Origin of the sequence: Candidatus Planktophila sp. (genome assembly GCF_036734405.1) — a bacterium.
Taxonomy (GTDB): Bacteria; Actinomycetota; Actinomycetes; order Nanopelagicales; family Nanopelagicaceae; genus Planktophila.
Genome location: NZ_DAIMYR010000001.1, coordinates 57,672 through 115,342 on the forward strand (window position 1 = coordinate 57,672; position 57,671 = coordinate 115,342).

Below are 57,671 nucleotides of genomic sequence, written 5' to 3' on the forward strand. Positions count from 1 at the left end.
TCGATCCAGTACACCACGAGCCCACCATAAGAAATCTGAACCAAACCAACCATTAACGCCACCGATGCGTTCGACTTGGCGCCAAACATTTTCGGCTGGAACATCTGAGATCTTTTCGCGTCGATCACGCAAAACCATTTCACCAGCCCAATCCGGATCGCCTTGCGCCTTTTGCCATGGCGCAGTTGGCATCGTTGCATCAGACCAACGTGTTTCCACGTTATGAGTTGTGATCTTTGACAGCGCTAAGGAAATCGCGTTTTCTACATCAATTAAGCCTTCTGCTGGCTTTGGGATTAAGGCATCAATACTTTTTGCTGGATCTGCAACTACTTCGCTGATTAACGAACCAACAAGTGGTCGCGCCAAAGCAGTTGGCACTGGTGTTACTAAACCAATCCACAAACTGGATAGTCCAGGCGTTAAAACGGGAACTCTAATAATCCAACGCTTTTTCAAGCCCGATAGCTTGGCAAACTTTTGCATCATGTCGGCATAGGACAAAACTTCGGGGCCGCCAATATCAAAGACTTTGTTAACCGGCTTTTCTAAGTGGGCTGCACCCTTTAAGTAATACAGCACATCACGAATTGCGATTGGATGAGTTTTATTCATTACCCATTTAGGCGTTGTCATAATTGGTAAGCGATGCGTTAAATGACGCAGCATTTCAAAACTGGCAGAGCCTGAACCAATAATGATTCCTGCGCGAAGTTCTAGGACGGCAACAGATGTCGTGGCAAGTGAACTGCCTGTCATCGCACGGGAAGCAAGGTGCTTACTAATGTTCACATCGTTTGCGATTCCGCCCAAATAAATGATTTGGGAAACCCCTGCTTGCTCTGCAGCTTTAGCAAAGTTGCGTGCCATCGCACTTTCGATTTCATCAAAGTGTGGGCCTAGATTAATTGAGTGCAATAAATAAAAAGCGGTATGAATACCTTCCAGCGCTCTTTGTAAGTCTTCAAAGTTTTCGGCACTGCCTTCGCAAATTTCGACAAGCGGCGCCCAAGGCTGACCCATGATTTTGTTCTTATCGCGGACCAAAATTCGAACATCTTCTTTATCGTCAATAAATGCACGGACTAAACGCCCACCTACGTACCCAGATGCCCCTGTGACCAAGTACTTACGTTTTCCATTATGCGGGTTCATGCTGGCAAGAATAGACTTATCCCATGCAAAAGACACTCCAAAAACCACGCGTAGTTATTTTGGGCGCCGGTTTCGGCGGGCTAACTGCAGCCCGCAAGATGGCTGATTTTGCCGAAGTTACTGTGGTTGATCGCCACAACTTCCAAACATTTCTACCGCTGTTGTATCAGGTGTCTACCGCCGGCTTAGCTGCAGATCACGTTGCGCACCCAATTCGAGGCGCGCTACGTAAAACTGGAATTCAATTCCGAATGGGTTCACCGATATCTGTAGATCACAAGAACAAGAACGTGAAATTAGATAGCAGTGAAGTTTTAGATTTTGATTATTTAGTTGTTGCACTTGGTTCAGCAACTGCCGACTTTGGTATCCCCGGAGTTACTGAACATGCGCTAGGAATGAAAAGCGTTCACGAGGCTTTAGCAATTCGCGCCGAAGTTTTGCGACGATTTGAAGACTTGTGTCGCTTTGAAGATGACACCATGTTTACCATCTCAGTTGTTGGCGGCGGACCAACTGGCGTTGAAATGGCTGGAGCCTTTGCCGAACTTGTTCGCGGTCCCCTGAAGCATGACCAGCAACATGCAGCAGCACATATCAAAATTAATTTGATTGAAGCTGGTCCACGAATCTTGCCAATGTTTTCAGAAAAGCTTTCTGCCCATGGCAAGAAAGATCTAGAAAAACTTGGCGTGACCGTTCATTTAAATACTGCGGTTAAAGAGATTAAGCCGCGCATGATCGAAGTTAATGATGGAAGCAAGATTCCTTCTGAAATAACAATTTGGGCTGCGGGCGTTAAGGGTGAGCCAACTGGTGCCATCTTGAATTTGCCACTAATTAATACTCGTATCGATGTTGAAAATACTTTGCAGGTTAAGAATTACCCGCACATCTTTGCAATCGGAGATATCGCCGGTTTTGTCGGAGAAAACGGCCGTATGTTGCCGATGGTTGCACCAGTTGCACTGCAGCAGGGGCGACATGTTGCGCAACAAATCAAGAAAATCGCAGCCGGCCAGGATCTGAAGCCATTTAAGTACCTTGATAAGGGTTCAATGGCAACGATCGGTCGCCACAAAGCAATTGTCGAAGTAAAGAGCCTTCGCATGACTGGAATTCCAGCTTGGTATGCCTGGTTGTGGCTGCATCTGTTTTATCTATTAGGTGGTCGCAACAAGATCGGCACCATGGCCGACTGGACCTATAACTACTTAACTTTTGATCGGGGCAATCGTCACATTATGGATTCGCAGTAATGCCTGAATATTTAAGGGTCGATGGGCATGATCTGTACTGCTATGAATGGGATAACGATGGCGAAGCAGTTGTTTTGCTGCATGGAGGATTAAGTAAAACTTCAAGTTGGGATTACTTATTGGTTCCAGCTCTTGAGGATGATTTTCATGTTTTTGCCTACGATCGAACTGCGCACGGCTTCACCGCAGATCGTGCAGGAAGTTTGCATTTTGAATATCAAACCCGCGAAGCAATTGCTTATCTAGAAACAGTTGTTAGAGAGCCTGCACATTTAGTTGGATATTCAGATGGAGCCGTAATTGCACTTATGGTTGCAATTCAACGTCCAGATCTAGTGAGATCAATTATTTCTATCGGTGGCAACTTTCATCATTCAGGTGTTGATTACGAAATGGGCGAACCAGCTGTTTCGGAAGAAGATTTAGCTGAATACACATTGATATCACCTGATGCACCACATACCTTGCTAGAAAAGGTAACCCGCATGTTTACGATTTGGGCAACTGAGCCTGATATTTCAAAAAAACAATTGGCAGAAATTCAGTGCCCAGTACTTGTTGTTTCAGGAGATGATGACATGATCACTTTGAAGCACACACAAGAGTTGTATGAAGCGTTGCCGCTTGGACAGTTAGCGGTTTTACCTGGAACATCGCACGCTTTAGTAAAAGAAAAACCAGAGCTATTTATCGCAGTAATGATGCAGTTTTTGGAGGATTTAAGTTATCCAGAAACAATGGTGCCGAACCGTAGAAAAAACCAGAGCCCCCCGTCAGGATTGAACTGACGACCTGCGCATTACAAGTGCGCTGCTCTACCACTGAGCTAGAGAGGCCTGCTCTTCGAGTCACCCCGAATACAGCAGCCGCAATTATGGCAGTGATAGGCCAAAACTTAAAATCCAAGGGATTTGCCCCGCCCAGCGATAGGTTGGCGCAATGCGATTGGGTGTTCTAGATGTTGGGTCAAATACGATCCATCTTCAAGTTATGGATGCCCACCCCGGAGCACGTCCAGAGCCAGCAACAAATTACAAGGTCGAACTGCGACTGACCGATTATCTGAATGAAACTGGTGAAATTTCGGCAACTGGAATTGCTTTGCTCAATTCGGCTATTTCCGAAGCTGTAACACATGCAAATGAAAACTCAACCGATGAAATTTTAGCTTTTGCCACCTCTGCTTTACGTGAGGCAAAAAATGGCAATCAGATAATTTCAGACATAAACACTAAACATGAAATTGATTTACAAGTCTTAGATGGCGATGATGAAGCTTCGATGACTTTTTTAGCTGTGCGTCGCTGGTTAGGGTGGTCTGCGGGAAAATTGTTAGTACTTGATATTGGTGGCGGATCTTTAGAAATTGCCAGTGGAGTTGATGAGTTACCAGAAGCAACACTTTCACTACCGTTAGGTGCCGCCCGATCTACACGAGAATTCTTAGGACCAGATCCATACAATCTGAAAAGTATTAAGGCTTTGCAAAAACATGCCGAAGAAGTTTTAAAGAGTTCCATTCCAGAAGTTTTAAGGTCCCATGATGCCAACCACTTTGTTGGAACCAGTAAAACATTTCGAACTCTGGCCCGTATTTGTGCACACTGGTATGGAGACAACCCAAAGTTTTTAGAGAGAAAATCTTTAGAGACTGCGGTTTCAAAGTTGATTGCTATGGACAATAAAGCGCGCAATGAATTACCAGGTGTGTCAGCAAACCGTGCTCAACAAATTGTTGCAGGGGCAATTGTTGCCTTGGCTGTTATGGATCGCTTAGATGTTGACGAAGTTGAAATCTGCCCTTGGGCCTTGCGTGAGGGAATTGTTTTGCGGCGTTTAGACTGGCTAAAAGACTAGCTTTCTGGCGCTGCCATCCAGTCAATAGCCATGATTTCACCGTCGCGGTGGTGCAAAATCCATGATTCACCAGGCAATAGCCCGTGGTCTAACTCTTTAAAACTCTTTTTTCCAATTAGTTTGGCAACTATTCCAGGCAAAACTGGATTATGACCACACACGATTGCGCGTGCTTCACTTTCAATAATCTCTTCTACTACTTTGATTGCGGGCTTCTTATCCTTTTCAAATGCATACTCACTTAACTGACTCCAATAAATTGTGTCTTTACTTAGTGAACGTGCCATCGGTGCAACTGTTTCGTAGCAACGGACCGCATCAGAGGTATGAATCTCGGTAATTCCGTATGGCAAATATGCACTTAACATTCGCTTGGCTTGTGATTGTCCTAGCTGAGCCAAGGGACGATCTCCATCATCGCCTTCCCACTCTTCGCGCGCAATTGCTTTTCCGTGACGGAGCAACACAAGCGGGATGGTGTCAACGCCAAACTTTTCAAAATTCTTAAGCACTTCTTGATCACCTTGACGTGAAAGTTTTGAATAAGCATCGCTCACTGTTACCCAAATTAATTGATCAACTTCAGATACATCAAGAGCTCCAGTTGATTCACCAATAGCTTGCGCCGACCAGTAACGAACAGTCTTTAGGGATTCGCCAACTTGGTATTCAATTGTGCACAGTTCTGGTCCAAAGACAGTTTCAAATCCAGTCTCTTCGAAAACTTCACGAAAAGCACAACTAATTTCAGATTCGCCTTGCTCTACTTTGCCTTTCGGAAATGACCAATCGTCATATCGCGGACGATGGATAAGAGCTACCTGAACTAATTCATCACTGAGTCGACGCCAAAGGACCGCACCTGCAGCTTGAATTACATCCATTTACCGATCCTTTGCATAGTGATCAATCAACACAGAATGTGCGTTAGTCAATCCCTTTTTCTTATTGCGGGTCCAGGTGGTTTCTTCAAGCTCCCACGAAGCGGTTTCTTCAGATAAACCAAGGTCTAATAGGCCCTGAAGGCGGGTCACATGCTCTTTTCGTTGGATCAAAACAAGGCTTTCAACTCGACGATCAAGATTTCTACCCATTAAATCTGCACTGCCGATCCAGTACTCATCCTGTCCGCCATTGATGAAATGGTAGATACGAGAGTGTTCCAGGAAACGACCAAGAATAGATTTGACGGTTATGTTTTCAGATAGACCCTTGATGCCTGGTTGCACCGCGCAGATTCCGCGAATAAGTAATTCAATTTTTACGCCGGCTTGCGAAGCCTCATACAACTTTGCAACAAATCCTTCATCCAAAATTGAATTAAGTTTAAATTGAATTCCTGCTGGACGAGAATTCTTAGCATGCTCGATTTCGCGATCGATTTTTTCAATCAAACCTGATCGCAAAGTTCGAGGTGCAACCAAAAGTCGTGAATACGTTGACTGTGGTGCAAAGCCAGATAACTGATTAAAGAGTCGAGTTAAATCTTCAGTGAGCTCAGTATCTGCGCTAAGCAAACCTAAATCTTCATAAAGACGCGCGGTCTTTGGATTGTAATTTCCGGTACCGATGTGACAGTAACGACGAATACCTTGTGGCTCATCACGGACAACTAACGAAAGCTTTGCATGTGTCTTAAGACCCATTAATCCATACACAACGTGCACGCCAGCAGCTTCGAGCTTACGAGCCCAGCGCACATTTGCCTGCTCATCAAATCGTGCTCGAATTTCAATAACTGCTACAACCTGTTTGCCCGCTTCTGCAGCTTCGATCAACGCTTCAATAATCGGTGAGTCACCAGAAGTTCTATACAGGGTTTGCTTGATTGCTAATACTGCCGGATCTTGCGCAGCGTTTTGTAAAAAGTGCACCACTGATGAAGTAAAGGATTCGTAGGGGTGGTGCAGCAAAATTTCACCTTGGCGAATGGCCGCAAAAAACATGTCTAGATCATCACTTTCGACCTCGGAAAGCGCCTTAGCAGTGCGTGACCTGAAGGGTTCAAACTTTAAGTCAGGAAAATCTAGATCGGCGATCTTGTTGAGCGAGGTTAAATTAAGTGGTGCCTCAACATGAAAAATGTTCTCTTGACCAATACCAAGTTCGCGACCCAATTGCTGAACTAGTTTTTCATCAACGCCAGCTTCAATTTCTAGTCGCACTGGAGGCCCAAAACGTCGGCGCAAAAGTTCTTGTTCTAGCGTTACTAACAAATCTTCGGTTTCTTCATCTTCAAGCTCAATATCTTGATTACGAGTAACGCGGAAGGTGTAGTGATCTTCAATTGTCATTCCTGGAAAGAGTTCCTGTAAATGGATTGCAATCAAATCTTCAAGCGGTAAGAATCGAGTCGAACCAATCTTTGCTGTTGCAATAAAGCGAGGTAAGACTTCTGGCACCTTTACACGTGCAAAGAATTCTTCATTAGTCGTTGGGTTTTTAACAACAACAGCCAAGTTCAATGACAAACCCGATATGTAGGGAAATGGATGGGTTGGGTCAACGGCTAATGGTGTAAGGACGGGAAAGATACGGTCTTGAAATAGCTTGGCTGTATAGACTCTTTCAGTCTCGTCGAGATCTTGCCACGTTACAAATTCAATTCCATGTGCCTTAAGTGAAGGCAGGATGCTTGACTGCAACGCTTGGGTTTGCCTTGACACTAATTCATTGACTTTGGTTGAGATCAAACTCAAAAGCTCTAATGGGCGATGTCCTGCAACATTTTGAGCGGTCACATTGTTTTCAATTTTGCTCATCAAGGTTGCAACGCGGACCATGAAGAATTCATCCAGATTTGAGGATGCGATTGCCAGAAATCTAAGTCGTTCCAGGACTGGAATTGACTCATCCTCGGCTAGTTCTATAACCCGTTGGTCGAAGGAGAGCCAGCTGATCTCGCGATCTGTTAGGTGCTCCATACTCATGTTCAAATTCTCCCCTGTTTGAGTGAACAACAGGTAATCGGAGAAAGGACAAAGGTTAAATCCACCCTGAGTTTTCACGCTTGCCACGTGTGTGTAAACGGGGATTTCCTGAGAGACTGCCCCTGTGATTAGCAACTATTGGATGAGCCCCGAGACCACTTCAGTTAACCGTTTGCCGATGCTCAATATTGAGCATTTTGAGCAGATCTCTTTAGATGGAACGTGGCGCTTCCAGTTGTTACATAAGCCAACTGAAAAATTAGGCAAGCGTTGGGCGACTATCCCGGTTCCGGGTTTGTGGACGATGCAGGAAACTTCAGATGTGTTTTTCGATAAGCCGATTTACACAAATGTTCAAATGCCTTTTGCTGAACAGCCTCCATTTGTGCCAGAAGAAAATCCAACCGGTGTTTACGAAAGAGATTTTGATCTGCCAAAGAGTTGGGCCGGCAAGCGCATAGTTCTTCAATTAGGTGGCTACGAATCTGTTGCGTTGATTTACATCAATGGTGTCGAAATTGGTCTAACCAAGGATTCACGACTTGCGGCTGAATTTGATGTTACCCAGTTTGTGAATAGCGGAAACAACGTTGTGCGCATCGATGTTACTAAGTGGTCTGATGCAACCTTTATTGAGGACCAAGATCAATGGTGGCATGGCGGAATCACCCGCTCAGTTAAGTTATATGCAACGAATAAAGTGTTCATCGAGCGATTCAAAACAGTCGCTGGACTTGAAAAAGATGGAACAACAGGAACATTAACCATCGATGCAGATTTAGGTGCTTTAGACAATTTATCCACTGATGGTTACACCTTGCGTGCCTCGATTACCGAATTACCAAAGGTAAAAAGTGCGCAACTTTCTCACACCATAAAGAACTTCACCTCACCAATTTGGACTGAGCGAGATGCAAATTTAAAGAAGCGTAGTGATGATTACTTCCACGGAAAGTATTGGCATGGAAATCTTCCTGCTGATGCAAAGGCGGCGATCATGGAGAATGAGCCTTGGCCACATGGAAAGGTTCAAATCCAGACTCGAATTCCTAAAGTAAGTCCTTGGTCTGCCGAAGCCCCACATCTATACACCTTAAACATCGAATTACTAGATCCCAGCGGTGCTGTAATTGAAGTTTCTCAGCAACGAATTGGTTTCCGATCAATTGTTATCAAGGGTCAAGATTTCTTAGTTAATGGTCAACCGATTATTTTCTACGGAATCAACCGTCACGATTTTAATCGCTTTACAGGCCGCGCATTAACTCGTGATGACATGCGCCAAGATCTATTAGAACTAAAGCGCTGGAACTTTAACGCGGTCCGAACTTCTCATTATCCCAACGATGCAGCTTTTCTAGATCTCTGCGATGAACTTGGTTTTTATGTAGTCGGAGAAGCAAACATCGAATCCCACGCATTTATTTCATCAATCTGTAATGACACCCGTTACCTAACCGCTTTCGTTGACCGTATTGGTCGCATGGTGCAGCGCGATATTCACCATCCATCAGTTGTTATGTGGTCACTTGGAAATGAATCAGGCGCCGGCACCAACCATGAAGCGGCTGCCGCATTTGCACGAAGCTTTGATCCATCACGTCCATTGCATTACGAAGGCGGAATCCGCGGTAACTGGATGGGAAGTCATTCATTAACCGATGTAGTTGTTCCCATGTACCCATCGATAAATGCGATCAAGGAATATGCAAAGTCACCTAAGGCTGATCGTCCATTGATTATGTGTGAATACTCGCACGCAATGGGTAACAGCAACGGAACCTTGGCTGAATACTGGGAAGCGATTGAATCGACCCGTGGTTTGCAAGGTGGATTTATTTGGGAGATGTGGGATCACGGCCCTGTTCAAACTCTTGCAGATGGCACAACGCGCAACGCTTACGGTGGCGATTACGGCGAAGAAAAACATGATGGCAATTTCTGCTGCGATGGAATGGTTTTCCCAGATCGCACAGCTAAGCCTGCAATGTATGAATTTAAAGCACTTGCAGCCCCTGTAGTCATTACTGCAGCAAAGGCTGCGACCGGCCAATTCAAGATATTTAACAAGCACTTCTTTAAGGATCTTGGCGAATACCAGTTGCAGTGGAACATCACTTGCGATGGAGAAATTCTCGATAGCGGAATCGTAAAGTTGCCTAAGGTTGCACCTCGCAAGAGTGCAAACTTTAAAGTAAGTTCCAAGAAGCTGGCTAAGGGAACATCTCGTGGAGAACGCTTTATTAACTTCTCACTAGTTCGCATCGCCAGTACGCCGTGGGCATTGCCCATGTCTGAAGTTGGCTGGAGTCAGATTGCGCTTGCATCGACAGCTCTGGCACCTGCCAAGAAAACTAAAGAACTTGGCGATGTAGTAGATGAGCACGGACAGATCATTTTGCCGTACGGAATTGTTGCACCATCAGTTTCATTGTGGCGCGCACCGACAGATAATGATCGCATCGGACATATTGCTGCCAAGTGGGAGCGCTACGGAGTTCGCGAGATTTCACGAACCGATTGTGTTGTGCGACAGTCGCCTACATCTATCAAGGTAAGTAATACCTGGGAAACAAGCACAGGTGTTTCTTTCAAGCACACCCAAACAATTACACCAGTTGTCGGTGGCTTTAATGTTAAGGAATCTGTCACAGTTCCAAAGGCATTTGATGATTTAGCACGTGTTGGAACATTGTTTGAACTAGATGGTTCACTTAGTGAGCTGGTTTACTTTGGAACAGGTGCACATGAAACTTATCCCGATCGCAAGATCGGACGCATTGGTCGTTATGTTTCGACTGTGGCTGCGCAATACATTCCATATGTCAGACCACAAGAAAACGGCGGACACACAGCGGTTCGTTGGTTTGAACTAGTAAATGCCCAAGGAAATGGTCTTCGCTTTGCCATGGGTAAGCCAGCACAGGTGTCTGTAACCCCTAACCGAGATGCAGAATTAGCCGATGCCACCCATGATGTCGAAGTTAATCCTTGTGGAAACACAGTGGTTCATATCGATACCGCACACCGCGGCGTTGGAACTGCATCATGTGGTCCAGATACTTTAGATAAGTATTTGATTAAGACCGGCGTACATACCTGGGAGTGGACAGTTACCCAAATTTAATTAGCGTGGTCTAAATGTGACAGTGGCCAATTAATTGCAATTGGATATTTGCAGGTACGACCATCACCTGATGATTTACCACGTGCACGTCGCCACATCCAGGGCAGTGCAAAAGTTGCAAACCACACCACAGTAATTGCCGCTTTAACTAATTTATGTGTTGGTTCGGCAGGTGCCAAAGGTCTGCGCCACGATGGATCATGTGGAAGTTCAATAGTTTCAAGTACCGCCTGAGCAACACGATCATGTCCCATTGGATTTAAGTGCAGCCGATCAAAAGCTAAAAAGCGTGGATCCTTAAAGGCTGGTTCTTCATTAGCATCACACAGAATCGCACCAATTTCTTCAGCAACTGCGCGAACATTTTCATTAAAATCTTTAAAGCGCGCTTTCCAGGTTTCAGCTAACCGTCCTTCGCTACCGCTGTCTTCTAGAACTGTAAACAACATTACTGTTGCACCAGAAGCAGCTAATTTGCGTGCAGCTTCGGCATATAAAGGCAGGACCACATTGGGGTTGTACTTTGGGCGAATCACATCATTTGCACCTGCGTGAAATGACACAAGCGTTGTCTTATCAACTACCTGTGCAATAGCTGCATCTAATTGCTCATCAACAACTTGCTTGAGCAATTTTCCACGAACCGAAAGATTTGCGTACTGAAAACCATGAACGGCTTGAGCCATAACATCGGCAACGCGATCTGCCCAGCCACGGTATTGACCGTATCTCTTCTCATCACACATACCTTCGGTGAATGAATCACCAATGGCGATAAAGCGGTTGTATTTCACGGCTTTTACCTACTTTGCGCGGCGCTGTTGATCTATATGGAACAGCGCAATCGAAGTAGCAACGCTTGCATTAAGAGATTCAGTTGATGCACTGATCGGAATCGAAATAACCAAGTCACACTTTTCTTTAGTCAAGCGCGCAAGACCTTTACCTTCGGATCCAACAATTACCATCAAAGGTTCAGTTGCAACCTTCATGGTGCTAATCATTTCATCTGATTCACCATCTAGGCCGATCACAAACATGCCAGCTTTTTTGGCTGCATCGATTGTGCGCGCAAGATTTGTAATCTGTGCGATTGGCAAACGTGCTGCCGCACCCGCTGATGATTTCCAAGCAGATGCCGTCATTGTTGCCGCACGACGTTCAGTCATGATGACACCTGCTGCGCCAAAGGCCGCAGCAGAACGAATGATCGCACCAAGGTTACGTGGATCGGTTACTCCGTCTAGCGCAACGATTAATGAAGGATGCTTTGCGCGCTGCATGATTTCTTCAAAACTTGAGTACTGGAAAGGCTTAATTGCAAGAATAATTCCTTGACTGTTTGGTGAAATACCTTCTACTTCGGCACGGTGTGCTTCGCGAATCTGAAGTCCCTGGTGCAGGGCAAGCTTTAAGCTTTCAGCAACGCGATCATCAACATCAATACTGCGCGCAACTAATAATTCGGTCGCTGGAACATTCTCGCGCAACGCTTCTAATACTGCGTTACGACCTGCAACGATTTCACCGCGTGGACGATCACCCTTTGGCATTCTTGGTGAACGAGTTTCCTTCTTTTCCGCAGCTTTCTTACGCTTTGCAGCTGCGTGATATGGACGGTCTTCCGCCTTTGGAGTTGGACCTTTTCCTTCAAGACGACGCTTATTGTTTCCACCAGTACCGGCAGATGGCCCCTTTTTTGATTGGCGGATAGCGCCTTTTCGGGATGAATTGCCAGCCATGTTTAGATCTCGTTTCAGTAATTAATTAATAGACCAGCGAGGTCCTTGAGCAGTGTCCTCAATTGTAATTCCTAAAGCAGCGAGCCCATCACGGATGGCATCTGATGCAGCGAAATCCTTACGCTCACGGGCAGCTGCGCGCTCTGCCAATGCCAATTTAATGGTGCCATCGAGGGCCGCGGACAGATCTGAACCACCAGCTGTTGCAAAAGCTGCATCAAATGGATCGCAACCCAAAACTTCTAACGCTCCGCGGATTTCCTTCGCATTCTTAGAAATAGCAACTTTGTCATTATCTGTAAGCGCTTGATTGCCTAAGCGAAGATTTTCGCTAATTGAAGCAAGGGCTGCAGGAACAGCTAAGTCATCATTCATGGCATCGGTAAATGCTTGGCTTAACTCTGAAGTTGGTTGTGCGCCAAGAACTTCAGTTGCACGATTTAAGAAATTTTCGATTCTGCGGAAATTAGTTGCTGCCTCTTGTAACGCTTCTGGTGAATATTCCAACATCGAACGATAGTGCGCTCCGCCTAAATACCAACGAAGTTCGATTCCACGAACATTCTTTAAAATCTCGTGAACTTGCAAAGTGTTTCCTAAAGACTTTGACATCTTTTCACCAGATTGGGTAACCCACGCGTTGTGCAGCCAACGTTGGGCAAAACCATAACCAGCAGCGTGTGATTGCGCGATTTCATTTTCGTGATGTGGGAAAACTAGGTCTAAGCCGCCACCATGAATATCAAAACTTTCGCCAAGATAAGCGTGCGCCATTGCAGAACATTCCAAGTGCCAACCCGGACGACCTGGGCCCCACGGTGTTGGCCATGATGGATCACCGGCCTTTGCTGCTTTCCATAAAGCAAAGTCACGCACATCTTTTTTGTAAGTTTCATCGGCGTCTGCTGCTGGTTGTAAATCATCAAGATTTTGGCGAGACAAAGTTAGGTACTGCTTTAACTTTCGAACTTCTAGATAAACATCGCCATTGCCAGGTGCATATGCCGCTCCATTTTCAATCAACGTCTGCATAAGTTCGACCATTTGGGTGATGTGACCAGTTGCTCGTGGTTCATAGGTTGGTGGCATCACATTAAGTGCGGCATAGGCTTCGGTAAAGATACGTTCGTACTTCATTGCAACAGCCCACCACGGCATTTGTTCGTGAACGGCCTTGTGCAAAATCTTGTCATCGATATCGGTGACGTTACGGATAAAAGTTACTTCGAAACCACTTTTAATTAACCAGCGACGCAAGATGTCAAAGTTAACGCCACTACGAACATGGCCAATGTGTGGTGCTGCTTGCACAGTTGCACCACAGACATAGATTGAAACTTTGCCTGCTACTAGCGGTTTGAACTGACTAACTTCACGCGTTGCTGTGTCATACAAATTCAAATTCATGGCACCTGAACCAAAGCATTTGCGATCACATAGATTCCTTCACCGCGACCAGTAAAGCCCATTTGATCAGATGTTGTTGCCGATACTGAAACTGGTGCACCAAGGGCTGCAGACAAAACTTGTTGTGCTTCATCACGACGCTGCGTAATTTTTGGTTGATTACCAACAATCTGCAATGCAACATTGTTAATGACAAAACCTTTGGCGGCTACAAAATCGCGCAGCTTTTCAATCATTGCGATTCCAGATGCCCCGGCCATTTCTGGAGTGTCGACACCAAAAAAAGTTCCGATATCGCCTAATTGGCAGGCAGATAAAACCGCATCGCACAGCGCATGTGCTGCAGCATCGCCATCGCTATGGCCCACCAAACGAGGCGCATCTGGCCACTGCAATCCAGCTAGTGAGCATGGCCCGCTATCGCCAAATTGATGCGCATCTACACCGACACCGGTGCGCATCTTGGAAAGGTTCATTGTCTAAGAGTATCGGCTTCATGGGTGGTGTTTAATACGCATACCGGCTTTATCAATGGAAAAGAGTTCAAAGTGACCTACACATCTCGGCTTCGAGATCATGCAGTCAAGATCGGGCGAGATACACGCATCGCATTGGTCGGAGCGGGCCAGATGGGTCGAGGCTTTGGAAACCAGTTAGGTCGCAAAGAGGGAATTTCACTATCGATAATCATTGATACTGATTTGGAACGCGTCAAAGTTGTTTACGCAGATTTAGGTATTACAGACATTGTATTTAGCGATGATAAAGCTGTTTTGTCCAAAGCTATTTTGGAAGGCAAGCACACAGGTAGCACCGATGCCACCTTAGTTTCAGAACTACCAGTTGATTTAGTTGTTGAAGGAACTGGTATTCCAGATATTGGCGCACAAATTACTTACACATCACTTCTTGCTAAAAAAGATGTTGCAGTTCTAAATGTTGAAATGGATGTAACTATCGGGCCGCTACTTCACAAAGTTGCCACCGATAATGGTGTCATCTACGCCGTGTGCCATGGCGATGAACCAATTGAAGCCAAAGTGCTTGTTGATTACGCCCGCGACTTAAACTTTGAAATTATCTGCGCTGGTAAGGGAAAGAACAATCCATTTGAACCGCTAAGCACTCCGGACACTGTTCGGGAAACTGCGATTGCCAAGAAGATGAACCCAAAGATGCTGTGTTCATTTACAGATGGTTCCAAGACGATGACTGAAATGGTTGCGCTGGCCAACACCACAGGGTTGCAGCTATCAAAGCGTGGCATGTATGGCCCGGCATCATCAGTTAAAACTTTGCAGGACACCTTTGCACTAGCCGCTGATGGTGGAATTTTGGATCGCCCAGGAGTTGTTGATTACTGCACCGGCGATGTTGCACCAGGTGTATTTGTAATTGTTCGCCACAACGATCCTTACATCGCGCACGAGATGAGTTATTTAGCGATGGGCCCTGGTCCATATTTTGCTTTGTATCGCCCATTTCATTTGGCTTCAATTGAAGCGCCAATCACTGTCTATCGCGCAATTTTGGATCGCGAATCATCACTGTATGCACCACATTTAAACGCTGAAGTTGTCACAATGACGAAGAAAAACCTAGAAGTAGGCGATGTTATTGATGGCATTGGTGGATTTACTGTTCGCGGCTACGCCGATAACGCACTAGATGCCAAGCGCGATAACTTGGTGCCTATTGGATTAATTGCTGGAGCAAAAATAGTTAAGCCAATCGGTGTTGGCGAGCTGCTTACTTATGATCATGTAGAGCTAAACCAGGATTCATTCATCGTTGCCTTGCGCAAAAAGCAAGATGAATTAGGCCTTACCTACGCACCTGCCCAGAAGTAATCATGTCTACCCAGCCAAAAGTTGCATCGATTGTTCTTGCAGCAGGTTCAGGAACTCGCTTTGGTCACAGCATGAACAAGGTATGGCTGCAACTGCATGGCAAACACATTATTTCTAGATCCCTTGCAAATTCGGTAGCAAGCTTTACCGATGTGCGAAGTATCTTGGTCATTAATCCCGATGATGAAGAGTTTGCTCGCGAAGCTTTGCGCAAAGATGGCATGCCAGCAGATATCGAAATTGTTCATGGTGGCGCCAGCCGTCATGAAAGCGAATACAACGCTTTGCAGTACTTAAAGGCCGATATCTTGGCTGGAACGATTGATCTGGTTCTTATTCACGATGGTGCACGTCCTTTAGCAACACCGCAGATCTTTGCGGCAATCGCTGCTGGTGCACGCACCCATGGCGGAGCGATTCCGACTATTGCTTTAGATCCCCATGAAATGGATACCGCACGCACTGAAACCGTTGCACGAGTCCAAACTCCGCAAGGTTTTAGAGCTGCGCAGTTACTGGAAGCTTACGAAAAAGCTGCAGTACAAGGTTTTGTTGGTACCGATACCGCTGCTTGTATGGAGAAGTTTTTCCCAGAAGTTAAGACTGTGGCTGTTCCTGGCGATGTTTCCAATATCAAGATTACATATCCACAAGATTTAGCAATTGCCGAATTACTTGTTCCAGTCCAATAAATAGCTCATTAATTCAATCTCTTTTTCCGAATTAATCCGGGCGCTATCTGCATCGGCTTCTACTGCTGCCGTCTTTGCAGAATTAACTAATGGAACAAACCAAGTCGATTCTTGCGAATCAAAATCAATTGCAGCGTAGCGAACTAGTTCTGGGGTGGAAATACGCATCATCGAATTGCGATCAATTGTTTGATCAATGAAATTGTCCGCATCAATTGATTTAAGGGTTTCGGTAAAGGGTGACACTGGGCGAATCGCATCAAAATCTGCAGTCAGCCCGGCGTATACACGTTCAAACTGTGCCAGAGCGGTGAGCGGTCTTTGTGAATCATGAATCATCACTAGCTCAGCAGTAGCTGCCGATTTCAGTGCTGCCGCAAATTGTGATGGCTTGTTGGGATCGCACTCAATCATTTCGCAATCAAGGTCGGCGACCTTGGCTAGCTCCGAGGCGCTACCCGCAATAGCCAAGTGCGCACCATTAACTGATGCAACGAAAGCTTGTGCAGCTTGAATGCAGGTGTGCAGAATTGTTTGATTCTTTAATTGATGGAAAGCAATTGGCGATGTAATCGCCACAACAACCTTCAGTGAAGGTGTGCTCACGAAATTAGGAAGCGAGAACCTCGTCAAGGATTACTGCAGCCTTTTCTTCATCAGTGCGCTCAGCGAGAGCAAGCTCTGAAACTAGGATCTGCTTCGCCTTGGCGAGCATGCGCTTTTCTCCTGCTGAAAGTCCACGGTCTAGATCGCGACGGTAAAGATCGCGAACAACTTCGGCAACCTTAATAACATCACCTGATGCAAGCTTTTCTAGATTTGCCTTGTAACGACGAGACCAGTTTGTTGGCTCTTCTGTGTATGGCTGGCGCAATACGCTAAACACGCGATCAAGACCAGCTGAATCAACAACATCACGAACACCCACTAGATCCACATTGTCTGCAGGAACGCGAACCGTTAGATCTCCTTGAGCAACTTTTAACACTAGGTAGGTCTTTTCTTCACCCTTGATCACACGAGTTTCAATAGCTTCGATTAATGCAGCCCCGTGGTGAGGATAAACAACGGTTTCGCCGACCTTAAATGTCATGTGATGCCCTTCGCTAGAGGGTCAATTCTACCAGCAATCCTTGGCTGAGAAAACCCGGAAAAAGTGGCGTTATTGGCTACTTATTTGATGTGAGAGAATTACGCCTATGCGTCGCATAATTTCTGTAGTTGTAATTTCAACTCTTGCGGTTTCACTGACTGGTTGTGCAGCTGGATTTAATGCATCTACTCGTGAAATTACACAAGTAACAGACGGCGCCGAAGCTTCGATCATTTCAACTGAAAACAACATTCGAGTAGTCAATCTGCTTGTAGTTGCCGCAGAAGGCGGAACCGGTGTTTTGGTTGGCACAATCGTTAACGCTCAAGAAACTGAAGATTCTTTGCTCGGCGTGGCTATTAACGGCACTGTCCTGACGTACACAGGCAAGAACAACTTGCCGCAGAATTCACCAATTATTTTTGAAGGCGAAAGTGCAAACGCAAAAGCAGTTATCACTGGCTTTGGCGCACAACCTGGAACTCATGTAAATGTAACTATGTTCTTTGCTCGTGCTGGCGAAATTACTAAGGGTGTAATCGTTCGCGACAATAGCCTGGAATATGCAGGAATTACTTCTTCCCCTGCGCCGCAACCGCAGCCATAGCAACCTTTGCAGCTTCTGGATCTAGATACTCTCCGCCCTTAACAACTGGCTTAAAGTTTTCATCTAATTTGTAATACAAAGGAATTCCAGTAGGAATATTTACTCCTGCGATATCGGCATCAGTTATTCCATCAAGATGCTTTACCAATGCGCGCAAAGAGTTTCCGTGCGCAGTTACCAGAACGCGCTTGCCGGCGTTTAGATCCGGAACGATTGCTTCATCCCAATAAGGAAGCATGCGCGTAATAACATCCTTTAGGCATTCAGTCTTTGGTGCGTCAATACCTGCATAACGCACATCATTGGCTTGGCTAAAAGGATCGGCATCATCAATTGCTGGTGGTGGAACATCAAAGCTGCGGCGCCACAATTGGAACTGCTCTTCGCCGTATTGGGCCAAAGTCTGGGCCTTGTCCTTGCCCTGCAACGCTCCGTAATGGCGTTCATTTAAACGCCATGAACGCTTTACCGGAATCCAATGACGATCACAGGCATCAAGTGCCAACTGCGATGTATGAATTGCTCGACGTAACAATGATGTGTGAACTACATCTGGCAACAATCCACGCTCTGCCAACATTGAACCACCATGTTTGGCTTCGGCTTCTCCCTTTTCGGATAGGCGAACATCAACCCAACCAGTAAAGAGATTCTTGGCATTCCATTCGGATTCGCCATGGCGTAGTAGTACTAGTTCAAAGTTAGTCATAGCGACAGTCTAAACCAAATGTTGCCCACTAATTCAAATAAAACTAGTTAAACCAAATGCTTAAATGCATCTAAATTGGCCAAGGATTCGCCACGAGATACGCGCCAAGCCCATTCGCGGCGAATTGCATTTGCAAAGCCAAGTTCCAGTAATGGATTAAATGAGTTGTCACTGTATTGCAGGACCGAGCCAATCAGTCGATCTAGTTCGCGATCTGTGACGGCAAATAATGGCAGGCGGCCCACCAGAAAGATGTCCCCGGCCTCGTTAGTTGCAAAAGCGATTCCATACATAGAAGCATTTTTTGACATGCACCATGCATGAACATCTGCAGCGTTGTCATCGGGTTTGCGAATTACGAAAGCATTAATGCTAAGCGAATGGTCGCCGACAATCAGCGCACAGTGAGTTTGTAGTTTTTTCTCTCCTGGCAAGCTGACTAAAAATGTATTGGTGTCTTTACATTCGTATTCCAAATCATGAGAATCTAGAAACTCTTCGATAGTGATGCGTGGGTCGATCGCAGCCATTTACGCTTCCAAAGATTTACGTAAATCGCTGATCACTAAATCATAAATATCCAGGGTTCCGCGCGCGGTTACATCCCATCCAAAGTGCGATGCATGTTCAATCGCACCCATAGAAAGCAGTACCCGGCGCTGTGGCTCTTGCAGCAAGCGGGAAATAACCGATGACCAAGCTTTTGGATCATGTCCATCAACTAGAACTCCAGAAATACCATCTGCTACTGCTGTACGAAGTCCGCCAACTGCAGTTGCTACAACCGGTGTTCCGCAGGCTTGTGCTTCAAGTGCAACTAAACCAAAGCTTTCGCTATAGCTAGGAACGATTACTAAATCTGCAGCTCGGTACCACTGCGGTAATTCCTCACGTGGAACAGGTGGCGTAAAGCGAACTACATCATCAATTGCAAGCCAAGTAGATAGTTCTTTTAGGCGATCAACTTCTTCGGTGTTAGCACCGGATGCCCCGCCCACGATGTTGACGATTAATCTGTGACGCAAAAGCGGTGTGTGCTTAACCAATTCACTTGTTGCGCGAATAAGAACTTCTGGGCCTTTATGTGGCTGAATGCGACCAACAAAAGAAACAATCAACGCATCATGAGGTTGGCCAATGAGATCGCGTGCCACGATGCGGCTTTCACCTGGTGTAAATGTATAAAGATCAACGCCAGGGCTTACAACGTGCACGGTATCTGGGCAGGCATCGTAGAGTGATACCAGACTTGCACCTTCGGCATCGGTGTTAGCAATTAACGCATTTGCTGCGGCAACAACTTGTGTTTCACCTTGGACGCGAATCATTGGTTCAGGTGTTTCACCTTCAGCTAGATTCAAATTCTTTACGCGCGCCATTGTGTGCATGGTGTGAACTAACGGAATACCAAGCTCTTTGGCTGCAGGCATCGCAACTTTTCCAGATAGCCAATAATGCGAATGAATAACATCGTAGTTTTCGGTACGCATGAGGCGAGAAAACTCTTGAGACAAACCAGAAATATGAATTGGCAACTGCTCTTTAGTTAAAGTTCCATGTCCGCAATCAAAGTGGCGAACGCGCACTCCCGGTGAAATTTCCACAATGTCAGGTTGGGCTGCATCTGTGCGACGAGTGAAAATATCAACGCTGACACCCATTGCTGCCATGCGCTGGGCTGATTCCAAAACATAAATATTCATGCCACCAGCATCGCCAATACCTGGTTGATCCAGGGGCGATGTGTGCACCATCAAGGTTGCAATGCGGCCATTCATAGGCTTTAAGGGTACGGGGTGTTAGAAGGTTGCGCGAATAACACCGATTGGTAAGCCTGCACCAAGGGTGCTTACTGGCTCTTCATGCGCATCGATACCAAATTTTGCAAGTGCCGCTGCAGTAATTGCCGGCATCGCACGTTGACCGCCGTCACTGATTTTAATTGCCAAGGTTCGACCATCAGGAAGTGATGCAACATTGACCGCTTCTGCGCCTTCTTTCATAAACAATCCCGGAACATTTTGCATCATGCGAGTTGTTAGTCGACCTGGACCAGAAACCATTTCAGGAAAGTCGCGACAAGCTTGTGCAACATCTTGATGCACTTGATCAGTACTTATTGTTAAGTTACGAATTGCGCGCGCAAGACCTAGTAATGAGAAGAGAAATAGCGGTGCACCGCAGCCATCAACACTTGTCAGCGCAACATCTTCACCGCTCATCGCTTCAACTTCGCCCCTGATGGCAAGTTGTAATGGATGCGTTGGCTCTAAATACGTTTCGGTGGGCCAGCCATTAATTACACATGTCGCAAGCATTCCTGCATGCTTTCCGCTGCAATTCATCGCTAAACGTGTTGGTTCTGCAGTTCGTCGAAGTTCTTCATCTAATGGACGATCCAAAATGCATTTCAGCGAATGCTCATCAAGGCCCGCTTTAGCCAAAATAGCTTGCGCTCCTTGTTGATGCATTGCGGTTCCGGCGTGGGACGCGCAGACCAAAGCCAATAAACGTGGCTCAATATCTAAGCCAGCACGCACCATGGCTGATGCCTGAATAGATTTCAAGGATGAACGCGAATAAACATCTAGCGTTGGATCGCCCAGCTGAAAAAGAATTGATCCGTCAGCATTTAGCAAAACAAGGTGACCTGCATGAACAGATTCAACGACCCCGCTACGTGTTACTTCGGCTAAAACTTCTCCCAGCAAATTTGGTGATTTCAATTATTCGCTCTGACGTTCAAGCGATGACCACAAGTGCGCCTGTAGTTCGTGACCATTAGCTGCCATGTCGTATGCGCTAAACAACTGTCCTTCGACAAGACCATACAAACGAACACCTTCATCAACAGTTTTTGCAGATGGCGCGGCGTACCCGCGATCCAAAACAAGTTGGATCTTCGGACCATCAAACTGTCCAACCCACCCTTCAGTAATTCCGGTGTTGTGTGAAATAACAACTTCTAAAACATTGTTGGGCTTTGGGCGCCAGAAGCCAGCTTCTGATGCACCTGGGCGAACGATTTCGCCTTCAGCATCAATGATCCAAGAGCGAGAAAAGTAGTTAAGAAAATTGCGACCATCGTGATTAAAAACAACTTCTTGCGCGTATTCGAAGGCTGGAATACCTGGATATTCGCCGCGACCTTTTCCACGCCACGTTCCAACGATCCATGCCAATGGATTTAATTCTGGATGCAAACCTTCAGGGATTGTAAAAACCATTACGGACGTTGCCTCCAGTTAGTAATGCGTCGCGCTTGCGATTGGCGACCTTTAAATGCATAAATGATGAGCGCTACACCCAGTGCAATGGCAACAAGGCCAAGGATTACTGATGTGAACAACTCCATGGCTTAAGAATAGCGGTTAAACAATCACCTGTTGCGAAGCTGGAATTCCATCAACGCTCAGCGTTGCATCAATCGGAGTATTTCGCTTCACGATCGCAAGTGCAATTGTTCCTAATTCATGATGACGGGCAACGGTTCCAACAAATCCGACTACGACTCCGTCATTTTCAACCTTAGTTCCAGCAGCTGGAAAACCAACATCGCTGCCATCAAGGTGCAGCATTACTAAACGACGTGGCGGATTTCCTAAGTTATAAATCTTGGCAACAGTTTCTTGGCCACGATAACAACCCTTTTTCATATGAACCGCACTATTTAAAACACCTAGTTCATTCGGAATTGATTTGTGATCGGTTTCAAAACCAATACGTGGGCGATGTGCCGCAACTCTTTCGGCATCCAAGGCCCATGTTCCAACTTGTGTTGCGACTCCACCAAATGTTTGCTTCATTTCTTCTAGCTCTGTGCGCGGAACTAAAGCAAAGGGTCCACCGATTTCAGTTGGTGTACCCGGTGCGCGTAAAACCACATATGTATCACTGACATCTGCCACATCAACTCGAAGCATGAACTTCATCTTGGTTAAGTATTCGACCAAATTGTCCGAGTAGCCCGGATCTAAAACTAAAAATGTGGCCGTGCCATCATCGACTAAATTGAATTGATATTCGACATGGCCCTTGGCATCTAAAATCATGCCGGGCATCCACACACCAGGTTGTAGATCGCTAACAAACTGTGTTGTTAAATCATGTAGCCATTTCAGGCGATCAACACCTGATACTGAAATCACTGAATAATGTGAAAGATCTGCCCACGCAGTTCCAGCTTCTAATGCGCGTTGTTCCTTAACTGGTTCTCCAAAATGCCAGATGGCACCTTTGTCAGGACCATCTTCAACAAGAACCGCGCTCATGCGCTTAGCCTATCTAAGAATGAAAATTAGGGCTTAACGCAGGCAGCGCAGGTGCCAGTGATTGCAAAGTGCGTTACATCAGTCTTAAAGCCGTAATCATCAGCCAATGAGTTCACAAAGTTAGCTGCAACTTCGATTGGAGCATCTCCGATAGATCCGCACTTATCGCAGACAAGGTGCAGGTGGGTTAACTCTTCAGCTGCGTGATAGGTCGCACCGCCGTGCCCCAAGTGAGTGTGTTGAACTAAGCCAACATTTTCTAGGGTTTCAAGGTTGCGATAAACCGTTGAAAGATTGATTCCAGGATGTGTTTGGCGAACTTTTTCAGCAACTTCTTCCGGTGTTGCATGTCCCAATGCGCGAACTGCAGAAAGCACTAATTCGCGTTGCGGGGTTAAACGCAATCCCTTTTCATGGAGCTCATGTTTTCCGGCCATGTGAGAACTCTACCTGCTTGCCCTGTTAGGGCTTACTTTGAGCGTGCGCGCAGGAGCAGAAGGTAGATCTCGCAACCAAGGCAGAAGTTAAATGCCGCGTTCAAGAAAGCCGCACCCAGTGCACCGGCAACTGCGATAGTAAAGACAAGATCTAAACCTGTTGCTGCGCCAACAATTGCAACCAGTGCAAATAACAGACCAACTCGTTGTGCAAACTGTGGTGGCTTAACTTCTTCAGTTGGAACTTCGCCCTTTAGACGGGGCTTCACAATTGTCTTGTAAACAAATGCATACGGTGTGAACTGTGGTCCCTTAAAGGCACCGATTGCAAAAACTAATGCCTGTACAACAATGAACCACACATTGTTAGTTGCGAGCGCTGCTGCCAATACAACTGTTGTGATCGCCGCGCCAAAACGTGGGCCGCGTGCATCTATTAGAACTGTGCTCTTTACTGAATTTGATACCTGTGTCATTTTAAATCCCTTGTTAGTTAGTTGCTATTAATTGTTGGATGAAGAAACAATTAAGCAATACACAAGGAAGCAGTCATACGGCCGTAATCAATTACACGGCGCTTAGTGGCTGCTAACAACATGAGTTAAGAGTAAACAAGCTCGCACACTTTCGCGAGTTGCAACTAATTCGCATTAAGCGATGGCAGAGATCGCCTTCAGCACCTGATCACGCTTAGGCGCACCCATCGCACGGCCTACTTCATGCCCGCGTGAATCCAAGAACAGCGTCGTTGGAGTGCTGCGGATATCTAACTTGCGCACTAATTCAAGGTTGGCTTCGGCATCTACTTCTACGTGGGCCACATCAGCCATATCGGCGGTGACATCTTCAATTAGCAACCGCGTAGCTCGGCACGGTCCGCAAAAGGCCGATGAGAACTGCAAAAGGGTTGCTCTGGAGCCCAAATCCGCCCCGATCATGGCCGCCGTAATCAATCCCTTATCGGACTTAACCACGACCTTGCCCCGCGAGCGGTTATGCCAAAAACCAAAGGCTGTAGCGATAGCCAGCACGATCACAATTGGAAGCAAAGATTTCACGGGAGTAGTCTGTCTCAATGGCGAAGGTTCTGCTACTTACGAACACTCTTGGTGCCAGCGCAGAGGTGCTTCCAGCACTGGGTTTACTGCAGCACCAAGTAAAGATTCTGCCTGCCGAAGCTAGCGTTCTAGTTGACGCTCCAGAAGCCGACATTCTTTTAATCGATGCTCGTCGCGATCTGCCAACTGTTAAATCTTTTGCAAAACTTCTTGATTCAACCGGTGTTAGCTGCCCCATCATCGCAATTACAACTGAAGGTGGCCTAACGGCATTTAATGCGGACTGGGGAATCGATGATGTAATCCTTGATACCGCAGGTCCTGCCGAAGTCGATGCGCGTATCCGTATCGCACTTGGCAAGCACGCAATTGAATTAGTTGCATCCGACCCACATGCAGGAGAAATCAGAAGCGGTGAAGTAACAATTGATGAATCAACGTACACCGCTCGCCTTAAGGGAAATGTTCTAGATCTAACTTTCAAAGAGTTTGAATTATTGAAATACCTTGCACAACACCCAGGTCGTGTTTTCACACGCGCACAGTTGCTCCAAGAAATCTGGGGCTATGACTACTTTGGTGGAACCAGAACAGTAGATGTTCACATCCGTCGTCTTCGTTCAAAGCTTGGCCCAGAATTTGAAGCCATCATTGGCACAGTTCGAAATGTTGGTTATCGCTTTACTGTTGATGCGTAAATCATGCGTCACATTCTTAAATTACATCGCGATCTAGATACCAACTCACTTCCGCAAGCAGATCACGATTACACAATCGAAACCTTTAACCCAGCTATTCACAAACAACAATGGCTGGACCTAAACAATTTAGTTTTCTCTCATCACCCAGATCAAGGCAATTGGGCGATGCAGGACCTAGACAATCGCATGGCCGAACCCTGGTTTGATGAAAAAGGTTTCTTTCTTGCAACTGAAAACGGAAATATCGAAGGCTTTGTCTGGACCAAGATCCATCAGGATTTAATTAATCAAGACCCAGTAGGCGAGCTATACGTCGTTGGAACCCACCCAGATCACGCTGGCAGAGGCATCGCCCGCGCTCTGTCAGTAGAGGCCATCAATTACCTTGTAAATAAAGGACTTAAGCACGCGATCTTGTACGTCGATGCCGACAACGAAAAGGGTTTGAAACTGTATGACTCGTTAGGGTTTAACTAACTTACTTCTTCTTGTAACCAGCAGGGCACTTTGGATTTACAGCAGTTACCTTCTTTGAGGTTTTTCCCTTGACGCATCTAATTGTTGTCTTCTTCGCAGCTGGCTTAACTGTGGCAACAACTGTCGCTGAAGGGGTTGGCGTTGGCACAGGTGTTTCAGTCGGTGTAGGAGTTGGTGTTGCCGTTGCAACCGGAGTTGGGGTAGGTGTAGGAGTTGGGGTAGCGACTGGCGCTTTCCATGTCAAGGTCGCGCGCTTCAAAATGTAGTTTTCATCAGTTCGTTTTCCAGGTGCAGCTGAAGCGTAGTAAATACGCCAAGTGTTAGTTCCAGTTTCATAACCTGTTGGATCTAACGCTGACTCGCTATTCGATGAAATTGCATTCGGCAAAACATCCCAAGCTAGACCGTCTTTAGATGTTGCCATGTACAAATATTGCGTTCCAGCACCAGGACCAGTTGAAACCATCATCAACCAATCTCCATCTGTTGCACGCAAGATATCTGTATCAACGTAACCACCTGTTAAACGTGTTCCAGCATCACGGACAAATGACGACGCCGTCGCATCAGTCGAAGTCGCACTAACAACAGATTCAGGTAGACCAGGTTTTGCAGTTGCCTGATCTGCTAACACCCAATACACGCGCACTCTTCCGTCAGGTAACACGACTGAATCAGGTACACCCCAAGCTCTTTCACTTTGTGGAACGCTAGAACCAGCGACATTTAGATCTGAAACAGCACCGTGTGCCAAAGTATTTCCAGTAACTGTTGCAAACCTAATCTTCTTTCCTCCTGGACCCATTTCAACGAAAAATACTTTTCGAGTTCCATCTTTAAGGGTCACAAAGGTTGCATCTGACCCAAAACGAGAAGTCAATGTTTGGCGAACACAACTTCCTGCTTCGTTGCAATCAACCACCATCACGGGGTCTGGAAGGGCATCAGGGGATGCAAACCAAATGCGATCTAAACCACTAGCTGTCTTTTCAACATACGGGCTAACGCCTCTAAGGTTTAAGTTGATGTTTTCAGGGGTAAATGTCCAAGTACCACCTGTTTGATTGGCGTTAGCTAAACTCATTAACAATGTGGAGCTCAGTACAACTGCACTGAAAAGGACGATCAATCTCTTCATAAGAAAAGTTTCCTACAACTTTTTGTTAAAATCAATAAAGATTATTGAACTAATTCAGCACACATGATGTTAAACGCCTTTGTATGGGCATCCACATCGGCGACAGTTGTATCCGGGCACATCAAGGCCATGTTGTGGAACGGCGTGATCAAAAAGCCATCATTCAACATACGCAAATGAATGTACTGCTCTAGTTCAAAGTCCCCAGCGTTGTTGGCATCTGCCCCAGTCACTGGTGCAACTTTGCCAAACATGTATTCACCACGTGCACCTAAACGATTACAGGTCCATGGCAATTCAAATTCAGTAATCGCAGCATCAACGCCATCTGACCAACGAGTTCCTAAATCAATCATGCGATCAAAGTTTTCTTGAGTTAAAACTTGTGTCAAAGTTGCACGCATCGCAGCTAATGACAACGCGTTACCCGCCAAAGTTCCGCCGACGCCACCAGTATCAATAATTTCAAGTTCGACCATTGATTTAATCTTGTCTGCAATGGCTTGCGTCATGCCAAAAGTTCCAGTTGGAATTCCGCCACCGATTGCTTTGCCAATCGTTAAGAAATCAGGCTCTAGATTGCGGTCGGCAGTCATTCCACCAGGGCCCACAGAAATCGTGTGGGTTTCATCAATAATCAAAATCGTGCCGTACTTCTTGGCTAATTCGGCTACAGCTTCTAGATACCCAGCTTGTGGCAAAACGATTCCAACATTTGTCATTGCAGGTTCCATCAAGATCGCTGCCACATCGCCATTTGCCAAAGCTTTTTCCATGCCAGCAATATCGTTGAATTCAACGACGCGAGTTGTTTGATCCAGCGCGACAGGTGCTCCGATATTTCCTTCGCGGGCAACTGTGTTTCCTAGTGCGTTAAGCGTTGCAAAGGTTTCATCAACTGAGCCGTGATAACAACGGTCAATAACAACAATCTTTGAGCGTCCAGTAATCATTCGGCTGTAGCGAATAACGTGGCGATTAGCATCGGTAGCTGAGACCGTAAATTGCCATAGCGGCAAACCAAAGCGGGCTGCTAGTTCTGCTGACACAATTGCCGCATCTGCTGTTGGCAACATCGCAGTAATTCCCTTACCTGCTTGTTCACGGATCGCAGCAACAGTTGCATCTGGTGAATGCCCAGTCATGGACCCGGTATCACCTAAACAAAAATCAATGTAGGTATTGCCATCAACATCGGTAAAGCGCGCACCTTTTGCCTCTTGCACAAAGACTGGATGTGCCCCAGGCCATTTAGCCATCCATGACATTGGAACTCCGCCAGGCATGTTCTTTTGCCCAGCCTTAAACATTTCACCGCTCTTTGGATGCAGGGCTAAGAAACGTTCATCTTCGATTTTACGAAGGGCTGCTAGACGGTCGCGATTAATCATTTACAAATCCTATTCGAGTGATTCAAAAACAAACAAAGCTTCGATGTAGTTCTCACCACTAATTCCTAAATTCTGCGCATCAGGGGGCGCCGTCTGTGGCTCAATACATACGCCATCTGAATCTTCACTATAAACAACCCACCATGGCGCATCACATTCGATTGAAATACGTGCCACATCTTCCCAAACAACTGCAGGGGTTCCTTTAATGCCCGTAAATGCATCATCCCAAGGCGGTTGTGTTGGTGCACTGCGCTTTCCGGTTGGAATTCCATCACTGCCACGGATCAACATTTCTGTTGCATCAAATTCAATTTCTGCGCTGCCTCCGCGTTCTAGATCGCGGGCAAACCATGGATGAAAACCAAGCCATGCTGGCAGGTCACAACCATTTGGTTCATATTCCAAGGACCAGCGAATCGCATCATCTAAAACTTCAATCTTTTGTTCAACTGTTGCATCGCCATACGGTGACGGTAAGTGCAATAAAGAACGCCCTGGACCAATTTCTTGCCAGGATGAGATAAGCCCAAAACCATGCAACGCATGTGGTGGATCAATAGTTGCTGGCAACTGAATCTGTTGTCCCGCGCTATTTGTAATCAAACCTTCTTTGATTCGCCCAGCCCACGGCGCCATGGAATACCAACCCGATGTGTGAACCTGTCCGCGGAAAGGAACTGCGAATTCATTTTCGCGCCATTTCAGCGAAGTGATTCGCGCGCCATTGTCATCATCGATTGCGATTTGAAATTCTGCATCATCAATAAATTGCATTAGGCATCCAACGCTTCTACTAGTTCGTGCAATCGCGGTGGCTGAGCGCCAGCACGTGAAACGGTAATTCCTGCAGCAATTGCTGCGCGATGTAGAACTGCGTTTAGTACCTGTCCCTGTAAACCATTAACTGAATGCTTAATAATGCCTTCGACCAAAATCGCACCGACGGTATCGCCCGCACCGACAGTGTCTACAACGGTGACCTTTGCACCATCGACTTCTTCAAGACCATGTTCTGTGTAACCAATAATTCCGTGAGCACCGCGAGTAACAACGACCAATGATGTGCCACCAGCCAACCAGCGCTTTGCTACTTCATCCATTGTTTCATCTGGATACAGCCAAGAAATATCATCATCTGAAAGCTTTACGACGCTAGATATTTCTACCCATTTTTCAACTGCGGCAACATACTTATTGCGATCACCCACAACTGATGAACGCACGTTAGGATCAAAGACAACTGGTGCAAATTCTGCAGTCTTTACTGCCCAGTCGTATAAAACAGTTGATGCTGGTTCAACAATTGTGACCAAGGTTCCGATGTGCAAAACAGCTGGTTTTAAGTGTTCAGCATCTGGCAACCACGAAGTATTGAAATCAAAGGTTGCTGTGCCATCAATTAAGAATTCATAGGATGCAGATCCAGCGGCATCCAAAGTAACTGTTGCGGTGCATGTTGGCTTGTCGCTGCTTAATGACAAACCTAAACCAACGCCGTCTTGCTCTAATTCTTTGCGTGCACTGACACCGTAAGCATCAGTTGAAATTCCAGCGATGAAATCAACCTCATATCCCAAACGCGCTAATGCTTTTGCAGTATTTGCCGGTCCTCCACCAACAACTGGACCAGTTGGCAAAATATCGATTAATACTTCTCCGCACACCCAAATGCTCATAGCAGTTCGCCTTTGCGCGCCAAGAATTCAGTCAACACATCAACACCCAACAAATGATCCTGCACTTGTGGCAAACCGCTAATCAACAAAATTCCAACACAACCCATGCCCTTAACATTTAGTGGCAACCCACCACCATGAATCGCATGTGTTTCTTCGGGCAAACCTTTTACGGTATACCAATCAATTCCTTGTTCTTCAGCTAATACGCGTTCATACATCGTTGAATTGCCAGTTGCTAAAACAACGCGAGCTTTGCGCGCAATCCACGAATCATTATCCGGATTAGAACCAGGCAGTGATGCGTGAAAAACAACCCATTCTTTCAATCGGACTTCGACTGCAATTGCTAAACCGCGTTGGAAACCAAAATCCATTGCGATTTCGCCAATTTCTATCGCCTCTTTTTGCGACAAGGATTCCAGTTCAAGAGTCCGCGCTTCTAGCGCTAACCCTTCACTTGAAAATCCACCAGTTGTAGTCGCCATGGCGTTAATTGTGCCTTAATCTGGAGCCATGATCACTATCCCTGAATCCGACCTTGTTGTTCACGAACTATGCCTGGGCAGCAATATCTTTGGCGGAAATGCCACTGAGGCTGAAAGCCACCTAGTAATGGATGCCTACAAAAGCCATGGTGGCAACTTCATCGACACCGCAGATATGTATAACCAGTGGGTCGAAGGCCATGTCGGTGGAGAATCCGAGACAGTGATCGGCAATTGGATGAAATCACGGGGAAATCGCGCAGAGATGGTGATCGCAACCAAGGTTTCAAAAATGGATACTCGCCCAGGATTGTCAGCAAAGAACATTTTCGCGGCTTGCGAAGAATCTCTTAATCGTTTGCAAACCGATTACATCGATTTGTATTACAGCCACGCAGATGATGAAACTGTTTCACTAGAAGAAACACTTGGGGCATACGCACAATTAATCGCCGAAGGAAAGGTGCGTTACATCGCAGCCAGCAACTTCAGCGCATCACGCCTTCGCGAATCAATCGCCTACAGCGAGAACAACAACATCCCTGCATACATCGCTGTTCAGGATTTATATAACTTGGTGGATAGAAAGAAATACGAAACAGATTTAGCCCCAGCGGTTGAATCACTTGGTATTTCAAATATTCCTTTTTACGGAATCGCTCGCGGATTCCTTACTGGAAAATATCGCCCAGGAGTAACAGAAGTAGATTCAAAGCGTGCAGCTGGTGCTCGCGAGTATGCAACTGATAAGGGTTACGCAGTTCTAACCGCCATGGATGAAGTTAGCGCCGCTCACAACAGAGCTCCACTTTCTGCGATCGCACTTGCTTGGTTACGTTCACAACCATCAGTAAGTGTTCCCATTGCATCAGCACGCACAGTGCCGCAGTTAGAAGAGATCGTTCAGGTTATTGAACTTACAAGCGATCAAATAGAAAAACTCAACGCTCTTTCTGCTTAACTGAAATGGCTGCTTAAAAAGCTTTGCCCTGCAGTCTTTGTCCCATGGTTGCTGCAACCTTCATCCATTTGGCTACTTGAGCATCGGTAAAGCCCTTGGCATTTAGAACATAAAGCCCTGTGAACATATCGCCATTGAATTGATAGAAACCAAGCAAAGTTCGCGCGCTGGTGCCAGAGTCGATTACGGCGTGAACAAAAACACGATTGCCATCAGAAACAACCCCGGTGGCAGCTGCAGGAAGTTTCTTAAACTCATACGGAATCAAGGTTCCTGTTGAATCCTTGTATCCCTTATCAATCTGACATTGCACCAGAACTTTCACGAGCTCTTTCTGTGCAGCACTAGCGGCAGCTGGTGATGAGTACTTCACGACCTCTGTTGATAGAAATGAGAAAGTGGATCCCGTCTTTGTTGCCATTACCTGACGACGCTCGAGACGATCTTTTTCTGAAGGATAAACGCCATTACACAGATCAAGTGATGGATCAAGCAAAGTTGTCCCGTTAGTCATTGGCAAAACAGACCATTCGTCGCTGAAATCTTCGGCGCGAAATCCAAACTTAGCTAAAGCAGCCTGCTTAGGTTCAAGCAGTGATGGATCATTGACTGCAGGTGCTCGATCAACTTCTTTCAATGTGCCAAGTGTTGTTTTTACAGAGGAAAGCCCGATCAATACAAAGTTTGATCCACTTACACGCACAACTCTTTTGGCAGTACCAACATCAACTGTTGCACCAATTCGAAGCTTTGCAGCCTTGTTATCTGCAATTGTGGCAACAGTTCGGTTAGCTACAGAAACCGTTGCAGCACCTGTACCTACTAAAACATCATTTTTGCCAACAACAGTTAATGAAGCGCTGCACTTTCCAGCACAACGAATCGCACCTGCTCCATAAGTTGATGCAGCTGAACTCCATTTTCCGCTCTTTGAGCTTTTATCTGCTGCGACAAATGTGTTCTCAATGCTGATGTCACCGGCTAAACCATTGCCAATGCAGTCAAATACTTGAGCGGTTCCAACTAGTTTTGCACCAGCTGCAACTTTTAGTTCCGGGGCATTTTTTACTGAACTTGTAGCCAATATCAAACCATCTTCATCGACAACATTTGCCTGGCAAATTCCGCTGCCGACATCAGTTGCACCCTTCCATTGCAGTGAAAGCTCACCAGCTGCAATTGAAGTTAAAGCAAAATCATTGGTTACAACTGGATAAGCGCGATCGATAACAACTCTTTGTAACTCCGACCATTGGCTCTTGTTGCCCACAATATCGATGGCACGCATTGCAAACTCATAACTTCCTTCTGGTAAATCGCGCAGATACACAGTCTTTGGCGCAACAAATGGTGACAAGTAAGTCGGCAACCATCCTTCAACATCTGATGCCTTTAGCGTTTCAACTTTGCCATCGATCTGGCCTTCGTAACCAACGATTGCAGTATCTGCATCTTCGCCACCAGAATTTAAAATCACCATGCCAGGAGATCGCCATTGCTCAACTGCAACCACATTAGGCACCGGAGGCGGCGTTGTATCTGCTTTCTTGGTAATTGTTACAACCGCACCGGTTTCAGATGCAACCGCGCTTAAAGAAACATTGCCTGAATAGAACTTTGCTGTTAGACCTGTCATAGAACCATTAACAGCTGCCGATGAGTTGTAACTGTAGTTATCTAGATTAAGCATCCAAAAATCAGTGCCCAGCACCGATGGGAATTCACCTGCAGCACCATCTTCTGGGTTAGGAGAAACAATCGCGGACACGGGCGGCGGATCTAGTCGATACACCGCAAGACCTGGCTTATATGCAACACCATCGGTTTTACGACGGTATTCAATCCAGTATCCAGCTTTTCCGTCGCGAATAAAGATCGCCTTGATACCTTTTGAAAAATCACTGGGCGAAAGATTGATTACTTCGGATTGCCACACCTGTTTAATTTGTGAATCCTCTAGTAAACCCATTCGCCACTGGTGATAAGTGCTGAGAGGTGAATTTGTTTCGACATTACCCATCACATCAATGGTTCCGCCGTATTCAACACCTTTGCAGTTTGAACCCCATGGTCCATCACTTGCCTTGTCATCACAACGCAAAAAGTTGGAGTGCCCTAAACCAAAGGTGTGCCCTAATTCGTGAGTGATCACAAAAGATGATTCGCTGTCATGCAAAATCAATGTGCCGCTTTTGCTTTTTGGTCCACCCAATTGTGCTCTACCCGACCACACACACCCGGCACGAGGAGATAGAACAACTAAATATCTATTTGAATAATCACTAATTCCTAAACGCTTATATGCCTCTGGTCTAATAGAACTCATAAAGCTAGCTGCTGGAAAACCAGTACAAGACATTTTAGATACCAATGAAATTGGGCCATCCAAAACTTTGCCGGCTTTAAATGAAACTGTGCGAGCACCATCATCACCAAGCATCGTTGTGTATTTTTTCCAATCAGCATTAACTTCAGTGTTAATTACTTCTGCAACAGCTTTTGCATTTCCGCGCAGGGCAGGTGCACCATTCCACGTAACTTCAACAACATCGATTACACGCTCATCTAATGCATAAGCAGGTGCTAACCCAAAGGAAACAAGGCCAATAACAATGGCTACAAAGCCGGCAAGCTTGCTTTTCATGGGCCTCACCCTAGATGCTCCAGGTACTTTGCTCATGTCGATCTACTGCGAAAACTTGATACCCAACAAGTTCTGGTTGCCCAAACCATTGTGCGCCGTCCTGCCCGCCCACCATGACCGCCGTTGCCATCGCATCACACAGCCAACCTTCAGGACCAACAACCGTTGCAGATTTCGCTCCAATTGCAATCAATCCATTCAATGGATCATGAATATGAGCGCCGCGTTCATAAGTTCCGGATGTAGCAATCGCACCATCGTTAATTTCAAAGACCTTCACAATTTCAGCGCGGTTATCTGGATTTACAACACCGATCGACCACGGCTTCACAACACCGGCTGCAGCATCAAACCACCCACCACGCAAAGCCAAATCCCCTGCAGCATTAACCTGCACATGACCCACACCTGCGGCAACCAAAATATCTGCGCACTTATCTGCGGCCCACCCCTTAACTAACCCAGATGGATCAAACCCACCATCAACTGCCCACGGATCAAAAGCTCCCTCACTTAAATCTTTTGCCACCGCACACAATTGCCACACATCCCGAACATCATCCGGACAATCGGCAATTGCAACTTCGCCGCGACGCAAACGCGAAACCCACGACCCATCTTTGTATGTTGAAAAATCTCGATCTACATCTTCGCAAAAAGCAATCACTGTTTCCATAACGCGATCTAATTGCGCACCACCGACAGATTGCGAAAAACAATCCACATCCACAATCGTTCCCCACACAGGAAATTGTTTACGCAGATGATTCATGCGCCCACTGTACCCGCGCGCCTTACAAGCCAGCCTGTGTGAGCGCTCCTTGCAACGATGTGTACCAACCATAACTTGTATATGAAGCACCCGATACGCCTTGAATGTTGGCACTTTGCGCCGCCAAGGTCTGTGCCTTCAAAATCGGTACCGCCATGTTTGTCCAACGATCATTCTTTCCCTTTGGAGCAACAACAGCCACCGCATCAGTGATTCGCCCATCTACAACTGTGATCTTTACTTGAACATTTCCGTAATTCACATTTATTGATGGCCCGGTAAATGTTCCGTTAATACTTGTTTTTGAAGTTGTCGCAGGTGCCGTAGTTGCCGGAGCTTGCGTTGGCGGCGCAGTTGTTGCACCCACCGCACCAGAACTCTTAGTTGGCGTGGCACTTTTTGTCGCAACAGCTGTCGCCTTAGTTGTCGCACTGGCAGAAGATGATGATGAAGCAGACGCACTTGATGTTGCACCCGTTCCAGCCATAGGCCCACCGGCAATATTTATTGCACTGGTTGTTCCCAATTGAGGCGGAGTAATTGCTAACACCGCACCGAGGCCCCCCACAGTGCCTCCTGCGATCAATAGCGCCCGCTTCATCTCATATCCTTACTTCGTGCTCTTTGTTTCTCGCGTTTAACCCCTCGAATGGTTCAACGAGCTCACTTAAGCCCAGCAACCTGAAAGATTTCTGTGAACGCCCGCAGTTCCCCCGCAGAGTATTTACCCAGGGTAAAGCACGCAGCAGATCACCTAAGAAAGCGACTAACCCAGAACCTCGCGAGCAATCCGCCCGATCAACTTTTCCCAATCCGCATCATTCATATGGGTTGTCGTAATGTCATCGACAATTCTGCCCAATGTGTAAGCCTGAATAAAGACTGCACCCGTTCTGGCCTCAAAACTCTTATTCAAAAATCCCTTGTCTTGCGCAGTTTGAAAAGCGTTAGTCAACGAATCAGTGAGTTCTTGTTGCAACGCACCTAATGATTTTCTAAATTTTTCATTGTGCTGGCTCCTGGCTAATTTGCGTGCACGTCGAAAGCGAAGCTCAGCTAGTTCACGAGCTTGGGTGCTAGCGGTCAATCGATCCAACGCCACAAAAAACTCTTCCTTCGTCCTTGACCTTGCGAGGATTTTTTCAATCACAACGATGGATTCTTTTACATCCCGACCAAACCGAACAACATAAGTCTCATCCAATAAATCGCCAAAATCTTCAAAGAAGTGATACATCGAACTCTTGGATGCATCGGCTCGTTCTAAAACCATGGCAGCACTGATGTCTTCAATTGCATGTAAATCCATAAGATCAGAGGTCGCCTGAATCAAATTCATTCGCGTCTCATTCTGTTCATGTGCCATATGTAAAACCTTACTCGTTGTGGAAAGCAAACGCTTCATCATGGAAACGATTCTTGGGCACACCTAAATCCTCTGCCGCCTTACGCACCGCGCTGACTAACGGTTCTGGCCCGCAGATATAAATATCGCTATCGGCGAAAGTCGGCACTAACGCTTTTAAAGATCGCGCATCCATCGGATGATCTTTACGCGATCCCACCAAGTAATGAATCCGCATCGATCCACCACTGCGATCAGCTAAATAATCCATCTCGGCCTTTAGAACTAAATCCTCTTCACGAGAAGCTCTAAAAATCACATCGATTTGTGCGCCACCATTGAATTCATCCATCAACGCACGCACCGGTGTTATCCCCACTCCACCGCCAATCAACACCACATGCGGACTTGTAGAACGCCCCGCGGTAAAGGCCCCATATGGTCCTTCAACAAATACTCGGGTCCCAGGCTTTAAAAAAGCCAACGATCTTGAATGATCCCCCAAATCTTTCACGGTAATTCGCAAATGATTTTTTGTAGGAGCTGCCGACAACGAGTACGGATGCGACATCAATGCATGCCCTCTAGTTAAAAATCTCCAGCCAAAGAACTGACCGCCTTGGGCCGCCAACTGATCCAAATTGCGCCCCTTCATAATCACTGAAATAACTCCGGGTCCTTCGACAACAACTTTCACAACTCGCACATTAACTTTTAGTGATCGCCAGATTGGAACCCAGAATCGCCAATACCCAATCGACAACGCCATCACCACATACAAGGTAATCCAGTACGCCTTATTTAATGGATGATCAATAAACATCGATCCATTAACGATCTGATGCATAAATGAAGCAGCAACCGCGGCGTAGGTAAGAATGTGAACCAGCCACCAAGTTTCATAACTCATCTTGGCGCGGGCTTTTTTATAGGAAGTCACACCAGCCAGTACCATCAATACAAATCCGGCAAGAGCAAACCACATCCAGTCATACAAAGTTAAGAACTGCCACATCTCTTTGTATAAAGGAATCTGATCTTGTCCCGCAAAACCAAAAGCAATAAGAAATACGTGCGCACCGATTAAATACAAAGACCATGGCCCAAGTTTTCTGTGCCAAGTCACCAACCGATCATGGCCAACCCCGCGTTCGACAATCGGAATACGGGCCACCAAGAAAATGCCGATGATCGAAAGATAGGTTCCCACCAAAGCCGCCAAGCGACTGATGGTCACAACCACTGAATAGAAATCCCTAAAGTCCCCGCTACGCAATGTGGTCGCCTGCAGAGCCAGCGTCAGCCCCAACCCAGCACCCAAGAACAGAGCTGCCCAGTCAGTCCCTGCCGCCGAATGACGATAAATGCGGGTCGACTGAGTCATACCTCAATTACACCGCATAACCCTTGGATCTATATGACGGGCAGCAGGGTTTAGCACTTAAACCACCGATACCCTTAGACCACCATGAAGTACGCCCAACTGATCCGCCTGCTAGTCGGACGTGAATTAACTCTTCGCTACAAGCGCAGCGTCATCGGCATCGGTTGGACCCTGCTGAATCCCATTCTTACAAGCTTGGTGCTTTGGTATGTCTTCTCATTTGTTTTTGCTTCAAAGCTACCGTCGGGTCAACAATTCGCGCCATATCTCATGGCCGGAATCTTGATGAACACTTTTTTCAACCAGAGCTTGATGCAGTCAGCAGAATCAATTGCAAGTAACGGCGGAGTTCTAACCAAGATTTATGTACCGCCGCAGATTTTTGCAATCTCATCAGCACTTGCAGGTCTGGTTAACTTCTTTATTGGTTTATTTCCGCTGGCTCTTGTCTGCTGGGTCTCGGGTCAACCTCTGGCAATAACCGCGCCACTGGTACTGGTCGTGGGTGTAGCTCTGGCACTGCTAACTGCCGGCCTTGGATTAGCACTTTCAATCATGTTTATTCGCTTTGATGACACCCGAAATGTCGTCAACGTTCTTCTGTTGATTTTGATGTACCTGACACCGATCTTCTACCCAGTAGGAATCATGAATGAAACAATGCAAAACATCATTCACTGGAATCCACTGACTAGTTACCTAGATATCTTCCGTTGGGCATTTTCTAACAATGCAACACCAACTTTGTTTAGTTGGATCTACATGAGCTGTTGGAGCATCTTTGCTCTATTGCTTGGAACATATGTGTTCAAGAAGTACTGGCCAAGAACGGTGGCGATGCTCTAATGCCTGTCATCGAAGTTAAGAATTTAAATGTGACCTACCGGGTCTTGATGAACAAATCTGGTTCGCTGAAAGAATTATTCCGAGATGCGATAAAAGGCAAAGCCCGCGTAATTGATTACGTTGCAATCCACGATATTTCTTTCACTGTTGATAAGGGTGAAGTTGTAGCAATCCTTGGTCGTAACGGTGCTGGTAAATCAACTTTGCTTAAAGTACTGGCAGGTGTGCTGCCTCCAACTAAAGGAACATCAAAGGTTGATGGCAAGATCGCGCCGATGATTGAACTAGGTGCCGGCTTCCACCCCGAAATGACTGGTGCTGAAAATGTGCTGTTTTATTCAGCATTAATGGGCCGTGATGTAAAAAAGGTTAAGGAGCGCACACCAGCTATCGGTGAATGGGCCGGAGTTTCAGACCATATGGATTTCCCGCTGCGCACGTTTTCTTCAGGAATGGTCGCCCGCCTAGCTTTTGCCACAGCAACTGATGAAATGGCTGAAGTTCTTTTAGTAGATGAAGTCCTCTCTGTAGGAGATGCGGATTTTCAAGAAAAATCAAAGGCGCGTATGCATGAATTGATTAAGAGCGGCGCCGCTGTTGTTCTGGTTTCACATGACATGAAGGCTGTAAAAACTTTGGCTACCCGCGCAGTCTGGCTTGAAAACGGCCATGTAAAAATGATTGGCAAGCCAGCCGAAGTTGTTGCCGCCTACGAAGCAAACTAGCCATGCGGGTTTTGCATGTAATTGCCCGGCTTAATGTTGGCGGTACCGCGCGTTATATAGCCCAACTTGCAAATGAATTACCCAAGCACGGAATTGAAACCTTTGTAGCAACTGGTTTTGTGCAAGGGGCAGAGGTCGAAGATCCATCTGCGCAATCTTTTGATCTGATTCGAATCCCATCTATGGGTAGATCCATCAGGCCAATTAAAGATCACTTGGCACGCAAGCAGTTAGAAAAAATCATCGCAGAACTTAAACCCGACATCATTCATACCCACACCTTTAAAGCCGGATATGTAATCCGCATGAAAAAACAATCGGTACCAGTTATTCACACCTTCCATGGCCACCTTCTAGATGACCCGGAATTCTCTGGCTTAAAGTCAAAGGTAATTGTTGAACTAGAAAAACGATTTGCTAAGAAATCTGCAAAGCTTGTAACCGTTGGTCGACGTGTTGCAGATGAATTACTAGAACAAAACATCGGTCAGCGATCACAGTTTGTAAATATTCCACCAGGTGTTGTTGCAGTTAATGTGACTTCCAGGTTGCAAGCTCTTGAAAATCTAGGCCTTGAAGATACTGGCGCGCCAATAGTTGGCTGGATCGCCCGCATGACCGGTGTAAAAAACCCAATGCGTGCACTAGAAGTTGCAGATAACTTGCCTGATACCCGTTTTGTTATGGCTGGTGGCGGAGACCTTTTGGAGCAAGTAAAGGCAACAGCTCCTGCAAATGTAAGCGTGGTTGGCTGGACGGAAGCGGCAGATCTATTTGGCGCATTAGACATCATTTTGTCCACCAGTGAAAACGAAGGCATGCCTGTGGCTTTAATCGAAGCTCAACTAGCTGGCAAACCAGTTGTTGCCACCGATGTGGGATCTGTATCCGAAGTCATTCTGAATCATGAAACAGGCATAGTCACCAACAAGAACGCCGGATCGATCGCATCAGCGGTTGAATCCTTAATCCTTGATAAAACCACCCGCGATGAAATGGGCCGACTAGCCATCGCCCGCGCACAAGCCTTGTTTTCAGTTGACCGCATGATTAACGCTCATATCGAGCTGTATAAATCGATTGTGAAATAGGGTTTACCCATGCGCGTATTTATTACTGGTGGTGCGGGTTTCATTGGATCCCATCTGGCAGACCACTATGTAAACGCCGGAGATCAAGTGACACTGCTTGATGATTTTTCAACTGGATCTAGAGCAAACATCGCACACCTTGATGGCAAGGTGTCAACAATTGATGGCGATATCCGTAATGTTGATTTAATTGATCAACTTGCTAAAGATTCAGATTTAGTCCTGCACATGGCCGCAGCCCTCGGTGTTAACACAATTTTAGAATCACCGCTGGAATCTATGAGCACAAACATCACCGGCAGCGAAGTTGTTTTAAACGCTGCTGCCAAGTACAACAAAAGAATCATCATCGCCAGCACATCTGAAATTTATGGCAAGAACCCAAAGCAACCACTGCAAGAGAGCGATGATCGAGTTGTTGGAGCACCGCAAAAGATCCGCTGGACATACAGTGATGCAAAAGCAATTGAAGAGGCCATGGCCTTTGCTTTGCATCAAGAAAAGAAATTACCGGTAACTACGGTGCGTCTCTTTAACACTGTTGGCCCCCGCCAAACAGGCCGTTACGGAATGGTTGTTCCACGCTTTGTACAGGCAGCGCTAAAGAATGAGCCAATTACTGTTTACGGAGATGGCACTCAATCCCGAGTCTTCTGCCATGTTCAAGACGCTGTTGCAGCAATTGCATTAATGGCCTCAACAGATTCAACAATCGGAGATGTTTATAACGTTGGCGGCACTGGTGAAGTAACCATTAAACAGTTGGCAGAGCAGGTAATAGAGCTAACAGGATCTACCTCAAAGATTACTTTCACACCTTATTCAGATGCTTACCCAGCAGGCTTTGAAGATATTCAACGCCGGGTGCCTGATATTTCAAAGGTAGGGCATGCAATTGGCTGGGCGCCAACCAAAGATTTGAAGCAGATCATCAGCGATATCGCTGCACAATAAATCTGTAAAAACCCTGGACTAAATCCCGTCTACACCGGCTAAATGGCCGGTGCAGTCAAAGACAAACTTTGAAGCCTTAATCGCAGCATCGCTGACGCCATCGTGCCTGGTAACAACTACTGCAACATCAAAGGCTGCCAATGGTGTTGATTCTTCATCGCGCCATGTACCAACTAAATCATCGTGCCAAACAACGTTGGCTCCTTGTTCGCGCAGTAAATCAATTACCGCTGCTGCTGGCGTTTCCCGAGTGTCTGCGACATTTGCTTTATAAGAAACACCAACGACAACAACTTTCTTGCCCTTAATTGATCCGCCTGCACCTGCCACCACCCGCTTTACAACATAAGCGGGCATTGCCAGGTTTACCTCATTTGCGCGTTTGATAAATGTTGCCGGTATTCCTACCTGGTTTGCTACATGTGCCAAGTAACTTGGGTCTACCGGAATGCAGTGCCCACCCACACCCGGACCAGGTGTAAATGGCATAAATCCATACGGCTTTGTGGCTGCAGCATCAATAACTTCGCGGCTAGAAATACCAAGAGCATCTGAAATCTGAGCAAACTCATTTACTAAGGCAATATTTACTTGGCGGAAAGTGTTTTCAAATATCTTTGCGGCTTCTGCAACTTCAGGGGATGAGACCTCAATAATGCTGTCACAGAAGGTTGCATAAAATTCGCGTGCCCTGGCAACGGCTGCAGGTGTTAACCCACCAATCAAACGTGGAGTGTTCTTAGTTCCCCACTGGGTATTGCCAGGATCTACACGCTCTGGCGAGGATGCATATAGGTGCTCAACTGACGTAATTCGCGCCGCAATTTCTGTACGCAAAGTACCTGGGTATGATGTTGATTCGTTAACAACTAGTGCAGGGTTCTTTACATACTGATTAATCAATTCACTTGCTGAATGAACAAAGGACAAATCAGGGTTTCGATGATCATCTAGCGGTGTAGGCACTGCAATAACAATTACATCTGATCTATCCAATACATGTGCATCTGTACTTGCACTGTACAAACCTGCAGAAACAAACCCAGCTAAATCTTGATCACTGATGCCTTCGATATGAGAATTACCTGCATTTAACTGTGCAACCAAACCATCATTTACATCAAAGCCAACAACTGTGTGTCCAGCACCCGCCGCACTAACGGCAATTGTTAAACCAACATATCCCTGACCGATGATTGCAACGCGCATTGGATTAGATTACCCAGTTATTTCAAAGTTGGATTTAAAGGATCCAACCGTTTCAGCTGGGATAAAGCTTGAGCTCTTTGTTCTTCGGTCACCTTGTTCATTGAACTCAAAGCCACCCAGACATCATAAGTATCGGGAAATCTTTCTGTGGCATCGACTGCAACCTGTAATGCTTGATCTTCCAGTTTGTTTTCATTCAAAGCAATTGCCACCCGAATCATTCGTGCTGGTTCTACTGGCCAAATATAAGCAGCCTCTTGAACAACTGTTGCGTTACCCGTTTCCAGCGAGCTCTTGAACTCTGCAGATGCCAAATACGGTGGAATACCAACCAGGACACCAACAATTAATCCAACAAACATTGAAAGAGATGTAGCAGCTGTCTTTTGAGCAGGTTTAGCAGCCGTCTTTCCCTTTAGCTTTTCAACAACAACATCGCTGGTGCGAGTATTTATCTCATATCCAATAATTAATCCGGACAATACCCAGCCCCAAAGAGCCAGTCCGATCTGATTAATGCTGATGATTGATTGGGCTTGAAAGGCAACCCAGGCAGCAACTAAGCCTACAAAGCCTGCATTAAAGCCTTGTGAGCGCTTGATTACCTTGATCGCAGAGACCACAACTAAAACCATCAAGACAATGTAAGCAAGCACTAAGGGGAAACCGCCATAGGCTGAAATATCAAGGAAAATATTATGTGCGGCATTGCTTGTTATGTCAGGCCCACGACGCAAGGTTGCTTCGATGGTACGACTTCTGCGATACCAATCCCCGTAGCTATCTAGCCCAACACCAAAGATTGGGTTTTCTACAGTCATTTTCCAGCCGGCACGCCAATAGTCGCCGCGGTATGTAACCGAGTCCTTATACAAAAGCGAAGCCAGGGGTCCCTTATTTAAGCTGCCAACCAAAATCCCAACAAAGCCGACTGCAGCCAAACTTAAGTATGAGTAACCCAAAACTCGACTCTTGTGATTAACGTAAACACCTAAGGAAATTGCAGAGCCAGCTAACAAAACTAAAAACCCTTGCTGCGATGCAGTTTCTTTTATTACATAAAGAGTTGCAAGAAGATAAACAACGTACGCACCCTTGATTTGAATTTTTACTGAATTAGATAAAAGTTGAGTGAATACAACTGCACCCAAAATACCTAGCAAGGATGATTGAAAGTTGGGATTACCTAAAAAGCCAAAAACAGGTGAATAAGGATTGACCCAAGTAAATGGATCGGCATCCACTGATTGAATCAGACCGTAAACAAGGGATGAGACTCCAACGACAAGTACAGCAAGCTGAAATCTCTTTAAAAATGCCGCAGAAGATGCAACCAGTGAAACAACCAAGAGGATTGAAAAAGCGGAATAAGTGATCAATCCTGTATTTCGACCATTTGTGCCAAACAACTGCTGGATTCTTTCTCCGCCACTGATCATAAAAACAACTAGCTGCCAGAACATGAAGCTGAAGATCGCAATCAAAGGCACTGCATATCGCTTCAGTTGTAGGACCTTCTGATTAGCCAGCAAGACCCCCAACCCAACAAAACCAGCCACAGACACAGCAAGCATCTTGATGGGATTTATTGGATCCAAGGACCACAAAGGCGTAATCAGCAGTGACACAGCCACCAAGGCCCACATCAGGAGCTTGGCAAGAGTGGCTTGGATGTTTTCACGCATTGTCTAAGGGTACTAAGCATGACCACTTTTACCTGTGACCTTTCAAAAAGACCCTCTCATGACATATGAGAAGGCATTTTTTACCCGAAGCCGGCGCTCGGATCGTCCGAGAGCCGACTAATCGAAAGGAAACAAATGTCTACAAAGACAACTTTCAAGCGCATCGCGCTTGTTGCAGTTGCTGCGTTGGGCTTCGGAACTCTTTCCGTAGCACCTTCATCAGCGGACTACCTAGAAGGGTCATTTGGTCGAGTTTCATTCGCCACATCTCCTGCTACAGCTACAACAGCTGTAGAAACTTCAGCCATTATTTCATTAGGTGGCTCATGTGCTAACGCGGCTGGAAACAACATCCAGCAGACATATTACTTGACAATCGCGTCAGCACCTGCAGGAACTAACTTGCTAGCTAACTCTGTTTTCACTGTTCCAACAGGTGGGAATGATTACGACACAACTGTTCCAACAGGATACACACAGGTAAACGGAACTGCATATACGATCTCAAGCCAAAACTTTGCTGCTGGTCAGGATTATGCAGCACGCGTTATGGGTGAGTGCACGGATGCTTCTTCTGCAATGACTGTTTACTCAAAGGTACGTTTCACACCAGATGTTGTTGGAACTTACGTAATTGCTGCGATTCCTGCTGACAATTCAGCAACTCGCCCAACTGCAACTTGGACAGTTGTAGCAAGCGCACCAGTACTTAAGTCATCGACTGCGTTTGTAAACACAACACTTGGATCAGTATCAACTGCTGACGCAACTGCTGCTAACCTCACATTTTCTGCTGCAGCAAGCACAACAGCTAAGGCACGTCTGGATGTAAAGCAGTACAGCACAACAGACACAACAACTGCAGCAGTTGCTGCAATCACTAAGGATGTTGTAGTTGCAATCTCAAAGGGTCTTGTCTCAAAGACAAATGACTACTCAGCTGGTGCAGCTTCAGTAACTGAGGCTGGCGGAGTGTCTGGTGCAATTTCCAGTGATTACTACGTATTCGCTAACGGAACAGTTGGAGCAGCTTCACTAACAGTAACTGTTGATGGCGTTTTGGTTTCAACAAAGGCAATCGTATTCAACGGTGTTGCAACAACTCTTGCAGCAGCTTTGACAACAGGTCAGAAGACATGGATTGCTCCAACACAGACAACCACATTGACAGTTTCATCTAAGGATGCAGCTGGAAGTGCGTCTTCAAACACACCTACAATCACAGCTACCTCTTCAAACACAGCTGTGGCTACTGTTGTTGCGACAAGCAACACACTAGTAACAATCACTGGTGTTGCAGCAGGTACAGCAGTTATCACAGTTGCTGATTCAGCAACAACATCACCTGCAGCATCTGCAACTTACACAGTCACAGTTAAGGCAGCTACAACTACAGCTGCTGCAACTATGACTTTTGATAAGACTGATTACGCACCAGGCGAATTGATGACTATCACAATCGCAGCTGACGTAGCCGACAACGCTTCATACGCAGCGTTCACAGCAAATCCTGTAGTTTCAGTTAACGTCGTAACTGTTCTGAACCCATTCACAACTGGTGCAGTTGCACTTGTTGGTGGAAAGGCGACATGGACAGCTTATGCTCCAGCAACAGGTAACGTAACAGTCACAGCAACATCAAGTGCTGGACCTACAACAGCAGTTGCAGTTACAGCATCAGCAAACGTTACAAATGCTGCTTTTGATCAAGCACAGGCAGCAACTGATGCAGCAGCAGAAGCAACTGATGCAGCAAATGCAGCAACTGATGCAGCTAACGCTGCAGCAGAAGCAGCAGATGCAGCAACAGCTGCAGCACAAGATGCAGCAGATGCAGTAGCTGCTCTATCAACATCAGTTGCAGCAATGATCGATGCTCTAAAGAAGCAGATCACAGCTCTAACTAACCTAGTAATCAAGATCCAGAAGAAGGTAAAGGCGTAAGCCTTAGCTTTCCAAGGGATTAACTCTTAGGAGTTAGCTCTAGTCCGGAACCCGGTTCTCTCGAAAGAGGGGGCCGGGTTTCGGCATTTATCAATGTTTGAAAGATAGAGACTGGTAAATGCAGAAACTAGAAGCTAGCTGCTTTGCTGAGCAACAACCCAACATCATCAATTTCATTATCTAGAACCTGGGTATAGATACTCATGGTCACACGTGGGTCAGAGTGTCCTAATAGGCGCTGTGCAGTAGTTACATGAACACCTTGTTGCTTAAGCAAGTACGCATAGGTATGACGCAAAGAATGAATATCTACCCCGTAAGGCTTTAGTACCCTACGAAGGGTTTTGGGGCTTTTGGGAAAAACTATAAAGGGACTTACTAGCGGAACAGATCTGATTCCTGCCTTTGACTTAGTCTGCCCATGAACAGATTTGTTGATCCAGACTCGATCATCATGGATGTCTGCAATTGTTAAAGCAACTGCTTCTGACCAACGCAAGCCATGCAGCGCTAGAAAACGAATTTGTGGCGTGTACTTACCGAAAGAACTCTTTGCCACCTCCTCCCAGGTCAAAAAATCACGCGGCCTAACCATGATTTTTGGGCCAGAAACTCCGTGAGCGGGTGAAGTTTCAATTAGCTGCTGCGCTAATGCTTCTCTGAACACCGTTTTAATCACAGCCAAAGAAGTTGCCGAAGTTTGTGGAGATAAACCACTGATTGTGCTCTGAATATCTAATCTACTGATGGAGGTAAGTTGGCGATGTGCCAAATATGGGAAAACATGAAGCGTGAGCATAGAAACATAGGTGGCATAAGTTTTAGGACGAATTGGCAAGTTCGCAATCGTCTGCATGGCAAATGACGAAAAAGCAAGACTTTATAACCTTTCAATTTCGAATCGAAATCAAAAGGAGTTAGCTCTACGCTAATTTTACACGACTGGAATGTTCTTGACCATTCATTATTTCTTCTCCATGTTTTTAAGTTAATGCCCACATTATTCTCAGGAACTTTTTAAACGAATAAACCGGTTAGCCCGTAGTGGAGCTAACCGGTTCGTGAATATTCGTGTGTACCGGAGTTCGATTCAGTTAAGAATCGAACTCCGGCTTAACACATTAGATCAGTGAAGCTTCGGGCTTACGCCTTTACCTTCTTCTGGATCTTGATTACTAGGTTAGTTAGAGCTGTGATCTGCTTCTTTAGAGCATCGATCATTGCTGCAACTGATGTTGATAGAGCAGCTACTGCATCTGCTGCATCTTGTGCTGCAGCTGTTGCTGCATCTGCTGCTTCTGCTGCAGCGTTAGCTGCATCAGTTGCTGCATTTGCTGCATCAGTTGCTTCTGCTGCTGCATCTGCTGCTGCTTGTGCAACACCATCTGAAACAACATTTGCTGATGCTGTAACTGTCACTGCTGTTGCAGGACCAGCACTTGATGTTGCTGTAAGTGTTACTGGACCAGCAACTAGTGGTGCATATGCAGTCCATGTGTTCTTACCTGCTACAAGTGGAAGAGTTCCGCCAGATGTAAATGGGTTCTTGACAGTTTGCAGGCTTGCAGATGAAACAGGTAGTGCTGTAAATGCTACGTATGCTGAGTTATCAGCAACATCTGCAGCAATGGTGATTGTCATCAATTCACCTGGGTTGTATTCAGCCTTATCAAAAGTCAATGTCGCTGCAGCTGTAGATGTAGCTGCCTTAACTGTGACTGTGTATGTAGCTGAAGTGACTGTTGATGTTGTTGAATCTTCAGCAACTGTGATAACTGAAGTACCAGCAGCAACGCCTGTGATTGTAACTGTTGAGCCAGAAACAGTTGCTGTTGCAACAGTTGTTGTACCAGAAGTTACCTTCAATGATGGGACAGTTGCTGTGATTCCAGCAGCGTCCTTAGCAGTTACTGTAAGTGTTGCTGTGTTATTCGTTCCACTTGTTGATAGCCAAGTTGGTTGACTTGATCCTAGTGCAGCAGCAAGTGTTGATGCTGGACCAGCAAATGAAACAGTCTTAGTCGCAAGAACTGTAGTTCCAGATGAAATTGTAATTGTTGCAACTCCAACTGTACCGTCTGAGAATACGAAGACTGATGCAGTCTTAGCAGTTCCTAGAGCCAATGTGCCACGAACTGCAGCTGCACGGCTATTTGATGCGGCAATTGAACCAACACCTGAGATAGATGCTGACAGAGCAGTAGCAACTGATGTGTCGGCAGTTGCGCTGTTACGCGCAATGATTGCAATGTTTGCTGCAACAGTTGAACCAATTGCACGTGGGGCAACAACAGCGACTCCATCAGTTATTGTTGTAGGTGTCGCGGCATCAACTGACATTAGAACGCTTGACGCAGCAGCAGTAACAGCTCCAGGAGCTGCAACTGTTACAGTCCATGTCTGTGCTGTTGTCGTTAGTCCGCCGGCTGGTGTAATACGGATTACGTATGTACCTGCAGCTTGCAAGTTTACTAGAGACAATGTTGCTGCTCCAGATGCTCGTCCTCCAGCATTAGGGGTAGTTAGCGTCATGACTGCACCACTCACAGCAGTTGTACCAGCAGTGTTTGCCGCTGTTTGATCCGCTGTGATTGAAAAGGCTGGAAGCACTGTATTAGTAGATGGTGAGCTTAGAACTACAGCAGTTGCTGTCATGGCCTCGCCACCACCTGAATCTGTGTCAAGGAATGACAATGAAACCGCAACTGTTGCTGTTTCATTAATTGTTGCTGTACCAGTCGTTGCACTCAAAGTAAGTGCGTCAGACTGGATATCTGCAGATGCTGGAGCTACTGATGTAAGAACACCAAGTCCCAACGCTGCAACTGCAACAAGCGCGATGCGCTTGAAAGTTGTCTTTGTAGACATTTGTTTCCTTTCGATTAGTCGGCTCTCGGACGATCCGAGCGCCGGCTTCGGGTAAAAAATGCCTTCTCATATGTCATGAGAGAGCCCTTTTCACCCGTTTCGATGAATCGCACGTGCTGATTCACCAAATTCCCCACCGTGTATCCGGACGCGGCGAGGAAACCTATTTAGTTTTTGTTCACCACCTGGACCGCTTGCGCGAGGATGGTGGTCTTGCCTGAGTTCAGTAGAACTCGTGTAGTGATCGAAGCTGGTGCATCAGATAGGTCATATCCGCGTGCACCAGTTGGGATCGAAAAGCTAGATGGCTTCAAGTAGCCGATATTGGCTGTTGCAGTAATCAAGTGCTGACCATTTGCAAGGCGCTCGATTGATGAATCAACTGAGTTGATCTCAACTGCGCTCCAGTTTCCACCAAAGCCAATATTGATGTTGTTAATGCTGTAGTTAGTACCTGTTCCATCGATTGTGATCAACTGATCCATAAGGATGTTTGGACCAGCTGAGCCTGTGATGAACTGGTTATTAATCAAGATTCCTGATGTTCCAAGAGTAGAAATTCCCTTAGTAAGACGAGCCTTACCAAGTTCTCCATTTTCATCAGTAATCGCAAATCCTGTTGGGATACCGTTCTTATCAAGTCCGGCAAATGAAAGCGCTGCAATCTTGGCGTTAATCGCTGCTTGCTGTGCCTTCTTCGCAGCAGCTGTAGCAGCAGCTTGTGCCTTTGCAGTTGCAGTTGCCTCAGCTGTTGGGCCAGCTGGCGACATTGGTGAAGACTCTGTTTCGACCTGAGCAACAACTGGCAGTACTGGGCTTTCATTTCCAGTCATTGAGTTAAAGCCTAGGAAAGCAGTGAAAACTAGTAGAAGTGAAAGCGCAGCCTTTGATGACTTCTGTGCGATTTCAACTGTCTTTTTGTATGTAGTTGAAAGTGCGTTAAGTGCTGTCAGGCCAGTCTTTTCATCAACGATCCACTCTTCAAGGACTCGGACCATTGACTTGCGAGCGCGAACCAAAATGTGGCGAACATTAGCTGGGCTTGTGTTAAGCGCAGTTGCGATTTCCTCTGTTGTGCGGCCTTCCATTTCCCACATAACAAGCGCTGTGCGCTGATCTGGGGTTAGGCGAGCAAGTGCTTCGCGGATAATCGCGGCATCTTCGGCTGCAGTAATAGTTGTATCAAGATCGATGTGGTTTTCAGATGCGATCTCGTTGAGGCGCTCCTGAGTTGTGTCAGCATCAATTGCAACCAAGTTAGGGCGTGCACCGCGAGCGCGGATTACGTTCAATGCAAGGTTTGTCACTGATGTACGAAGGTATGCAATTGCACGATCTGCTGAATCTAGATCTGGAGCTGCAAGCATGAACTTCAGGAATGCTTCCTGAACTACTTCGTTAGCTTCAGCCTCGTTCTTTGTGATGCGACGAGCCTGAGAGACAAGCTGTGTGCGGTGCTCTGTGTAGATTGCTGATAGTTGTGCGATAGACCAATCAGCTGATGATCCTTGTGCGGGTGACTCTTGAGCGTCTAAGGGACTCAGTACGCGGGCGGCATCGGTCGCTGCAGCTGCTTTCGCCGCTTTCGACTTCAATAGTGCCATTTGAGTAACTCCCGCGAGTTTCATAATGAAGGCAACGTCTTGCCCTCTATAGGTTAAGACACCGCTGGGGGCCAAATGTTGTGCCCTTTTGGAAACTTTCTTTAGAAAGATCCTGGATGCGGTGGATTGAGCGTGAATTGATTGGTTGGGGGAAGTGCGAGCAGGGCTTTCGCCGAATGGCAGCGAGAAACAAGCCTGCCGGAATCAGGTCTCTAGTCTATGGGATGGGCAAGGGTAAAGTGCGTATTGAGGGTTTGAGCGTGTTTCGGGGCCGAACGGGTTGGCTGGGCCTAGACCAGGCTGAGCATGATCGCTTTTTTGGCGGCTTCCTTGCGATCGCTGACTGAGAGCGCCTGGTAGATCCGCATGGTCTCGTGGCGGATGGTCGAGACTGAAAAGCCCATTTCGGTGGCCAGCTCGTGGTTGGTCTTACCCTCGACCATGCCGCGCAGGATCAAGATCTGGCGCTGGGTCAGCTGACCCGCCCCGGCATCGCGATTTTCAGCCGATAAAGGGGTGACCCCCGTGCCATAAGGGTTGTTGACAAAGGAAAGGTAAAGGGACAGTGGCACACACAGATCTTCGATCGCTTCGGATGTGTGGTGCTTTCGGCTTTCAGGGATTGCCTGGTGGAAGGAAATCGTTAGGTGTCCCTGAATAACTCCGCGGTCGCGCAAAGTGGCGACATAGATAGTGGAATCAGGGGTCCACTTTTCCTTGGATTTTCCTGAAATTATTTCGATCTCTGCAGATGTTCCTGCACGCCATTCTTGGCTCGGAATATTTCGGCCACGAATGTTTTCTGAATCTGGAAAACCAAACTGCCCTAAATTTGTAATCGAGTCATCGTTGTTAATGCGGCCAAAACGCAAGCCCAGCACTGAGAATTCTGCCAAATATTCCGTTGCTAGCGCCCGTGCAATTTCTTCGGTAGTTGGGTGATAACTCAACCATTCAACAAACCTTCTGATTTCGGTCATGAAAGCACCGCCTGTTCATTGAACAGTTCAAAAGAAAAAGGCATTACACAATCAACCTTCCTGCACAAAGGTTGCTTACCGATCCCGCAGTTGTTCGGAGCGCGCAAACTCTTTTTTGTGTGGGGTTTCCCCTACAAGAAAGAGTTCCGCCGGTATGCGACCGCCGCCTTTGATTTTCAAAGGAAGTAGGCCGAGATAAATCCCCAACTGAACTTCTAGAGAGAAATCTATGTCCTGTCTATGACTAATCAAGGGGGTTTGTGCTTAATGACCGGTCAAAGCAGGCCTGGTCAGGGGTGAGCTTCAGAAGCCGATGAGCCTGAACTAAAAGCGTGCAGCTGTACTTGAGCGCTCAATAATCTGTGGCTGGAAAACTACATGCTGATGCACGTGATGGGCGCTGGCTTCAAATTCGGCCAACATCTGAGCGCCCATAGTCCAACCCAGTTGGTACGGAGTTTGAGAAACCGTTGTCAGTGGCACCAGTGCAGATTCTGCGTATGAAACATTGTCATAACCCAGCACTGAAATTTGCCCCGGCACCGGAATGCCAACTTTGTGAAAGTAATTCATTATTCCCAAGGCCAATGCATCGTTGCCAGCAAAGATTGCATCAGGCAGTGGCCCTCGGGCAATAATCGTTGGTGCTATTTGCTCGCCAGCTAAGAAATCAAGTGATGGTGCTGCAATGATTTCTAATTGGACGCCAAATTGTTGCGCGGCTTGTGTCATCCCGACAAAGCGTTGATTTGATTGATGGTGGTGCTCTGGACCTGAAACCCACAAGATTTTTTTGTGACCCAGTTTTGCTAAGTATTCAAGACCTATATATCCACCACGGACTTGATCAATAGAGACTGAACACTGATCCGGTTCTTCATCTGTTTGTGAAAGATAACTAACGCGCACATTTCGATCAATGAATTTTTCAAATACTTGGTTCTTTGGGCCAACTGGCGTAACGATGATTCCGCGGAAATTTGCATCTGACATTGAAGTCAGTAGCTGTAACTCAATTGCCTCATCTTCGCGGGAATATCCAATCAAAACTCGAAAACCATCTTTAGCTAACGAATCTTCAATGCCAAGAGCGAGTTCGTCATAAAAAGGATTTTGTGCAAGCGGCAAGATCAGTCCAACAATTTTTGAATTTGTACCTGTGTGCGCACTATTGCTGTTTGGAATAAAGCCCAACATATCGATTGCTTCTCGAACTTTTTTACGAGTTTCCTCTGAAACATTTGTTGGGCGATTCAATACATTAGAAACCGTGCCGATCGATACACCGGCCTGCTTGGCTACATCTCTAAGGCTTGGCTTGTTTGACACATGATGAAGATACCCGATTCTTGAATATAAGCAGCATAAAGACCTTTCGGTGGCATGGCTTATTGACTAGACTTCTTGATTATGGCAAAAAAGAAAACAGGTGCGATTCGTCAAGCAGAGGTGACTATTGATCTAGTTGCTAAAGCTGCCGGCGTTAGCCGTGCAACCGTTTCTCGGGTCATGAATGGAACCGCCAAAGTTTCTCCTGAACGTGAAAAGGCTGTAAAGAAAGCGATCGCAAAATACAACTTCACACCTAATTCGACAGCACGTCGTTTAGCTGGGGGACGTAGCGGCTTAATTGCCTTGTTGATGGAGGAATCAAGTGAAGAATTTTTCCTCAATCCATTCTGGGGCCAGGTTGTACAAGGATTTTCAACTGCAATAACTGAAGCAGGGCTACATCCGCTTTTGTTGATTAGACCCAAGAGCGGCACAGAAGATTCGTTATTTTCAACTTTGCAGGCGGGCCAAATGGATGGGTTAGCAATTTTTAGTTGGCACCGTCCGCTAAAGAGTTTTGAAAAAATGCTTGATCCAAAAATGGCTGTCGTCTTTGGTGGAGACCTAGGAGGATCTAAGAAATATCCATTTGTAGATGTGGACAATGTTAAAGGTGGTTTCTTAGCTACAAAGCATCTGATCGATTCTGGATGTAAAAACATTTTGACCATCACCGGAGATTTGAAATTACAATCTGGCCGCGATCGCCTAGAAGGCTATGAAAAAGCAATCAGCAATTCGGGCCTAAAGATAAATGATGATCTTGTAGTACACGGTGATTACACACAATCAAAGGCTGAAGCTTTAGTGCGCCAGCTCATTAAGAAAAAGGTAAAGTTTGACGGGGTCTTTGCAGGTAACGATCTTTCCGCCCTTGGTGTCATTAATGTCTTGCTGCAAAACGGCATTTCGGTCCCTGAAAAGGTAAAGGTTGTTGGCTTTGATGATTCGCCGATGGCCAGCCGAAATGAGCCTTCGATAACCACAATTAGACAACCAATTAGAGAATTAGGGGCACAAGTTGCCGCCAGCCTTTTGGCGATACTAGATGGCCAAGTGGTTGAAGATAAAGTCTTAGATGTAAAATTGATTAAACGCGAATCTTCAGCTACAAAATAGCGGTATTGGCTTTAATAATTTCTTTGTACTTCTTAAAACTCATTTTTGGTGTTCGCTCAAAACTTTGATAATCAACGTACACAATTCCAAAGCGCTTTGCATACCCTTCGGCCCATTCAAAATTATCTAGTAACGACCAAGCAAAATAACCCTTGACCGGTGCGCCTTCGGAGATTGCGCTTTGCAGCGATTGCAAATGAGCGACTAAGTATGCGGTGCGTTTTGTGTCTAAGACTTCGCCATCGACCTTTACATCATCATAAGAAGATCCATTTTCAGTAATAACTAAGTACGGGATCTGCGGCCAATCCTTGTGTACTCGCTTTACTAAATTACCAAGGCCTTCGGGCGTTACAACCCAGCCCATTGCAGTTAAATCATTTACTAAATGAGAAGGTGCTGAGCCATCTACGCGCTGCGGGAATGGCATGAATCCACCTTCGATAGCCGGCTTGTCCTCGGGACGCGGTGATCTGACAAAGCCATCACAGTAATAGTTAATACCTAAGAAATCTGGAGCCGCAATAAGTAACTGTTCATCGCCTGGCAACACAACTCGGCTTAACATTTCGCCGTAGCAATCAACAAGATTTTGAGGATACTTACCGGTTGTTAACGCATCGATCCACCATCGATTTAGATTTGAATCATTTAATGCAGCAAAATCAACTACTTCTTGGTCTTGCGGTGATTCGTTGTGAATATTGTTCATATTGACGGTTAAACCGACAGTTGCTGCAGGATGAATTTTTTTAATCGCGCGAGTAGCAGCAGCGTGTGCAAGAGCGGTGTGGTGACTAGCGGCAATAGCTAATTTGAAATCTTTTTTGCCTGGTGCGTGTAAACCATTTGAATAACCAAGCCATGAAACACACCATGGTTCGTTGATAGTGATCCATGTCGAAATACGATCACCAAATGCTTCGGCACATGCTGTTGCGTATTTTTCAAATGCATCAACAATGTCTCGGTTAGCCCAGCCACCTTTGTCTTCAAGTGCTTGTGGCAAATCCCAGTGATACAAAGTAACCATTGGTTCTATTCCCGCAGCAACTAGTGCATCAATTAATCGATTGTAAAAATCAAAACCGCGTTCTTCTCTTTTGGCATCACCATTTGGAAACAAACGTGGCCATGCGATTGAGAAACGATATGCGCTAACACCAAGATCTTTCATGATTGCAATGTCTTCATCAAATCGGTTGTAGTGATCACAAGCGTTATCGCCGGTGTCTCCGTTTACAACTTTGCCAGCAGTCTTTGAAAATGTGTCCCAGATGCTTGGACCACGACCATCAACATCAAAAGCGCCCTCAATTTGATAGCTTGCAGTTGCTGTTCCCCAGGTGAAATCTTTTGGAAAAGATGAAGTCATCGATTGAGCCCGTTATCGAGTGCTGAAACCGCTTTCATAAGCAATACTGTACCCTAAATCGACAACAGGTATTAGGGGTGAAAATGGCCGACTGGTCTGCACAATCTCTTTTGTGGTCAGAAGAATTTGCTGACCATCATGCTGGTCAGCTATCAGAAGACACCTGGAACTTTGATATCGGTGATGGCTCATCTGCTGGCTTGGTGGGTTGGGGAAACAATGAACTGGAGTACTACACAAAAGATTCTGTCAGCATCAATGACACCCTGATCATTACCGCTGAGCGAATCCCTGCAGATTCTGGATTACATTGCTATTACGGCCCCGCACAATGGAAAAGTGGAAAGATTCATACAGCTCGAAAAATTGGTTTTAAACACGGACGAATCGAAGTTCAGGCCAAAATGCCAAGCGGTGTCGGTACTTGGCCAGCATTGTGGCTATTGGGTGCAAATCTTCTAGATGGCATCGCCTGGCCACATTGCGGCGAGATCGATATTTTAGAAAACACAGGTGCGCACCCTTTTCAGATTCAGGGAACAATTCATGCAGATGGCTACTTTGGCGAAAATGGATTGACCAAGATCATTCAGTCACCCGATGCCTTAGCCGATCAGTTTCATACCTATGCCATCAACTGGACACCTGATTACATCGAATGGTTTTTTGATGACCTTAGTTACAACAGAATCAATCGACACGATGTCGAATCGTCAGGAATGCCTTGGCCCTTTAATCAAGAGTTCTATTTGATTATGAACTTAGCAATAGGTGGCTGGTTTGCAGGTGCGGTAGATGAAAAACTAGAGCGAGCAGAGCTGCAGATTAACTCAATTAAGTATTATTCAATTGACGGGTTTGGCGAACTAGTACTGCACTAACGCTTGAAAACTTCGCCAATGCCGTTGATAGTTGAAAACCTGATCCAATCAAAACTGATATCGGCCTGCTTTAGGCCAGATTCGATTGGCCCGCCAAGGTTTCCACCCATAGCAAGATTCATCACTAAATAGAATTCGTGATCAAAAACCCAGTCTTTATCTTTCTTTTGTTGACTTCCAAATAGCACGCCATCGACATACCAATCGATGCTATCCGGCAACCAATCAACGGCGTACGCGTGGTAATCGTTTGCAAATCCGTTTGGCCTATCAACAGTTGTTCCGCGCCCACCAAATCCACCTGACAGCAAACCATGCAAGTAACCGTATGCAGTATTAGGAGACTTTCCTACTAATTCAGTGACATCAATTTCGCCACACCAAGGCCACTGACGTTCATCAATATCTGCACCGAGCATCCAGAATGCGCCCCATGTTCCGGCACCTACGGGACCTTTGATTCGAGCTTCTATGCGCCCGTACTTAAATCCTAGTTTTCCTTTTGTAATGTATTTCGAACTAATCCATTCGCAAGGAGCTTTGTAATAACAGTTGTAATCGTTTGCACCAGTTGTGGTTGCATCAATCTGCAGAGCGCCTGCAGAAGTAATCTTGGCTAATGTCGGTATGTAGTATTGGCGTTCTCTGTTACCCCATCCACCACCAGCAGCTGCTTTACTGCCGTCTCCATTTTCGGATACCCAAATTGAACTATCCGGCGCAGAACCTGCAGGTAAATTGAATTCATCCTGCCAAACTTGCACATAGTTTCGCTTGATAACAGGAATATTGATTTCGCTTGAATCAGATGTGTTATCAACAAATCCTTTAGCGCTGTATTTTGCAGTTACATAAATCCGAAAACCTTCATCTATCGCTGCTGGAACATAGGTCGAAGTTTTTGCTCCTGAAATTTCAATTGGGCCTTTGTACCACTGAAATGTGACCTTGGCTGATTTTGGCGAATAAGCACCGGGTAACACAGTTACCTTATTGTTCGATGAATCCACAATAGATACCGAAGGCTTTGTATTGACAATTACTTGACCAATTTTGCCCACAACGGATACTGACGTTCCCAAAGATCCAATTTCCTTAAACTGGATCCGTTGATTTTTCTGCTTTGTTGTTGCCTTAAAGGCGAGCTTGTTTGCACCAGGAACAGCTTTTCCATTCACAAACCATTGGTAGGTATTCTTTTGGGCTACCGACCATTTAGCTGGGATTGCTAGGAAACCTAGACCAGAATTATCCGAATACGTGATCTGAGGTGGGGTAATTGCAGCTACACCTTGTGCTTGCGTTCCGCCTGCGGTCGACAGTGAGAAGATAACAAGAAATGCCAACAAAGCTCGCAATGACTTGGTTGGCATTTCTTGTTCTTCCTTACTTTGCTACAACTTTAGATGTGTATGACTTGCCGTCAATTACTACGGTTACTGTCTTAGCCCCGGCCTTTACCTTTACAGGTACTACCTGCATGGCTGAAGAAAGTTTTACAGATGCTTTCTTAGCACCAGTCACCGCAACACTTGCTGTCTTGCCAGCAGCGCCAGCAATAGCAACTGAAACAACAAAATCTTTTCCAGATTTTGCAACCGAAGTACTGATTCCGCGGTAGTAATGGAATTCAACACCTTCGGCAGCAGTTGCAGTTGTGCCCGCGATTTCAGGAACTAATGTTGCAAAGGCTGAACTAGCAGCTGGCATAGGCGACGTTGCCGACGCTGGTGCACTATTTGGTTTTGTGTCAGCATTTTTCACAGTAAATGCTGCGTAACCAAAAGCATCAGTTGTCGCCTTTAGCGTTGACTTTCCGCCATTTACTTTCAGATCAACAACTTTGCTAGGGACCGCGCGTCCATCATCACCAGTAACTTTGTA

The 57,671-nt window shown here is 46.1% G+C and carries 56 protein-coding genes and 1 tRNA gene (2 of these 57 cut by a window edge); 17 read left to right on the plus strand and 40 right to left on the minus strand.

The genetic code is table 11. The annotated features are described in order from the left end of the window. Positions 1-1,155 carry the 5' portion of an SDR family oxidoreductase gene (locus AC9UC2_RS00275; protein ID WP_509523863.1) on the minus strand. 327 nt of this gene lie to the left of the window's left edge, so 1,155 of the gene's 1,482 nt are visible here — the first part of the coding sequence; the start codon lies at positions 1,153-1,155; the stop codon falls past the left edge of the window. 23 nt (positions 1,156-1,178) lie between these two features. On the opposite strand from AC9UC2_RS00275, the gene AC9UC2_RS00280 reads away from it, so the two are divergent. Next, positions 1,179-2,414: an NAD(P)/FAD-dependent oxidoreductase gene (locus AC9UC2_RS00280; protein WP_509523866.1), complete on the plus strand. Its 1,236-nt coding sequence runs from the start codon at positions 1,179-1,181 to the stop codon at positions 2,412-2,414. After that, positions 2,414-3,202: an alpha/beta fold hydrolase gene (locus AC9UC2_RS00285; protein ID WP_509523869.1), complete on the plus strand. Its 789-nt coding sequence runs from the start codon at positions 2,414-2,416 to the stop codon at positions 3,200-3,202. Before AC9UC2_RS00280 ends, AC9UC2_RS00285 begins: the two co-directional genes overlap by 1 nt. Here AC9UC2_RS00285 and AC9UC2_RS00290 read toward each other — a convergent pair. Next, positions 3,179-3,250 (minus strand) — tRNA-Thr (locus AC9UC2_RS00290). The two genes, AC9UC2_RS00285 and AC9UC2_RS00290, sit on opposite strands and share 24 nt — an antisense overlap. A gap of 103 nt (positions 3,251-3,353) precedes the next feature. Between AC9UC2_RS00290 and AC9UC2_RS00295 the strand changes: the two genes are divergently transcribed. After that, complete coding sequence (locus AC9UC2_RS00295) at positions 3,354-4,271, plus strand: Ppx/GppA family phosphatase (RefSeq protein ID WP_509523871.1); 918 nt, start codon at positions 3,354-3,356, stop codon at positions 4,269-4,271. Here AC9UC2_RS00295 and AC9UC2_RS00300 read toward each other — a convergent pair. Then, a complete protein-coding gene (locus AC9UC2_RS00300; RefSeq protein WP_509523874.1) occupies positions 4,268-5,155 on the minus strand; it encodes an NUDIX hydrolase in 888 nt (295 codons plus the stop codon). The two genes, AC9UC2_RS00295 and AC9UC2_RS00300, sit on opposite strands and share 4 nt — an antisense overlap. Continuing rightward, on the minus strand, positions 5,156-7,201 hold the full coding sequence (locus tag AC9UC2_RS00305) for an RNA degradosome polyphosphate kinase (protein ID WP_509523876.1): 2,046 nt from the start codon (positions 7,199-7,201) through the stop codon (positions 5,156-5,158). It lies immediately after the preceding gene. Between the two features lie 124 nt (positions 7,202-7,325). On the opposite strand from AC9UC2_RS00305, the gene AC9UC2_RS00310 reads away from it, so the two are divergent. Then, positions 7,326-10,328 carry a glycoside hydrolase family 2 TIM barrel-domain containing protein gene (locus AC9UC2_RS00310; RefSeq protein WP_509523878.1) on the plus strand — a complete coding sequence of 1,001 codons (3,003 nt, stop codon included), beginning with the start codon at positions 7,326-7,328 and terminating at the stop codon, positions 10,326-10,328. On the opposite strand, the gene AC9UC2_RS00315 is transcribed toward AC9UC2_RS00310, so the two are convergent. From AC9UC2_RS00315 to ispF, 4 genes are read right to left on the minus strand one after another with little or no spacing between them, the layout of a single operon-like run. Then, complete coding sequence (locus AC9UC2_RS00315) at positions 10,325-11,122, minus strand: SGNH/GDSL hydrolase family protein (protein ID WP_509523881.1); 798 nt, start codon at positions 11,120-11,122, stop codon at positions 10,325-10,327. The two genes, AC9UC2_RS00310 and AC9UC2_RS00315, sit on opposite strands and share 4 nt — an antisense overlap. A 9-nt stretch (positions 11,123-11,131) precedes the next feature. Next, complete coding sequence (rlmB, locus tag AC9UC2_RS00320; protein WP_509523884.1) at positions 11,132-12,070, minus strand: 23S rRNA (guanosine(2251)-2'-O)-methyltransferase RlmB; 939 nt, start codon at positions 12,068-12,070, stop codon at positions 11,132-11,134. 21 nt (positions 12,071-12,091) lie between these two features. Next, positions 12,092-13,477 carry a cysteine--tRNA ligase gene (gene cysS / locus AC9UC2_RS00325; RefSeq protein WP_509523886.1) on the minus strand — a complete coding sequence of 462 codons (1,386 nt, stop codon included), beginning with the start codon at positions 13,475-13,477 and terminating at the stop codon, positions 12,092-12,094. Continuing rightward, a complete protein-coding gene (gene ispF, locus AC9UC2_RS00330; protein WP_509524711.1) occupies positions 13,474-13,938 on the minus strand; it encodes a 2-C-methyl-D-erythritol 2,4-cyclodiphosphate synthase in 465 nt (154 codons plus the stop codon). Before ispF ends, cysS begins: the two co-directional genes overlap by 4 nt. A gap of 42 nt (positions 13,939-13,980) precedes the next feature. On the opposite strand from ispF, the gene AC9UC2_RS00335 reads away from it, so the two are divergent. Next, positions 13,981-15,327, plus strand: coding sequence for an NAD(P)H-dependent oxidoreductase (locus AC9UC2_RS00335; protein WP_509523888.1), 1,347 nt, complete (start codon positions 13,981-13,983; stop codon positions 15,325-15,327). Between the two features lie 2 nt (positions 15,328-15,329). Next, positions 15,330-16,019, plus strand: a complete 690-nt coding sequence (locus AC9UC2_RS00340) for an IspD/TarI family cytidylyltransferase (RefSeq protein ID WP_509523891.1) — start codon at positions 15,330-15,332, stop codon at positions 16,017-16,019. Here the strand turns inward: AC9UC2_RS00340 and AC9UC2_RS00345 are convergent. Next, positions 15,999-16,625 (minus strand): 2-C-methyl-D-erythritol 4-phosphate cytidylyltransferase, encoded by a 627-nt coding sequence (locus AC9UC2_RS00345; protein WP_509523894.1) that lies wholly within the window; start codon positions 16,623-16,625, stop codon positions 15,999-16,001. The two genes, AC9UC2_RS00340 and AC9UC2_RS00345, sit on opposite strands and share 21 nt — an antisense overlap. Positions 16,626-16,629: 4 nt before the next feature. Then, on the minus strand, positions 16,630-17,112 hold the full coding sequence (locus AC9UC2_RS00350; RefSeq protein ID WP_445821849.1) for a CarD family transcriptional regulator: 483 nt from the start codon (positions 17,110-17,112) through the stop codon (positions 16,630-16,632). A 106-nt stretch (positions 17,113-17,218) separates the two neighbouring features. On the opposite strand from AC9UC2_RS00350, the gene AC9UC2_RS00355 reads away from it, so the two are divergent. Beyond that, on the plus strand, positions 17,219-17,719 hold the full coding sequence (locus AC9UC2_RS00355; protein WP_509523898.1) for a hypothetical protein: 501 nt from the start codon (positions 17,219-17,221) through the stop codon (positions 17,717-17,719). On the opposite strand, the gene AC9UC2_RS00360 is transcribed toward AC9UC2_RS00355, so the two are convergent. The 10 genes from AC9UC2_RS00360 to AC9UC2_RS00405 form a co-directional block, all read right to left on the minus strand. Continuing rightward, complete coding sequence (locus AC9UC2_RS00360; protein WP_509523901.1) at positions 17,685-18,428, minus strand: phosphoglyceromutase; 744 nt, start codon at positions 18,426-18,428, stop codon at positions 17,685-17,687. The genes AC9UC2_RS00355 and AC9UC2_RS00360 overlap by 35 nt on opposite strands. Positions 18,429-18,475: 47 nt before the next feature. Then, the gene (locus AC9UC2_RS00365) at positions 18,476-18,958 is read right to left on the minus strand and encodes a type III secretion system chaperone family protein (protein WP_509523904.1); all 483 of its coding nucleotides are present in this window, start codon (positions 18,956-18,958) and stop codon (positions 18,476-18,478) included. Next, positions 18,959-20,206 (minus strand): D-inositol-3-phosphate glycosyltransferase, encoded by a 1,248-nt coding sequence (mshA, locus tag AC9UC2_RS00370; RefSeq protein WP_509523907.1) that lies wholly within the window; start codon positions 20,204-20,206, stop codon positions 18,959-18,961. It lies immediately after the preceding gene. Between the two features lie 21 nt (positions 20,207-20,227). Beyond that, positions 20,228-21,154 carry an asparaginase gene (locus tag AC9UC2_RS00375; protein ID WP_509523910.1) on the minus strand — a complete coding sequence of 309 codons (927 nt, stop codon included), beginning with the start codon at positions 21,152-21,154 and terminating at the stop codon, positions 20,228-20,230. Then, on the minus strand, positions 21,155-21,655 hold the full coding sequence (locus tag AC9UC2_RS00380) for a heme-binding beta-barrel domain-containing protein (protein WP_509523912.1): 501 nt from the start codon (positions 21,653-21,655) through the stop codon (positions 21,155-21,157). It abuts the gene before it with no gap. Further along, entirely contained in the window at positions 21,655-21,783 is a 129-nt protein-coding gene (locus tag AC9UC2_RS00385; protein WP_509523914.1) for a hypothetical protein, read from the minus strand. The genes AC9UC2_RS00380 and AC9UC2_RS00385 overlap by 1 nt, the downstream gene beginning before the upstream one ends. 16 nt (positions 21,784-21,799) lie before the next feature. Then, positions 21,800-22,699 (minus strand): CAF17-like 4Fe-4S cluster assembly/insertion protein YgfZ, encoded by a 900-nt coding sequence (gene ygfZ, locus AC9UC2_RS00390; RefSeq protein WP_509523917.1) that lies wholly within the window; start codon positions 22,697-22,699, stop codon positions 21,800-21,802. Positions 22,700-22,725: 26 nt separating this feature from the next. Further along, on the minus strand, positions 22,726-23,136 hold the full coding sequence (locus tag AC9UC2_RS00395) for a Fur family transcriptional regulator (RefSeq protein ID WP_509523919.1): 411 nt from the start codon (positions 23,134-23,136) through the stop codon (positions 22,726-22,728). 32 nt (positions 23,137-23,168) lie between these two features. After that, on the minus strand, positions 23,169-23,612 hold the full coding sequence (locus tag AC9UC2_RS00400; protein ID WP_509523922.1) for a DUF4395 domain-containing protein: 444 nt from the start codon (positions 23,610-23,612) through the stop codon (positions 23,169-23,171). Positions 23,613-23,786: 174 nt separating this feature from the next. After that, on the minus strand, positions 23,787-24,194 hold the full coding sequence (locus tag AC9UC2_RS00405) for a thioredoxin family protein (protein WP_509523924.1): 408 nt from the start codon (positions 24,192-24,194) through the stop codon (positions 23,787-23,789). A gap of 17 nt (positions 24,195-24,211) precedes the next feature. Here AC9UC2_RS00405 and AC9UC2_RS00410 point away from each other — a divergent pair, with 17 nt between their 5' ends. Then, entirely contained in the window at positions 24,212-24,892 is a 681-nt protein-coding gene (locus AC9UC2_RS00410; RefSeq protein ID WP_509523926.1) for a winged helix-turn-helix transcriptional regulator, read from the plus strand. 3 nt (positions 24,893-24,895) lie between these two features. Beyond that, positions 24,896-25,372: a GNAT family N-acetyltransferase gene (locus AC9UC2_RS00415; protein ID WP_509523929.1), complete on the plus strand. Its 477-nt coding sequence runs from the start codon at positions 24,896-24,898 to the stop codon at positions 25,370-25,372. Position 25,373: 1 nt separating this feature from the next. Here AC9UC2_RS00415 and AC9UC2_RS00420 read toward each other — a convergent pair whose 3' ends face one another. The 5 genes from AC9UC2_RS00420 to AC9UC2_RS00440 are packed head-to-tail and all read right to left on the minus strand — an operon-like array spanning position 25,374 to position 30,068. Next, on the minus strand, positions 25,374-26,510 hold the full coding sequence (locus tag AC9UC2_RS00420) for a hypothetical protein (protein ID WP_509523931.1): 1,137 nt from the start codon (positions 26,508-26,510) through the stop codon (positions 25,374-25,376). 41 nt (positions 26,511-26,551) lie between these two features. Further along, complete coding sequence (locus tag AC9UC2_RS00425) at positions 26,552-27,901, minus strand: transaminase (RefSeq protein ID WP_509523933.1); 1,350 nt, start codon at positions 27,899-27,901, stop codon at positions 26,552-26,554. A gap of 9 nt (positions 27,902-27,910) precedes the next feature. Next, positions 27,911-28,678 (minus strand): aldose 1-epimerase, encoded by a 768-nt coding sequence (locus AC9UC2_RS00430; RefSeq protein WP_509523935.1) that lies wholly within the window; start codon positions 28,676-28,678, stop codon positions 27,911-27,913. After that, positions 28,678-29,580: a carbohydrate kinase family protein gene (locus AC9UC2_RS00435; RefSeq protein WP_509523938.1), complete on the minus strand. Its 903-nt coding sequence runs from the start codon at positions 29,578-29,580 to the stop codon at positions 28,678-28,680. The genes AC9UC2_RS00430 and AC9UC2_RS00435 overlap by 1 nt, the downstream gene beginning before the upstream one ends. Continuing rightward, positions 29,577-30,068, minus strand: a complete 492-nt coding sequence (locus AC9UC2_RS00440; protein ID WP_509523941.1) for a heme-degrading domain-containing protein — start codon at positions 30,066-30,068, stop codon at positions 29,577-29,579. Before AC9UC2_RS00440 ends, AC9UC2_RS00435 begins: the two co-directional genes overlap by 4 nt. 28 nt (positions 30,069-30,096) lie before the next feature. Between AC9UC2_RS00440 and AC9UC2_RS00445 the strand changes: the two genes are divergently transcribed. Next, entirely contained in the window at positions 30,097-31,029 is a 933-nt protein-coding gene (locus AC9UC2_RS00445; protein ID WP_509523943.1) for an aldo/keto reductase, read from the plus strand. 13 nt (positions 31,030-31,042) lie between these two features. Here the strand turns inward: AC9UC2_RS00445 and AC9UC2_RS00450 are convergent, their stop codons facing one another. The 5 genes from AC9UC2_RS00450 to AC9UC2_RS00470 form a co-directional block, all read right to left on the minus strand. Continuing rightward, a complete protein-coding gene (locus AC9UC2_RS00450) occupies positions 31,043-33,673 on the minus strand; it encodes a hypothetical protein (RefSeq protein WP_509523945.1) in 2,631 nt (876 codons plus the stop codon). A 10-nt stretch (positions 33,674-33,683) separates the two neighbouring features. Then, on the minus strand, positions 33,684-34,445 hold the full coding sequence (locus tag AC9UC2_RS00455) for an FAD:protein FMN transferase (protein ID WP_509523948.1): 762 nt from the start codon (positions 34,443-34,445) through the stop codon (positions 33,684-33,686). 22 nt (positions 34,446-34,467) lie between these two features. Then, entirely contained in the window at positions 34,468-35,046 is a 579-nt protein-coding gene (locus AC9UC2_RS00460; protein ID WP_509523951.1) for an FMN-binding protein, read from the minus strand. Positions 35,047-35,211: 165 nt separating this feature from the next. After that, entirely contained in the window at positions 35,212-35,811 is a 600-nt protein-coding gene (locus tag AC9UC2_RS00465) for a TetR/AcrR family transcriptional regulator (RefSeq protein WP_509523953.1), read from the minus strand. Between the two features lie 10 nt (positions 35,812-35,821). Next, on the minus strand, positions 35,822-37,174 hold the full coding sequence (locus AC9UC2_RS00470) for a ferredoxin reductase family protein (RefSeq protein WP_509523956.1): 1,353 nt from the start codon (positions 37,172-37,174) through the stop codon (positions 35,822-35,824). An 84-nt stretch (positions 37,175-37,258) separates the two neighbouring features. Here AC9UC2_RS00470 and AC9UC2_RS00475 point away from each other — a divergent pair, with 84 nt between their 5' ends. From AC9UC2_RS00475 to AC9UC2_RS00490, 4 genes are read left to right on the plus strand one after another with little or no spacing between them, the layout of a single operon-like run. Then, entirely contained in the window at positions 37,259-38,020 is a 762-nt protein-coding gene (locus AC9UC2_RS00475) for an ABC transporter permease (protein ID WP_509523958.1), read from the plus strand. Next, positions 38,020-38,745, plus strand: a complete 726-nt coding sequence (locus AC9UC2_RS00480) for an ABC transporter ATP-binding protein (protein ID WP_509523961.1) — start codon at positions 38,020-38,022, stop codon at positions 38,743-38,745. Before AC9UC2_RS00475 ends, AC9UC2_RS00480 begins: the two co-directional genes overlap by 1 nt. A 2-nt stretch (positions 38,746-38,747) precedes the next feature. Further along, positions 38,748-39,836 carry a glycosyltransferase gene (locus AC9UC2_RS00485; protein ID WP_509523964.1) on the plus strand — a complete coding sequence of 363 codons (1,089 nt, stop codon included), beginning with the start codon at positions 38,748-38,750 and terminating at the stop codon, positions 39,834-39,836. Positions 39,837-39,845: 9 nt separating this feature from the next. Beyond that, entirely contained in the window at positions 39,846-40,790 is a 945-nt protein-coding gene (locus AC9UC2_RS00490) for an NAD-dependent epimerase/dehydratase family protein (RefSeq protein WP_509523967.1), read from the plus strand. Between the two features lie 18 nt (positions 40,791-40,808). Here the strand turns inward: AC9UC2_RS00490 and AC9UC2_RS00495 are convergent, their stop codons facing one another. Both AC9UC2_RS00495 and AC9UC2_RS00500 read right to left on the minus strand, forming a co-directional pair. Continuing rightward, positions 40,809-41,999 carry a nucleotide sugar dehydrogenase gene (locus AC9UC2_RS00495; RefSeq protein ID WP_509523970.1) on the minus strand — a complete coding sequence of 397 codons (1,191 nt, stop codon included), beginning with the start codon at positions 41,997-41,999 and terminating at the stop codon, positions 40,809-40,811. Positions 42,000-42,016: 17 nt separating this feature from the next. Then, positions 42,017-43,684 carry an O-antigen ligase family protein gene (locus AC9UC2_RS00500; protein WP_509523973.1) on the minus strand — a complete coding sequence of 556 codons (1,668 nt, stop codon included), beginning with the start codon at positions 43,682-43,684 and terminating at the stop codon, positions 42,017-42,019. A 135-nt stretch (positions 43,685-43,819) separates the two neighbouring features. On the opposite strand from AC9UC2_RS00500, the gene AC9UC2_RS00505 reads away from it, so the two are divergent. After that, positions 43,820-45,628: a hypothetical protein gene (locus AC9UC2_RS00505; RefSeq protein ID WP_509523976.1), complete on the plus strand. Its 1,809-nt coding sequence runs from the start codon at positions 43,820-43,822 to the stop codon at positions 45,626-45,628. A gap of 127 nt (positions 45,629-45,755) precedes the next feature. Here AC9UC2_RS00505 and AC9UC2_RS00510 read toward each other — a convergent pair whose 3' ends face one another. From AC9UC2_RS00510 to AC9UC2_RS00530, 5 genes are all read right to left on the minus strand, one after another. Next, positions 45,756-46,466: a tyrosine-type recombinase/integrase gene (locus tag AC9UC2_RS00510; RefSeq protein ID WP_509523979.1), complete on the minus strand. Its 711-nt coding sequence runs from the start codon at positions 46,464-46,466 to the stop codon at positions 45,756-45,758. A gap of 305 nt (positions 46,467-46,771) precedes the next feature. Next, positions 46,772-48,496: a hypothetical protein gene (locus tag AC9UC2_RS00515; RefSeq protein ID WP_509523981.1), complete on the minus strand. Its 1,725-nt coding sequence runs from the start codon at positions 48,494-48,496 to the stop codon at positions 46,772-46,774. 167 nt (positions 48,497-48,663) lie between these two features. Further along, on the minus strand, positions 48,664-50,124 hold the full coding sequence (locus AC9UC2_RS00520; protein ID WP_509523984.1) for an RNA polymerase sigma factor: 1,461 nt from the start codon (positions 50,122-50,124) through the stop codon (positions 48,664-48,666). A 266-nt stretch (positions 50,125-50,390) separates the two neighbouring features. After that, complete coding sequence (locus AC9UC2_RS00525) at positions 50,391-51,080, minus strand: response regulator transcription factor (RefSeq protein WP_509523986.1); 690 nt, start codon at positions 51,078-51,080, stop codon at positions 50,391-50,393. Positions 51,081-51,404: 324 nt separating this feature from the next. Further along, entirely contained in the window at positions 51,405-52,409 is a 1,005-nt protein-coding gene (locus tag AC9UC2_RS00530) for a LacI family DNA-binding transcriptional regulator (protein ID WP_509523989.1), read from the minus strand. A gap of 81 nt (positions 52,410-52,490) precedes the next feature. Here AC9UC2_RS00530 and AC9UC2_RS00535 point away from each other — a divergent pair, with 81 nt between their 5' ends. After that, on the plus strand, positions 52,491-53,531 hold the full coding sequence (locus tag AC9UC2_RS00535) for a LacI family DNA-binding transcriptional regulator (RefSeq protein ID WP_509523992.1): 1,041 nt from the start codon (positions 52,491-52,493) through the stop codon (positions 53,529-53,531). Here the strand turns inward: AC9UC2_RS00535 and AC9UC2_RS00540 are convergent. Beyond that, positions 53,521-54,906 (minus strand): GH1 family beta-glucosidase, encoded by a 1,386-nt coding sequence (locus tag AC9UC2_RS00540; protein WP_509523994.1) that lies wholly within the window; start codon positions 54,904-54,906, stop codon positions 53,521-53,523. The genes AC9UC2_RS00535 and AC9UC2_RS00540 overlap by 11 nt on opposite strands. A gap of 83 nt (positions 54,907-54,989) precedes the next feature. On the opposite strand from AC9UC2_RS00540, the gene AC9UC2_RS00545 reads away from it, so the two are divergent. Continuing rightward, on the plus strand, positions 54,990-55,787 hold the full coding sequence (locus AC9UC2_RS00545) for a glycoside hydrolase family 16 protein (RefSeq protein WP_509523996.1): 798 nt from the start codon (positions 54,990-54,992) through the stop codon (positions 55,785-55,787). On the opposite strand, the gene AC9UC2_RS00550 is transcribed toward AC9UC2_RS00545, so the two are convergent. Together AC9UC2_RS00550 and AC9UC2_RS00555 are read right to left on the minus strand one after the other, a co-directional pair. After that, positions 55,784-57,160, minus strand: coding sequence for a glycoside hydrolase family 16 protein (locus AC9UC2_RS00550; protein ID WP_509523998.1), 1,377 nt, complete (start codon positions 57,158-57,160; stop codon positions 55,784-55,786). The genes AC9UC2_RS00545 and AC9UC2_RS00550 overlap by 4 nt on opposite strands. Positions 57,161-57,173: 13 nt before the next feature. Then, positions 57,174-57,671 carry the 3' portion of a hypothetical protein gene (locus AC9UC2_RS00555; protein WP_509524000.1) on the minus strand. The gene runs 771 nt beyond the window's last position, so only the last 498 of its 1,269 coding nucleotides appear in the window; its start codon lies beyond the right edge, outside the window; its stop codon occupies positions 57,174-57,176.

Bases quoted from the DNA above. Each gene is read 5' to 3' on its own strand.
- AC9UC2_RS00280 (WP_509523866.1), top strand. From the start codon at position 1,179: ATGCAAAAGACACTCCAAAAACCACGCGTAGTTATTTTGGGCGCCGGT.
- AC9UC2_RS00285 (WP_509523869.1), top strand. From the start codon at position 2,414: ATGCCTGAATATTTAAGGGTCGATGGGCATGATCTGTACTGCTATGAA.
- AC9UC2_RS00295 (WP_509523871.1), top strand. From the start codon at position 3,354: ATGCGATTGGGTGTTCTAGATGTTGGGTCAAATACGATCCATCTTCAA.
- AC9UC2_RS00300 (WP_509523874.1), bottom strand. From the start codon at position 5,155: ATGGATGTAATTCAAGCTGCAGGTGCGGTCCTTTGGCGTCGACTCAGT.
- AC9UC2_RS00305 (WP_509523876.1), bottom strand. From the start codon at position 7,201: ATGAGTATGGAGCACCTAACAGATCGCGAGATCAGCTGGCTCTCCTTC.
- rlmB (WP_509523884.1), bottom strand. From the start codon at position 12,070: ATGGCTGGCAATTCATCCCGAAAAGGCGCTATCCGCCAATCAAAAAAG.
- cysS (WP_509523886.1), bottom strand. From the start codon at position 13,477: ATGAATTTGAATTTGTATGACACAGCAACGCGTGAAGTTAGTCAGTTC.
- ispF (WP_509524711.1), bottom strand. From the start codon at position 13,938: ATGCGCACCGGTGTCGGTGTAGATGCGCATCAATTTGGCGATAGCGGG.
- AC9UC2_RS00340 (WP_509523891.1), top strand. From the start codon at position 15,330: ATGTCTACCCAGCCAAAAGTTGCATCGATTGTTCTTGCAGCAGGTTCA.
- AC9UC2_RS00350 (WP_445821849.1), bottom strand. From the start codon at position 17,112: ATGACATTTAAGGTCGGCGAAACCGTTGTTTATCCTCACCACGGGGCT.
- AC9UC2_RS00355 (WP_509523898.1), top strand. From the start codon at position 17,219: ATGCGTCGCATAATTTCTGTAGTTGTAATTTCAACTCTTGCGGTTTCA.
- AC9UC2_RS00360 (WP_509523901.1), bottom strand. From the start codon at position 18,428: ATGACTAACTTTGAACTAGTACTACTACGCCATGGCGAATCCGAATGG.
- AC9UC2_RS00365 (WP_509523904.1), bottom strand. From the start codon at position 18,958: ATGGCTGCGATCGACCCACGCATCACTATCGAAGAGTTTCTAGATTCT.
- mshA (WP_509523907.1), bottom strand. From the start codon at position 20,206: ATGAATGGCCGCATTGCAACCTTGATGGTGCACACATCGCCCCTGGAT.
- AC9UC2_RS00380 (WP_509523912.1), bottom strand. From the start codon at position 21,655: ATGGTTTTTACAATCCCTGAAGGTTTGCATCCAGAATTAAATCCATTG.
- AC9UC2_RS00385 (WP_509523914.1), bottom strand. From the start codon at position 21,783: ATGGAGTTGTTCACATCAGTAATCCTTGGCCTTGTTGCCATTGCACTG.
- ygfZ (WP_509523917.1), bottom strand. From the start codon at position 22,699: ATGAGCGCGGTTCTTGTTGAAGATGGTCCTGACAAAGGTGCCATCTGG.
- AC9UC2_RS00395 (WP_509523919.1), bottom strand. From the start codon at position 23,136: ATGGCCGGAAAACATGAGCTCCATGAAAAGGGATTGCGTTTAACCCCG.
- AC9UC2_RS00400 (WP_509523922.1), bottom strand. From the start codon at position 23,612: ATGACACAGGTATCAAATTCAGTAAAGAGCACAGTTCTAATAGATGCA.
- AC9UC2_RS00410 (WP_509523926.1), top strand. From the start codon at position 24,212: ATGGCGAAGGTTCTGCTACTTACGAACACTCTTGGTGCCAGCGCAGAG.
- AC9UC2_RS00415 (WP_509523929.1), top strand. From the start codon at position 24,896: ATGCGTCACATTCTTAAATTACATCGCGATCTAGATACCAACTCACTT.
- AC9UC2_RS00420 (WP_509523931.1), bottom strand. From the start codon at position 26,510: ATGAAGAGATTGATCGTCCTTTTCAGTGCAGTTGTACTGAGCTCCACA.
- AC9UC2_RS00425 (WP_509523933.1), bottom strand. From the start codon at position 27,901: ATGATTAATCGCGACCGTCTAGCAGCCCTTCGTAAAATCGAAGATGAA.
- AC9UC2_RS00430 (WP_509523935.1), bottom strand. From the start codon at position 28,678: ATGCAATTTATTGATGATGCAGAATTTCAAATCGCAATCGATGATGAC.
- AC9UC2_RS00435 (WP_509523938.1), bottom strand. From the start codon at position 29,580: ATGAGCATTTGGGTGTGCGGAGAAGTATTAATCGATATTTTGCCAACT.
- AC9UC2_RS00440 (WP_509523941.1), bottom strand. From the start codon at position 30,068: ATGGCGACTACAACTGGTGGATTTTCAAGTGAAGGGTTAGCGCTAGAA.
- AC9UC2_RS00445 (WP_509523943.1), top strand. From the start codon at position 30,097: ATGATCACTATCCCTGAATCCGACCTTGTTGTTCACGAACTATGCCTG.
- AC9UC2_RS00450 (WP_509523945.1), bottom strand. From the start codon at position 33,673: ATGAAAAGCAAGCTTGCCGGCTTTGTAGCCATTGTTATTGGCCTTGTT.
- AC9UC2_RS00455 (WP_509523948.1), bottom strand. From the start codon at position 34,445: ATGAATCATCTGCGTAAACAATTTCCTGTGTGGGGAACGATTGTGGAT.
- AC9UC2_RS00460 (WP_509523951.1), bottom strand. From the start codon at position 35,046: ATGAAGCGGGCGCTATTGATCGCAGGAGGCACTGTGGGGGGCCTCGGT.
- AC9UC2_RS00465 (WP_509523953.1), bottom strand. From the start codon at position 35,811: ATGGCACATGAACAGAATGAGACGCGAATGAATTTGATTCAGGCGACC.
- AC9UC2_RS00470 (WP_509523956.1), bottom strand. From the start codon at position 37,174: ATGACTCAGTCGACCCGCATTTATCGTCATTCGGCGGCAGGGACTGAC.
- AC9UC2_RS00475 (WP_509523958.1), top strand. From the start codon at position 37,259: ATGAAGTACGCCCAACTGATCCGCCTGCTAGTCGGACGTGAATTAACT.
- AC9UC2_RS00480 (WP_509523961.1), top strand. From the start codon at position 38,020: ATGCCTGTCATCGAAGTTAAGAATTTAAATGTGACCTACCGGGTCTTG.
- AC9UC2_RS00485 (WP_509523964.1), top strand. From the start codon at position 38,748: ATGCGGGTTTTGCATGTAATTGCCCGGCTTAATGTTGGCGGTACCGCG.
- AC9UC2_RS00490 (WP_509523967.1), top strand. From the start codon at position 39,846: ATGCGCGTATTTATTACTGGTGGTGCGGGTTTCATTGGATCCCATCTG.
- AC9UC2_RS00495 (WP_509523970.1), bottom strand. From the start codon at position 41,999: ATGCGCGTTGCAATCATCGGTCAGGGATATGTTGGTTTAACAATTGCC.
- AC9UC2_RS00500 (WP_509523973.1), bottom strand. From the start codon at position 43,684: ATGCGTGAAAACATCCAAGCCACTCTTGCCAAGCTCCTGATGTGGGCC.
- AC9UC2_RS00505 (WP_509523976.1), top strand. From the start codon at position 43,820: ATGTCTACAAAGACAACTTTCAAGCGCATCGCGCTTGTTGCAGTTGCT.
- AC9UC2_RS00515 (WP_509523981.1), bottom strand. From the start codon at position 48,496: ATGTCTACAAAGACAACTTTCAAGCGCATCGCGCTTGTTGCAGTTGCA.
- AC9UC2_RS00520 (WP_509523984.1), bottom strand. From the start codon at position 50,124: ATGAAACTCGCGGGAGTTACTCAAATGGCACTATTGAAGTCGAAAGCG.
- AC9UC2_RS00525 (WP_509523986.1), bottom strand. From the start codon at position 51,080: ATGACCGAAATCAGAAGGTTTGTTGAATGGTTGAGTTATCACCCAACT.
- AC9UC2_RS00535 (WP_509523992.1), top strand. From the start codon at position 52,491: ATGGCAAAAAAGAAAACAGGTGCGATTCGTCAAGCAGAGGTGACTATT.
- AC9UC2_RS00540 (WP_509523994.1), bottom strand. From the start codon at position 54,906: ATGACTTCATCTTTTCCAAAAGATTTCACCTGGGGAACAGCAACTGCA.
- AC9UC2_RS00545 (WP_509523996.1), top strand. From the start codon at position 54,990: ATGGCCGACTGGTCTGCACAATCTCTTTTGTGGTCAGAAGAATTTGCT.
- AC9UC2_RS00550 (WP_509523998.1), bottom strand. From the start codon at position 57,160: ATGCCAACCAAGTCATTGCGAGCTTTGTTGGCATTTCTTGTTATCTTC.